The sequence below is a fragment of the Bradyrhizobium elkanii WSM2783 genome (genome assembly GCF_000472865.1).
Lineage (GTDB): Bacteria > Pseudomonadota > Alphaproteobacteria > Rhizobiales > Xanthobacteraceae > Bradyrhizobium > Bradyrhizobium elkanii_A.
On sequence record NZ_AXAP01000028.1, the window covers coordinates 1 to 56,111 of the forward strand.

At 63.4% G+C, this 56,111-nt stretch carries 56 protein-coding genes, 1 tRNA gene and 2 pseudogenes (1 of these 59 running past the window's edge); 27 read left to right on the plus strand and 32 right to left on the minus strand.

All coding sequences use genetic code 11. The annotated features are described in order from the left end of the window. The 3 genes and pseudogenes from YY7_RS61970 to YY7_RS0123130 all read left to right on the plus strand — a co-directional run. Nucleotides 1-259, plus strand: a pseudogene (locus YY7_RS61970) (IS4 family transposase); the annotation flags it as partial. 70 nt (nt 260-329) lie between these two features. Then, the gene (locus tag YY7_RS0123125) at nt 330-734 is read left to right on the plus strand and encodes a DUF4440 domain-containing protein (protein WP_028165319.1); all 405 of its coding nucleotides are present in this window, start codon (nt 330-332) and stop codon (nt 732-734) included. Between the two features lie 70 nt (nt 735-804). Further along, a complete protein-coding gene (locus tag YY7_RS0123130) occupies nt 805-984 on the plus strand; it encodes a hypothetical protein (protein WP_155255287.1) in 180 nt (59 codons plus the stop codon). Here YY7_RS0123130 and YY7_RS58345 read toward each other — a convergent pair. Both YY7_RS58345 and YY7_RS63330 read right to left on the minus strand, forming a co-directional pair. Next, entirely contained in the window at nt 981-1,565 is a 585-nt protein-coding gene (locus YY7_RS58345; RefSeq protein ID WP_028165321.1) for a hypothetical protein, read from the minus strand. The genes YY7_RS0123130 and YY7_RS58345 overlap by 4 nt on opposite strands. Further along, complete coding sequence (locus tag YY7_RS63330; protein ID WP_028165322.1) at nt 1,544-1,885, minus strand: hypothetical protein; 342 nt, start codon at nt 1,883-1,885, stop codon at nt 1,544-1,546. Before YY7_RS63330 ends, YY7_RS58345 begins: the two co-directional genes overlap by 22 nt. Here YY7_RS63330 and YY7_RS63335 point away from each other — a divergent pair. Then, the gene (locus YY7_RS63335; protein ID WP_245287365.1) at nt 1,799-2,071 is read left to right on the plus strand and encodes a LysR substrate-binding domain-containing protein; all 273 of its coding nucleotides are present in this window, start codon (nt 1,799-1,801) and stop codon (nt 2,069-2,071) included. The two genes, YY7_RS63330 and YY7_RS63335, sit on opposite strands and share 87 nt — an antisense overlap. 308 nt (nt 2,072-2,379) lie before the next feature. Here YY7_RS63335 and YY7_RS0123155 read toward each other — a convergent pair whose 3' ends face one another. Next, on the minus strand, nt 2,380-3,363 hold the full coding sequence (locus YY7_RS0123155) for a GlxA family transcriptional regulator (protein ID WP_245287361.1): 984 nt from the start codon (nt 3,361-3,363) through the stop codon (nt 2,380-2,382). 59 nt (nt 3,364-3,422) lie between these two features. On the opposite strand from YY7_RS0123155, the gene YY7_RS0123160 reads away from it, so the two are divergent. The 11 genes from YY7_RS0123160 (at nt 3,423) to YY7_RS0123210 (ending at nt 17,290) form a co-directional block, all read left to right on the plus strand. Continuing rightward, nucleotides 3,423-4,673 (plus strand): sarcosine oxidase subunit beta family protein, encoded by a 1,251-nt coding sequence (locus YY7_RS0123160; RefSeq protein WP_028165325.1) that lies wholly within the window; start codon nt 3,423-3,425, stop codon nt 4,671-4,673. Between the two features lie 26 nt (nt 4,674-4,699). Further along, on the plus strand, nt 4,700-4,954 hold the full coding sequence (locus YY7_RS0123165) for a sarcosine oxidase subunit delta (protein ID WP_028165326.1): 255 nt from the start codon (nt 4,700-4,702) through the stop codon (nt 4,952-4,954). Nucleotides 4,955-4,956: 2 nt separating this feature from the next. Further along, nucleotides 4,957-7,947, plus strand: coding sequence for a sarcosine oxidase subunit alpha family protein (locus YY7_RS0123170; RefSeq protein WP_028165327.1), 2,991 nt, complete (start codon nt 4,957-4,959; stop codon nt 7,945-7,947). Further along, nucleotides 7,940-8,554 (plus strand): sarcosine oxidase subunit gamma, encoded by a 615-nt coding sequence (locus YY7_RS0123175; RefSeq protein WP_245287362.1) that lies wholly within the window; start codon nt 7,940-7,942, stop codon nt 8,552-8,554. The genes YY7_RS0123170 and YY7_RS0123175 overlap by 8 nt, the downstream gene beginning before the upstream one ends. 350 nt (nt 8,555-8,904) lie before the next feature. Then, the gene (locus YY7_RS0123180; RefSeq protein ID WP_051396857.1) at nt 8,905-9,567 is read left to right on the plus strand and encodes a helix-turn-helix domain-containing protein; all 663 of its coding nucleotides are present in this window, start codon (nt 8,905-8,907) and stop codon (nt 9,565-9,567) included. A 105-nt stretch (nt 9,568-9,672) separates the two neighbouring features. Beyond that, nucleotides 9,673-10,569, plus strand: a complete 897-nt coding sequence (locus YY7_RS0123185; RefSeq protein ID WP_028165330.1) for a class II glutamine amidotransferase — start codon at nt 9,673-9,675, stop codon at nt 10,567-10,569. Continuing rightward, nucleotides 10,569-11,255, plus strand: coding sequence for a protein glxC (locus YY7_RS0123190; protein WP_028165331.1), 687 nt, complete (start codon nt 10,569-10,571; stop codon nt 11,253-11,255). The genes YY7_RS0123185 and YY7_RS0123190 overlap by 1 nt, the downstream gene beginning before the upstream one ends. Nucleotides 11,256-11,264: 9 nt before the next feature. Continuing rightward, nucleotides 11,265-12,590, plus strand: a complete 1,326-nt coding sequence (locus YY7_RS0123195; protein WP_028165332.1) for an FMN-binding glutamate synthase family protein — start codon at nt 11,265-11,267, stop codon at nt 12,588-12,590. 25 nt (nt 12,591-12,615) lie between these two features. Continuing rightward, nucleotides 12,616-13,914, plus strand: a complete 1,299-nt coding sequence (gene glnT, locus YY7_RS0123200; RefSeq protein ID WP_028165333.1) for a type III glutamate--ammonia ligase — start codon at nt 12,616-12,618, stop codon at nt 13,912-13,914. 254 nt (nt 13,915-14,168) lie between these two features. Then, complete coding sequence (locus YY7_RS0123205; RefSeq protein ID WP_028165334.1) at nt 14,169-14,969, plus strand: CbbQ/NirQ/NorQ/GpvN family protein; 801 nt, start codon at nt 14,169-14,171, stop codon at nt 14,967-14,969. Further along, on the plus strand, nt 14,966-17,290 hold the full coding sequence (locus tag YY7_RS0123210; protein ID WP_245287363.1) for a nitric oxide reductase activation protein NorD: 2,325 nt from the start codon (nt 14,966-14,968) through the stop codon (nt 17,288-17,290). The genes YY7_RS0123205 and YY7_RS0123210 overlap by 4 nt, the downstream gene beginning before the upstream one ends. A gap of 2 nt (nt 17,291-17,292) precedes the next feature. Here the strand turns inward: YY7_RS0123210 and YY7_RS0123215 are convergent, their stop codons facing one another. From YY7_RS0123215 to YY7_RS0123290, 16 genes are all read right to left on the minus strand, one after another. After that, nucleotides 17,293-18,141 (minus strand): urease accessory protein UreD, encoded by an 849-nt coding sequence (locus tag YY7_RS0123215; RefSeq protein WP_028165336.1) that lies wholly within the window; start codon nt 18,139-18,141, stop codon nt 17,293-17,295. Then, the gene (gene ureG, locus YY7_RS0123220) at nt 18,107-18,763 is read right to left on the minus strand and encodes an urease accessory protein UreG (protein ID WP_051396858.1); all 657 of its coding nucleotides are present in this window, start codon (nt 18,761-18,763) and stop codon (nt 18,107-18,109) included. The genes YY7_RS0123215 and ureG overlap by 35 nt, the downstream gene beginning before the upstream one ends. Nucleotides 18,764-18,767: 4 nt before the next feature. Then, nucleotides 18,768-20,477 (minus strand): urease subunit alpha, encoded by a 1,710-nt coding sequence (ureC, locus tag YY7_RS0123225; RefSeq protein WP_028165338.1) that lies wholly within the window; start codon nt 20,475-20,477, stop codon nt 18,768-18,770. Nucleotides 20,478-20,480: 3 nt separating this feature from the next. Then, on the minus strand, nt 20,481-21,176 hold the full coding sequence (locus YY7_RS0123230; protein ID WP_028165339.1) for an urease subunit gamma: 696 nt from the start codon (nt 21,174-21,176) through the stop codon (nt 20,481-20,483). A 12-nt stretch (nt 21,177-21,188) separates the two neighbouring features. Beyond that, a complete protein-coding gene (locus YY7_RS0123235; RefSeq protein ID WP_028165340.1) occupies nt 21,189-21,860 on the minus strand; it encodes an urease accessory protein UreF in 672 nt (223 codons plus the stop codon). 3 nt (nt 21,861-21,863) lie between these two features. Further along, a complete protein-coding gene (gene ureE / locus YY7_RS0123240) occupies nt 21,864-22,394 on the minus strand; it encodes an urease accessory protein UreE (RefSeq protein WP_028165341.1) in 531 nt (176 codons plus the stop codon). Nucleotides 22,395-22,488: 94 nt separating this feature from the next. Beyond that, complete coding sequence (locus YY7_RS0123245) at nt 22,489-23,508, minus strand: alpha/beta fold hydrolase (protein WP_028165342.1); 1,020 nt, start codon at nt 23,506-23,508, stop codon at nt 22,489-22,491. Nucleotides 23,509-23,585: 77 nt separating this feature from the next. Further along, nucleotides 23,586-24,623 (minus strand): aliphatic amidase, encoded by a 1,038-nt coding sequence (locus YY7_RS0123250; RefSeq protein ID WP_028165343.1) that lies wholly within the window; start codon nt 24,621-24,623, stop codon nt 23,586-23,588. A 74-nt stretch (nt 24,624-24,697) separates the two neighbouring features. Continuing rightward, nucleotides 24,698-25,393 (minus strand): urea ABC transporter ATP-binding subunit UrtE, encoded by a 696-nt coding sequence (gene urtE, locus YY7_RS0123255; RefSeq protein ID WP_028165344.1) that lies wholly within the window; start codon nt 25,391-25,393, stop codon nt 24,698-24,700. Beyond that, on the minus strand, nt 25,393-26,142 hold the full coding sequence (gene urtD, locus YY7_RS0123260) for an urea ABC transporter ATP-binding protein UrtD (protein ID WP_028165345.1): 750 nt from the start codon (nt 26,140-26,142) through the stop codon (nt 25,393-25,395). Before urtD ends, urtE begins: the two co-directional genes overlap by 1 nt. A 3-nt stretch (nt 26,143-26,145) precedes the next feature. Beyond that, nucleotides 26,146-27,294, minus strand: coding sequence for an urea ABC transporter permease subunit UrtC (urtC, locus tag YY7_RS0123265; protein WP_028165346.1), 1,149 nt, complete (start codon nt 27,292-27,294; stop codon nt 26,146-26,148). A gap of 2 nt (nt 27,295-27,296) precedes the next feature. Beyond that, entirely contained in the window at nt 27,297-28,190 is an 894-nt protein-coding gene (gene urtB / locus YY7_RS0123270; RefSeq protein ID WP_028165347.1) for an urea ABC transporter permease subunit UrtB, read from the minus strand. Between the two features lie 58 nt (nt 28,191-28,248). Next, a complete protein-coding gene (locus tag YY7_RS0123275; RefSeq protein WP_028165348.1) occupies nt 28,249-29,505 on the minus strand; it encodes an ABC transporter substrate-binding protein in 1,257 nt (418 codons plus the stop codon). Nucleotides 29,506-29,759: 254 nt separating this feature from the next. Further along, the gene (locus YY7_RS0123280; protein WP_028165349.1) at nt 29,760-30,368 is read right to left on the minus strand and encodes an ANTAR domain-containing response regulator; all 609 of its coding nucleotides are present in this window, start codon (nt 30,366-30,368) and stop codon (nt 29,760-29,762) included. A 24-nt stretch (nt 30,369-30,392) separates the two neighbouring features. After that, nucleotides 30,393-31,556, minus strand: coding sequence for a transporter substrate-binding domain-containing protein (locus tag YY7_RS0123285; protein WP_028165350.1), 1,164 nt, complete (start codon nt 31,554-31,556; stop codon nt 30,393-30,395). 141 nt (nt 31,557-31,697) lie between these two features. Beyond that, nucleotides 31,698-32,210: an integrase core domain-containing protein gene (locus YY7_RS0123290; protein ID WP_028165351.1), complete on the minus strand. Its 513-nt coding sequence runs from the start codon at nt 32,208-32,210 to the stop codon at nt 31,698-31,700. A 511-nt stretch (nt 32,211-32,721) separates the two neighbouring features. Between YY7_RS0123290 and YY7_RS52495 the strand changes: the two are divergent. Continuing rightward, nucleotides 32,722-33,537 (plus strand): annotated as a pseudogene (locus YY7_RS52495) (integrase core domain-containing protein); the annotation flags it as partial. A 311-nt stretch (nt 33,538-33,848) separates the two neighbouring features. Here the strand turns inward: YY7_RS52495 and YY7_RS0123300 are convergent. The 4 genes from YY7_RS0123300 to mnmA form a co-directional block, all read right to left on the minus strand. Further along, nucleotides 33,849-33,925 (minus strand) — tRNA-Met (locus YY7_RS0123300). 157 nt (nt 33,926-34,082) lie between these two features. After that, nucleotides 34,083-34,442 carry a hypothetical protein gene (locus YY7_RS0123305; protein ID WP_028165352.1) on the minus strand — a complete coding sequence of 120 codons (360 nt, stop codon included), beginning with the start codon at nt 34,440-34,442 and terminating at the stop codon, nt 34,083-34,085. Nucleotides 34,443-34,489: 47 nt separating this feature from the next. Then, nucleotides 34,490-35,128: a class I SAM-dependent methyltransferase gene (locus YY7_RS0123310; protein ID WP_028165353.1), complete on the minus strand. Its 639-nt coding sequence runs from the start codon at nt 35,126-35,128 to the stop codon at nt 34,490-34,492. Nucleotides 35,129-35,147: 19 nt separating this feature from the next. Further along, complete coding sequence (gene mnmA, locus YY7_RS0123315; RefSeq protein ID WP_028165354.1) at nt 35,148-36,326, minus strand: tRNA 2-thiouridine(34) synthase MnmA; 1,179 nt, start codon at nt 36,324-36,326, stop codon at nt 35,148-35,150. A gap of 384 nt (nt 36,327-36,710) precedes the next feature. On the opposite strand from mnmA, the gene YY7_RS60535 reads away from it, so the two are divergent. Both YY7_RS60535 and YY7_RS0123325 read left to right on the plus strand, forming a co-directional pair. Further along, nucleotides 36,711-38,267 (plus strand): flagellar hook-length control protein FliK, encoded by a 1,557-nt coding sequence (locus YY7_RS60535; RefSeq protein WP_028165355.1) that lies wholly within the window; start codon nt 36,711-36,713, stop codon nt 38,265-38,267. Nucleotides 38,268-38,379: 112 nt separating this feature from the next. Continuing rightward, on the plus strand, nt 38,380-39,129 hold the full coding sequence (locus tag YY7_RS0123325) for a flagellar hook assembly protein FlgD (protein ID WP_028165356.1): 750 nt from the start codon (nt 38,380-38,382) through the stop codon (nt 39,127-39,129). 100 nt (nt 39,130-39,229) lie between these two features. On the opposite strand, the gene YY7_RS0123330 is transcribed toward YY7_RS0123325, so the two are convergent. Next, nucleotides 39,230-39,715 (minus strand): DUF1772 domain-containing protein, encoded by a 486-nt coding sequence (locus YY7_RS0123330; RefSeq protein ID WP_028165357.1) that lies wholly within the window; start codon nt 39,713-39,715, stop codon nt 39,230-39,232. A 219-nt stretch (nt 39,716-39,934) separates the two neighbouring features. Between YY7_RS0123330 and YY7_RS0123335 the strand changes: the two genes are divergently transcribed. The 6 genes from YY7_RS0123335 (at nt 39,935) to flbD (ending at nt 45,533) form a co-directional block, all read left to right on the plus strand. Continuing rightward, nucleotides 39,935-40,210 (plus strand): DUF1153 domain-containing protein, encoded by a 276-nt coding sequence (locus YY7_RS0123335; RefSeq protein ID WP_002714638.1) that lies wholly within the window; start codon nt 39,935-39,937, stop codon nt 40,208-40,210. A 173-nt stretch (nt 40,211-40,383) separates the two neighbouring features. After that, nucleotides 40,384-42,015, plus strand: a complete 1,632-nt coding sequence (fliF, locus tag YY7_RS0123340; protein ID WP_028165358.1) for a flagellar basal-body MS-ring/collar protein FliF — start codon at nt 40,384-40,386, stop codon at nt 42,013-42,015. Between the two features lies 1 nt (nt 42,016). Beyond that, nucleotides 42,017-43,102, plus strand: a complete 1,086-nt coding sequence (fliG, locus tag YY7_RS0123345) for a flagellar motor switch protein FliG (RefSeq protein ID WP_028165359.1) — start codon at nt 42,017-42,019, stop codon at nt 43,100-43,102. Beyond that, entirely contained in the window at nt 43,102-43,725 is a 624-nt protein-coding gene (locus YY7_RS0123350; RefSeq protein ID WP_028165360.1) for a FliH/SctL family protein, read from the plus strand. The genes fliG and YY7_RS0123350 overlap by 1 nt, the downstream gene beginning before the upstream one ends. Before the next feature lie 22 nt (nt 43,726-43,747). Continuing rightward, nucleotides 43,748-44,098, plus strand: a complete 351-nt coding sequence (fliN, locus tag YY7_RS0123355; protein WP_028165361.1) for a flagellar motor switch protein FliN — start codon at nt 43,748-43,750, stop codon at nt 44,096-44,098. A 49-nt stretch (nt 44,099-44,147) separates the two neighbouring features. Continuing rightward, nucleotides 44,148-45,533, plus strand: a complete 1,386-nt coding sequence (gene flbD, locus YY7_RS0123360; protein WP_028165362.1) for a sigma-54-dependent transcriptional regulator FlbD — start codon at nt 44,148-44,150, stop codon at nt 45,531-45,533. 104 nt (nt 45,534-45,637) lie between these two features. Here the strand turns inward: flbD and YY7_RS60540 are convergent, their stop codons facing one another. The 8 genes from YY7_RS60540 to YY7_RS0123400 form a co-directional block, all read right to left on the minus strand. Continuing rightward, entirely contained in the window at nt 45,638-45,802 is a 165-nt protein-coding gene (locus YY7_RS60540) for a hypothetical protein (protein WP_155255288.1), read from the minus strand. A gap of 196 nt (nt 45,803-45,998) precedes the next feature. Continuing rightward, a complete protein-coding gene (locus YY7_RS0123370) occupies nt 45,999-46,580 on the minus strand; it encodes a flavin reductase family protein (RefSeq protein WP_028165364.1) in 582 nt (193 codons plus the stop codon). A gap of 7 nt (nt 46,581-46,587) precedes the next feature. Further along, nucleotides 46,588-47,436 carry an ATP-binding cassette domain-containing protein gene (locus YY7_RS0123375; protein ID WP_028165365.1) on the minus strand — a complete coding sequence of 283 codons (849 nt, stop codon included), beginning with the start codon at nt 47,434-47,436 and terminating at the stop codon, nt 46,588-46,590. Nucleotides 47,437-47,451: 15 nt separating this feature from the next. Further along, a complete protein-coding gene (locus YY7_RS0123380; protein ID WP_028165366.1) occupies nt 47,452-48,258 on the minus strand; it encodes an ABC transporter permease subunit in 807 nt (268 codons plus the stop codon). After that, nucleotides 48,255-49,421 carry an FMNH2-dependent alkanesulfonate monooxygenase gene (ssuD, locus tag YY7_RS0123385; protein ID WP_028165367.1) on the minus strand — a complete coding sequence of 389 codons (1,167 nt, stop codon included), beginning with the start codon at nt 49,419-49,421 and terminating at the stop codon, nt 48,255-48,257. Before ssuD ends, YY7_RS0123380 begins: the two co-directional genes overlap by 4 nt. Further along, the gene (locus YY7_RS0123390) at nt 49,418-50,371 is read right to left on the minus strand and encodes a sulfonate ABC transporter substrate-binding protein (RefSeq protein ID WP_028165368.1); all 954 of its coding nucleotides are present in this window, start codon (nt 50,369-50,371) and stop codon (nt 49,418-49,420) included. Before YY7_RS0123390 ends, ssuD begins: the two co-directional genes overlap by 4 nt. Nucleotides 50,372-50,395: 24 nt before the next feature. After that, nucleotides 50,396-51,346 (minus strand): sulfonate ABC transporter substrate-binding protein, encoded by a 951-nt coding sequence (locus tag YY7_RS0123395; protein WP_028165369.1) that lies wholly within the window; start codon nt 51,344-51,346, stop codon nt 50,396-50,398. A 377-nt stretch (nt 51,347-51,723) separates the two neighbouring features. Then, nucleotides 51,724-52,938, minus strand: a complete 1,215-nt coding sequence (locus YY7_RS0123400) for an LLM class flavin-dependent oxidoreductase (RefSeq protein WP_028165370.1) — start codon at nt 52,936-52,938, stop codon at nt 51,724-51,726. A gap of 269 nt (nt 52,939-53,207) precedes the next feature. On the opposite strand from YY7_RS0123400, the gene napE reads away from it, so the two are divergent. The 3 genes in view from napE to napA are tightly spaced (at most 43 nt apart) and all read left to right on the plus strand, a layout consistent with a single transcriptional unit that may run on beyond the window. Beyond that, nucleotides 53,208-53,393, plus strand: coding sequence for a periplasmic nitrate reductase, NapE protein (napE, locus tag YY7_RS0123405; RefSeq protein ID WP_028165371.1), 186 nt, complete (start codon nt 53,208-53,210; stop codon nt 53,391-53,393). A gap of 28 nt (nt 53,394-53,421) precedes the next feature. Further along, nucleotides 53,422-53,748, plus strand: coding sequence for a chaperone NapD (locus YY7_RS0123410; protein ID WP_028165372.1), 327 nt, complete (start codon nt 53,422-53,424; stop codon nt 53,746-53,748). A 43-nt stretch (nt 53,749-53,791) separates the two neighbouring features. Then, nucleotides 53,792-56,111, plus strand: partial view of a periplasmic nitrate reductase subunit alpha gene (gene napA / locus YY7_RS0123415; RefSeq protein ID WP_028165373.1) — the 5' portion only. 194 nt of this gene lie beyond the right edge of the window; only the first 2,320 of its 2,514 coding nucleotides appear in the window; it begins with the start codon at nt 53,792-53,794; its stop codon lies off the right edge, out of view.

Consider the following 56,111-nt stretch of genomic DNA (forward strand, 5'->3'; position numbering starts at 1 on the left):
CGATATTCGCAAGTTCCTCGGCACCAACGACAATGCTATCCGCCTGCAGGTGCTCGCTGCGATGATTGCCTACCTGTTGTTGCGCATCGCCGCGCGCGCCAACTGCGTCAAGATGCTCCCTCTCAGGCTGGCCGAACTGATCCGCCAGTTTCTGTTCACCCGTCGATCCCTGGCCGCGATCAACGAGCCGCCACCTATCAATCCCAGTAAGCCCAAATCGCGAACTTCCCCGAACCAATTGGCATTTTGCTATGGCTGATTTTCCCCGGACAGCCCTGCATAACACCGGGGAGAGAGAATCATCACACGTTCACCGAGCCGGAGGTAACATGACCGCTTCCACCACATTCGCCGATAATGCTGCCCGCGAGATCGATGCGCTGCACCGCCTGCTACAGGCGTGGTTTCGTGCCGAGGGCAGCGATGATCCGGCAGCGATCCTTACCCGCTTCGATGAAGGCTTCAACATGGTGAACCCGGCGGGCAAGCTGGTCACCTACCAGCAGTTTGCCGACGGCCTCCCGGGCATGCGGGGCAGCCGGCCGACGCTGATCATGGAGATCGGCGAGGCGATGGTGCGCCATGTCAGCGACAAGGCTGCGCTCGTTACTTATCGCGAACGGCAGATTCAGGACACCGGCACCAACGATCGGGTCTCCACTGCGTTGCTGCTCAACCGCTCCGATCGGCCGACCCCAGTGTGGCGCCATCTGCAGGAGACCTGGATCGGCTGAGACATCCTCCGGAAAGACGGGCGTCGGCTTTCCGATCATGCCTGATGCAGCGATACGGAGCATGCGGACCATGACAACGAAAGCTGAGATGTGGAAGCTCTACGAGTTTCATGGCCATCGTGTGCAGGTCGTTCAGCAATGGCGCGACCCGTACGGCGTGTGGTTCGTGCGCATCGAAGGCATCGATGACGAGACCATGGCCGACGGCATGCGCGAGGTGGATTTCCTGAACGTTGCGCGCCCGCTTTAGGCCCATTCGGCCTTGGGCTGCTCCTCTTCACCATGCGCGCGAAAGAGTTCGAGCAGTCGCCTGCGCATGATCATGCCCGGCCGGTCCGACGGCATGTGCATTTCGATCTTCCGGCTCATGTCCACAATGGCGTCGGGATCTGGCGATTCCAGCATTGTCAATCGGCGTTCAAATGTTGAACGCCGATTGACACCGTGCGCCTCGTGGAGGCTAATGATTTCGTTCAGCCTGTCAGCATTGGTGTAGCGAACAACCGGCAGGCCACTGCAGGTCACGCGACCGCCGAAGCGGATGAACTCCAGATGCTGCAGCACTTCGCCGGGAAACAGATTGCGCATCTCGACCACCGTCTCCATCGGCCGGTCATGCGGATAGAGGCATTGCAGATAGGTCACCGTGCGGTCGGTCTTCAGCACCTGCAGCGTCGTGTGGTTCCAAGTGTATTCATAGAGCGGGACCTGACCAGGACCGTCGTCGGTCGGCGTCTCCAGCGTGATGGTTCCGCGACCGGCCGATAGCGACTTGAAGGTCTCGAGCGACGGTTCGGCGATCATCGCGATTAGGATGCTCTTGTCGGCCACGTCAGGCAGACCCTGAAGGAACTGACGCGCGCGCAAACCAAGATCGAGGAGCTCAAGGGGCTGCGGCGCGGCGAGATCACCATGGCGATGATGAGCGGGCTTGCCTCAAACCTGTTGCCGGGAACGGTAAAGGCGTTCCGGATCGCCAATCCAAGGGTCAAGCCAATCTGACGCTGTTCAACACGGGCGAGGAGATTCAGTTCGCTGTCGCCAACGGCCAAGCCGATCTCGGCATCGGGTTTGACTTTACCAAGGACGGCAATCTGAAGGTTCTGGCCCGTGCCAGTGCCAAACTCGGCGCTGTCATGGCGCCGGACCATCCGCTTGCCAAGCGAACCAATGTCCGACTGAGCGACTGTATCGACTATCCGCTTGTCGTTGCCGACGACACGAGCGCCATCAGGCCTTACCTGAACACCGCGCTTACGCGCGTCTCACTCGATCTGCGGCCGATCATCGAGACCCAACGCCATCGAGATCATGAGGCACTCCGCGATCGTCGATAACGGGATCACCTTCCTTACTCCATTTGATATCGAGTTCGAGCGGCGCGCGGGATGCCTAGTCTACGTACCGGTCCGCGAACGGTCGCATGAATCCCAGACCTTGATGCTGATCGGTCACGAACGAGGTACCAGCGCGATCGCAAGCGTCTTGGCGGAAATGCTCAAGACGATGATGCGCGAAGCGAGCGGATAGGACCAGGACTTCGCGCGCTCCAGCATCAGCGCTAGCACGCGCTCAGGAAAGCCGTTGAGCAGCGGATGCGCGAGTGGCGCGCCAGAGTTAAAGACAACAGCGAACTGACATCTAGTTAGTCGACCATTCGTTCCTGGCGCGGCGTCAGTCCAAACTGCTGCCGGTAAGTTCGTGAAAAATGCATAGGAGTCGAAAAACCCGTTGCAAGCGCAATCTCACTGACCGCCATGGTGGTCTGACTGAGCAACAGCTTGGCGCGCTCGAGCCGGAGCTGCAGGTAGCGCTGCTTGATCGTGGTGTGGAGATGTTGCGAGAATAGACGCTCAAGCTGGCGCACCGAGATATCTGCGAGTCCTGCCAGCCGTCTTGGTGCGAGCGGCGCCTCGATATTCTGCTCCATGCGCGACAATGTGGCGACCAGCTTCGGGTGATGCACGCCAAACCGCTCCGTCGGCGAAAGGCGCTGTGCAACCTCGCCGCGGCGAACCTCTGTCTGCAGGAACCAGTCGCTGACGGCTGCGGCGACCGACGGCCCGTGATCGATGCGGATCAGCGCATGCATCATATCGAGTGCGGCAATTCCACCGGCGCAGGTGAAGCGGTCGCGATCAATCTCGAACAGCGAGTGACTGAGGTGAAGAAAGGGAAACGTCTCGGCAAAGGCTGGAATATGTTCCCAGTGGACCGTGCATCTGTATCCGTCGAGCAGGCCCGCTTTGGCTAGAAGATAAGGTCCGGCCGACACGCCACCCAGCCTCACGCTATGGCGCGCGACCTTTCGCAGAAAGGCAAGTGTCGGTGGGTGATTGAAGGTTTGCGGATTGCCTCCGGCGCAAACCACGATCGTATCGAGCCGGCCGACGTCCGCGATGGAGGCGTCTGCTTCGATGCGCACCCCATTCGAGGCTACGATCTCGCTGCCCTGGATCGCGATGTGGCGCCATCGATAAAGATTTCTGCCGGTGAGGACGTTGGCGGCGCGCAGTGGCTCAATGGCGGACGCATACGACATCAGCGCAAATCCGGGAATCAGCAGGAAGCCGACCCGGGTGCTCCGGCCGTTGTCGCAAACAGGCATTTCTAGGTCGCTTTTGGCCATGTCGAGACTTGAATATCAGGGCATTCTGCCACCCACAAGCTCACCACAGCGACCCACGCATGCGCTATTCGCTTCTTGCCCTCGCCCGCCAGGCCTTTCGCGGCAATCGCCACTGGCAGCCGGTATGGCGCGATACCGAACCTCGCCCGAGCTACGACGTTGTCATTGTCGGTGGCGGCGGGCACGGGCTCGCCACGGCCTATTATCTTGCGAAGCAGCACGGTGTGCGCAACGTCGCGGTTGTCGAGAAAGGCTGGATCGGATCCGGCAACGCCGGACGCAACACCACGATCATCCGCTCCAACTATCTCCTGCCCGGCAACGAGCCCTTCTACGAACGGTCGATGAAGCTGTGGGAGGGCCTGGAGCAGGATCTGAACTATAACGCTATGGTGAGCCAGCGCGGCGTATTGAATGTCTATCATTCGGATGCGCAGCGCGACGCCTTTGCCAGGCGCGGCAACGCCATGCGTCTGGCTGGCGCCGACGCGGAGATGCTCGATGCGGAAGCCGTGCGCCGCATGCTGCCATTCCTCGATTTCGACAACGCTCGCTTTCCAATCAAGGGCGGACTGCTGCAGCGGCGCGGCGGCACCGCGCGTCACGATGCGGTGGTGTGGGGATATGCCCGCGGCGCGAGTGATCGTGGCGTCGACATCATCCAGAACTGCGAGGTCACCCGCTTCCTGCGCGACGGCAGTCGGATCGTCGGGCTCAACACAACCAAAGGCACCATCCGCTGCGGCAAGGTCGGACTTGCCGTCGCCGGCAGCAGCTCCCGGGTGGCAAAGCTGCTCGGCCTGAAGCTGCCGATCGAAAGTCACCTGCTGCAAGCCTTCGTCTCCGAAGCCATCAAGCCGTTGATCCCATGCGTCGTCACTTTTGGCGCGGGGCACTTCTATGTCAGCCAGTCGGACAAGGGCGGCCTTGTCTTCGGCGGCGACATCGACGGCTACAACTCCTATGCCCAGCGCGGCAATCTTCCTGTTGTCGAAGACGTCTGCGAAGGCGGCATGGCCTTGATGCCCGCGATCGGGCGGCTGCGGCTGCTGCGCTCCTGGGCCGGCCTGGTCGACATGTCGATGGACGGCTCGCCGATCATCGACCGGACGCCATTCAACGGCCTCTATCTCAATGCCGGCTGGTGTTACGGCGGCTTCAAGGCGACGCCGGCATCGGGCTGGTGCTTCGCGCATCTCTTGGCGCAAGACCAGCCTGATCCCGTCGCCAGCGCCTTTCGCCTTGATCGTTTCGAAACCGGGCACCTGATCGATGAAAAGGGTCAGGGCGCTCAACCCAACCTGCACTGAACCTTAGAGTCGGTCGGTCAAGAGACATGCGAATCCCATGCCCTTATTGCGGTGAGCGCGACTTGAGCGAGTTCGTCTATTACGGCGATCCCGTTCAGCGCCCCGATCCGGTCGCGGCCGACGCTCCGCGCAGATTCTACGAGGCGGTGTATCTGCGCGACAACCCGGCCGGCCCGCACGAGGAACTCTGGTATCACGCCAATGGATGTCGCGGCTGGCTGCGCGTTAGCCGTGACACCCGCACGCACGATGTGCTCGGCGCGAGCTTCGCGGGGAAATGATCATGGCCAATCCATCCCGCATCGCACCGAACAGGTTAAGCTCAGGCGGGCTGATCGACCGCGAGCGGCGGCTGCATTTCTCGTTCGACGGCAGGACGTATGGCGGCTATGCCGGCGATACGCTGGCTTCGGCACTGCTCGGCCACGGCGTCAAGCTGCTTGGCCGCTCCTTCAAATATCACCGGCCGCGCGGCGTCCTCACCGCGGGCTCGGAGGAACCCAATGCGCTCGTCGAACTGCGGAAGGAAGCACGCCGCGAGCCCAATACGCGGGCGACGACGGTCGAACTGTTCGACGGGCTGGAAGCGCAAAGCCAGAATCGCTGGCCGTCCCTGAAGTTCGATGCCGGCGCGATCAACTCGCTCTTTTCACCGCTGTTCGCCGCGGGCTTCTACTACAAGACCTTCATGTGGCCGGCCTCGTTCTGGGAAAAGGTCTACGAGCCTGCGATCCGCCGCGCTGCCGGCCTCGGGCGCGGCAGCAGCGAAGCCGATCCTGACAGCTACGAGAAGATACATGCCTTCTGCGATCTTCTCGTTATTGGTGGTGGCCCCGCGGGCCTTGGCGCAGCGCTCAGCGCCGGACGATCCGGCGCCCGCGTGATCCTGTGCGACGAGGACTACGTCCTGGGCGGGCGGCTCAACAGCGATGCGCGGGAGATCAACGAGCAGCCGTGCTCGATCTGGGCGCAGCACACAACGGCCGAACTCGAGGCGATGACGAATGTGCGGGTGCTGCGGCGAACCACCGTATTCGGCGTCTACGACGGCGCCACCTTCGGCGCCGTCGAGCGAGTGGCGGATCATCTTCCTTCACCGCCGCCGCACCAGCCGCGCCAGCGGCTGTGGAAGATCGTCGCCAGACGAAGCCTGCTGGCATCAGGCGCGATCGAACGGCACATCGTTTTCGGCGGCAACGACCGACCTGGCGTGATGACGGCATCGGCCGCGCGAACCTATCTGAATCGGTTCGCCGTGATCCCGGGCAGCCGGGCTGCCGTCTTCACCAACTCAGATGACGCCTGGACGACGGCACTCGACCTCGGAAAGGCCGGCGTTCAGGTCGAGGCGATCGTCGACACGCGGACGGAGATCGACCCGCGCCTGGAGAACAAAGCCAAGCTTGGGGGAATTGCGATCTTTCGTGGCGCGCAGGTGCTCGATACGCACGGAACGCATGAACTGAGAGCCATTTCCGTTCGCAGCGCAGACGGGCAGACTCGCAAGGTTGCGGTCGATGTGCTCGCGGTGTCCGGCGGCTGGAATCCCAATCTCGGCCTGACCACGCATCTCGGCGGACGGCCGGACTGGTCGGATGCGCTGGCGGCCTTCGTCCCGGGCGAGGTGCCTCCCCGAATGACGGTGGCAGGCGCGGCGGGCGGCAGATTCACGCTGGCGGACGCGTTGCGCGAGGGCATGGCAGCGGGAACCGCGGCGGCCGAAGCGGCAGGATTTGCGGCTCGGCCGGAGCCCCTCCCCAGAGTCGATGACGACCATGTCGGCGTCAAGCCGTTCTGGCACGTCACCGCTTCGCGTTCGAAGGCCTTCGTCGATTTCCAAAACGATGTGACCAGCGAGGATGTCGCACTCGCCGCGCGCGAGGGATTCAAGTCGGTCGAGCTGCTGAAGCGATACACAACGCTCGGCATGGCGACCGACCAGGGCAAGACGTCGAACGTCAATGGCCATGCGATGATAGCGCAATTGACCGGACGGCCGATGCCGGAGGTCGGAACCACCGTGTTTCGCCCACCACACACGCCAGTGGCGATCGGCGCGTTCGCCGGCCATCATCGTGGCAAGCACTTCAGGCCGGGCCGCCTCACCGCCGGACACCGCTGGGCCGAGCAGCAGGGCGCAAGCTTTGTCGAGACCGGCCAATGGCTGCGCGCGCAGTGGTTCGCAAGGCCCGGCGAAGCCGACTGGTTGACCACCGTTTCGCGCGAAGTGAGGGAAACTCGCGCCAGGGTAGGGGTGTGCGATGTCTCGACCCTCGGCAAGATCGATATCCAGGGCACCGACGCCGGTATCTTCCTCGACCGGATCTACGCCAACATGTTCTCGACCGTGCCGGTGGGCAAGGTCCGCTACGGCCTGATGCTACGCGAAGACGGCATCGCAATGGACGACGGGACCTCCGCCCGGTTTGCGGACGACCATTTCGTGATGTCCACAACCACGGCCAATGCAGGCAAGATCATGCACCACCTGGAGCACGCCCGACAGGTGCTTTGGCCCGAGTTCGACGTACAACTCGTCTCCGTAACCGAGCAGTGGGCGCAGTATTCGATTGCCGGACCTTGCGCACGGGCGCTGCTGGAGCGCCTGCTGGGCGACGCATGCGACGTCTCCGACGTGGCCCTGCCCTATCTCGGCTGCGCCGAATTCATCTGGCGCGGCGTGCCGACGCGCATATTCCGCGTCTCCTTCTCGGGCGAGCTTGGCTATGAACTCGCGGTGCCCGCCAATTTTGGCGACGCCGCGATCCGGGCGATCATGGAGGCCGGCGCTGAATTCGGCGTCATCCCCTACGGCACTGAAGCGCTCAGCGTGATGCGCATCGAGAAAGGACACGTCGCCGGCAACGAACTCAACGGCATGACGACGGCGGCCGATCTCGGCCTTGGTCGCATGATGTCGAAAAAGAAGGATTTCATCGGCCGCGTGCTGGCGGAGCGCCCAGGGCTCGTTGACCCGGGGCGGCCGGCGCTGGTCGGAATCCAACCCGTCGACCGGGCCGCACGGCTTCGCGCCGGCGCGCATGTTCTGGCGCCCGGAGCCGAGGCCACGATGGAGAATGACGAAGGCTATGTTACGTCGGTCGCGTTCTCGCCAATGCTCGGGCACTGGATCGGTCTCGGCTTCGTCAAGCGCGGGCCTGCGCGGATCGGTGAACGCGTACGAGCCTATGATCCGGTTCGCGGCGGCGACACCGAGGTTGAGCTCGTCCCTCCCATCTTCTTTGATCCCGAAGGGAAGCGTCTCCATGGCTGATACGGCATTGTCCGGGCTATCCGCCTTGCCGCATATCGGTATGCAGACGCAGCCCGGCGGCGGCGTGACGATCACCGAGCGCTATGGTCTTGGCATCGCCACCATGCAGGCGCGCCAAGGCCAGGACGTATCCCTGCGGGAGCGCATCCGGCAGCACTTCCTGCTCGAACTGCCTGGTCGTCCCGCCATCGTGCGCACCGGCTCCGTATCCTTCACCGGCATCGGTCCACATCATTGGCTGGCTGTGAGCGCAGGAGGTGGCCACCTGTTCAGCAGTTCGCTCCGCGCGCTTGTCACACCGCTCGCCTCGGTGTCAGATCAAAGCGGTGGCTATGTCGTGTTCCGCGTCGGCGGCCGCGCCATCCGGGACACGCTCGCCAAGGGATTCCCCATCGATCTGGATCCACGCGCGTTCAAGCCCGGCGACGCGGCGACCACGATCGTCTCGCATATCGGCGCCACCATCTGGCGGTGCGACGACGGCGCGGACGGCAGCGCCTGTTTCGAGATCGCCCTGTTCCGCAGCCTGTCCCAAAGTTTCTGGGAGTGGTTTGTGAGCAGCGCAGCCGAATTCGGCTACCAGTGGCAAGGGACCACTCAGCAATAGCCTCCGCTTCAAAACTTCATACTTCCGCTCAGCTCAGTTCGCCATGCCAACCGACAGCCATATCCTGACATTCTCCTGTCCGAAGCGCCCCGGCAGGCATATCGATGGCCGCGTCATTCTCAACGGCGTCCGGACTGTGGTCTTCAGGGATTGAACGATGACGGCGACACCGCTGGCCTAGGGGGCGACACGTCGGCGGAGTCGCGATCGATCACGCGTTGGAGGTTCAGAATCTCGGCGAGAAGCGGAGCCGCGGAGCGAAGGCAGGCCGCGGTTACGGAAGAAATTCGTTATCGCCTGCGCCAGCCATCGTGTTACGACTTGCGCGCACAGAACGGGATAACACGCAGATGAAGAGAAAGACCGCGGCAAAGCCGAACGAGCCGGTCATCGAGACTTCCGACTATCGCACGGGCTCGAATGCGCCGGTCGAGAGCAGCCGGAGTCTTGAGCGTGCGCTCGGCGCCAAGATCAGGGACACGCGACGCGAGCAGGACCTCTCGGTTATCGATCTGGCAAGTGCCGCGAACATCTCGGCCGGCATGCTTTCGAAAATCGAGAATGGCCAGATTTCGCCGTCACTTTCCACCCTACAGTCGATCGCGAACGCGCTTACTGTGCCGCTTAGTTTGCTATTCGCCGCATCCGAAGAGCGACGCGACTGCTCCTTCGTACGCGCCAAGCAAGGCGTGGTCATCGAACGTCGTGGCACCAAGGTGGGGCATGTGTACCAACTGCTCGGACATGTGAGCGGCGAGGACGTCGTCGTCGAGCCGTACCTCATCACGCTCAAGGAGGAAGCCGAGGCGTATACCGGATTCCAGCACGCCGGCACGGAGTTCATCTACATGCTCACCGGCGAGGTGATCTACCGTCACGGCAACAAGAGTTACCGGTTGCGCCCGGGTGATTCCATGCTGTTCGATTCCGGCGCGCTGCATGGGCCCGAAGTGCTGGTAAAGCAGCCGATGACTTACCTATCGATCATCGTGTACCCGCGGCGTCCCGCCTAATTCCGGCTCACCGGCGCCCAATTTCTTATCAGGAAAAATTTATTCCTGAAGATTGACGACGCATTTGAAGCTGATACATTTGCGCTCAAAGTCAGGGAGCAGCGCATGTGCGGCATCGTCGGATTGTTTCTCAAGAACGAACAGCTTCAACCCGAGCTGGGTGAGCACCTGTCGCGCATGCTCGCGACCATGTCGGCCCGCGGGCCGGACAGTGCCGGCATCGCGATCTACGGCGCGGGGACCGACGACTTGATTAAGCTGACGCTGCGCGCCGCCGACACGGACATGGACCGCGACCTTGCGAGGAGGCTTGGCGCAGCGCTGAAGACGCCGGTCGATCTGGTGCGGCGCTCCAACCACATCGTGGTGACGATACCCCGGGTGCTGCAGTCGCAGGCGCTGGCTTGGCTGCGCGAGCATCATCCCGAGATACATCTTGTCAGCGCCGGCTCGCGGATGGAGATCTACAAGGAGGTCGGCCTGCCCGAGCGCGTCGCCGACCAGTTCGCGTTGCCCGCAATGCAGGGCACCCACGGCATCGGCCACACGCGCATGGCGACTGAATCGGCGGTGACCACTGACGGCGCTCATCCCTTCTCGACAGGCGCCGACCAGTGCCTCGTCCACAATGGTTCGCTCTCCAACCACAACGCGGTCCGGCGAGGCCTTAAGCGCGAAGGATTCGTCTTCGAGACTGAGAACGATTCCGAGGTCGCAGCGGGCTATCTGACGTGGCGGATGCGCGAGGGCGACAGCCTCAAACAGGCATTGACGTCCAGCCTTGTCGCCCTCGACGGCTTCTTCACCTTCGTCGCCGGTACTCGTGACGGCTTCGCCGTGCTCCGTGATCCGATCGCCTGCAAACCGGCCATCCTCGCGGAGTCCGACGACTATGTCGCATTCGGCTCCGAGTTTCGCGCCCTTGCGGTCTTGCCGGGCATCGAGAACGCCCGTGTCTTCGAGCCGGAGCCGGCGACCGTCTACGCCTGGGAACGTCGGTGATGCCCATGATCGACCTGGATCGGCAAACAGTCCGAGAACTGAACGCGGCGCTGCACCGTCTGGCACCGGACACCAATGAGACTCTATGGGAGGTCACGAACTCCGACGGCAAGCATGCGATCGGCGCCGGCGTCGATGCGCCCATTGAAATCCATATCAAGGGGCATGTCGGCTACTACTGCGCGGGTATGAACAAGCAGGCGTCCATCTGTATCCACGGCAACGCCGGGACGGGTGTCGCCGAGAACATGATGTCCGGCGTCGTTCATGTGATGGGCGATGCGAGCCAATCCGCCGGAGCCACCGGCCACGGTGGACTGCTGATCGTCGATGGGGATGCAGCCGCACGCTGCGGAATCTCGATGAAGGGCATCGACATCATCGTCAAGGGTTCGATCGGGGCCATGAGCGCCTTCATGGCCCAGGCTGGCAATCTTGTCGTCCTCGGAGATGCCGGAGAGGCCCTCGGCGATTCCATCTACGAAGCGACCATCTTCGTGCGGGGAAAAGTAAGGAGTCTCGGCGCCGATTGCATCGAGAAGCCAATGGCGAAGGAGGACAGGGCCCGCCTCGCCGAACTGCTCCGCCGGGCCGGCGTTGAGGACGGCGACCTCGACGAGTTTCGCATGTATGGGTCGGCACGACGCCTCTACAACTTCCACATCGACAACATTGCATCCTACTGACGGCATACGATGGCAGCCTCAAGATCGACCGAACCGCGCTTCTCAGCAACCTTCGACCGCTACACGATCTCTGAGATTCAGCGCGCCGCGGCCACCGGCATTTATGACATCCGCGGCGGCGGCGCCAAGCGAAGGGTACCGCATTTCGACGACCTCTTGTTTCTCGGCGCCTCCGTATCGCGCTATCCGTTGGAGGGCTATCGCGAAAAGTGCGGCACGGACGTCGTACTCGGCTCACGCTTTGCAAAGAAGCCAATCCACCTCAAGACGCCCGTTACCATTGCGGGCATGAGCTTCGGTGCGCTGTCGAGCACGGCGAAGGAAGCGCTTGGCCGCGGCGCCAGCGTGGTCGGAACCAGCACAACGACTGGCGACGGCGGCATGACCAACGAGGAGCGCACCCATTCATCCACGCTTGTCTACCAATATCTCCCATCCCGCTACGGAATGAACCCGGATGATCTGCGTCGCGCCGATGCCATCGAGATCGTAGTGGGCCAGGGCGCTAAGCCCGGCGGCGGTGGCATGCTGCTGGGACAGAAGATATCCAAGCGCGTGGCCGAGATGCGCACACTGCCGGAAGGCATCGATCAGCGTTCCGCCTCGCGTCACCCGGACTGGACCGGCCCCGACGACCTCGAGATCAAGATCGAAGAGCTCCGCGAGATCACAGATTGGGAGAAGCCGATCTACGTGAAGGTCGGCGCAAGCCGCCCCTATTATGATACGGCGCTGGCCGTGAAGGCCGGTGCAGACGTCGTGGTGATCGACGGCATGCAGGGCGGAACGGCCGCCACGCAGGAGGTCTTCATCGAGAACGTCGGCATTCCGACGCTGGCGGCGGTGCGTCCTGCAGTCGAAGCGCTCCAGGAGCTCGGCATGCACCGCAAGGTGCAGTTGATCATCTCCGGCGGCATTCGCAACGGCGCGGACGTTGCCAAGGCGCTTGCGCTCGGGGCCGACGCGGTTGCGATCGGCACGGCGGCACTGATCGCGCTGGGCGACAACAACCCGGCGCTGGAAAGCGAATACAACAAGCTCGGCACGACGGCCGGCGCCTATGACGACTGGCATGAAGGATTGGATCCCGCGGGGATCACCACGCAGGACCCGGAATTGGCAAAGCGCCTCGACCCGGTGGCAGGGGGGCGCCGGCTTGCCAACTTCCTGTCCGTTCTGACGCTGGAAGCTCAAACGATTGCCCGCGCGTGCGGCAAGAGCCACGTCCACAATCTCGAACCTGAAGACCTCGTCGCACTCACCGTCGAAGCGGCCGCGATCGCCCGCGTTCCGCTCGTCGGCACCAATTGGATTCCTGGCCGGGACCGATACTGACACTTACCGCTCATGAAGAGGCACCATGTCGATCGATCTTGCTGAAGTCGCCAAGGAACGGAAGATCAAGTACTTCCTGATTTCCTACACCGATCTGCTTGGCACCCAGCGTGCCAAGCTTGTTCCGGCCGAAGCAATACGAGTGATGGCGAGAAACGGCGCCGGTTTCGCCGGTTTCGCCACGTGGCTCGACATGACGCCAGCCGATCCGGACATCCTCGCCATTCCCGATCCGGACAGCCTGATTCAGCTCCCCTGGAAGCCGGAGGTCGGCTGGCTGGCCGCCGATCCCTGGATGGCCGGCAAACCGGTCGAGCAGGCTCCGCGCAACGTCCTGAAGAGACTGATTGCCACGGCGGCTGACCGCGGCTTTCAGCTCAAGAGCGGCGTCGAATGTGAGTTCTTCCTGATCTCGCCTGACGGAGAAAACATCGGCGACATCTCAGATCGGCAGACCAAGCCCTGCTACGATCAGTCGGCGCTGATGCGGCGCTACGAAGTGATCAGCGAAATATGCGACGGCATGCTTCAACTGGGCTGGAATCCCTACCAGAACGATCATGAGGACGCGAACGGCCAGTTCGAGATGAACTGGGACTACAGCGATGCACTGGTTACCGCCGACCGCCACGCCTTCTTCAAATACATGGTGAAATCGATTGCCGAGAAGCACCAGCTTCGCGCGACTTTCATGCCGAAGCCGTTCTCCGGCCTTACGGGCAACGGCTGTCACGTCCATGTCTCGCTGTGGAAGGACAACAGGAACCTGTTTGAAGACGAAAAAGGCGAGCTTGGCATTTCCTCGATCGGATACGCCTTTATCGGCGGCATCATTCATTCCGCCGATGCGCTAGCGGCCATTCTCAATCCGACGGTGAACTCCTACAAACGGATCAACGCGCCGCGCACGCTATCGGGAGCGACCTGGAGCCCGAACACGGTCACCTTCTCGGGCAACAACCGGACGCATATGATCCGGATACCCGAAGCCGGACGTTTCGAACTCCGCCTCGCCGACGGTGCCGCCAATCCCTATGCCATGCAGGCCGCCATTTTGGCCGCAGGGCTCGACGGCATCCAGAGCAACCGCAATCCCGGCAAGCGCCTCGACATCAACATGTACACCGACGGCCATCTGGTGCAGGACGTAAAGAAGCTCCCGCTCAATCTTCTTGATGCCCTGCGGGCGCTGGAGGGCTCCAAGCTATTGAGCGAGAGCCTCGGCGAATACGTGCCGGCCTATCTGAAGCTCAAGCACGAGGAGTGGAACGACTTTTCGCGACACCTCACGCGATGGGAGCGGGAAACGACCTTGGATTGCTGATCGACGCGCAGGTTCTGGTCATGAGGATGAAGGTCCAGGCTGCAAGCGATCCGCTTCCTGACCGGCCGATACGTCTAAATCCGCTTGTCTTGTCCGGCCTTTCAGGCTGTAATTAAATCGAGGTGATATTCGCCTGTTCGCACGCTTCGATGCTGCAGCGTGTTCCGGGGCAACGACTGCCAATCCCATTCACGAAGGGACGGTGGCGCTCGGCCTTGCGGCATCACTCCTTCGTCACGCGCGGAGGATGTTTCATGAATCTCGACGTCTACCGGATCGCCGACGAGCCTTACTACCAGCCGCTCGGTCATGAGATCGCGACCTTTCAGGCGGCCTATGCCGAGCGCCTGCCGGTGATGCTGAAGGGGCCAACCGGTTGCGGCAAGACCCGCTTCGTCGAGCACATGGCTTGGCGGCTCGGCAAGCCACTGATCACGGTCGCGGCGCATGAGGACATGACCGCCGCCGACCTGGCCGGACGCTACCTGCTCGAGCCGCAGGGAACCGTTTGGCACGACGGGCCGCTAACGCTCGCGGTGCGCCACGGCGCGATCTGCTATCTCGATGAGATCGTCGAGGCGCGGCAGGACACCACTGTCGTGATCCATCCGCTGACCGATGCGCGCCGCATCCTGCCGCTGGAGAAGCACAACGAGATCGTGCCCGCCCATGGCGACTTCCAGCTCACGATCTCCTACAATCCGGGCTACCAGAGTGCAGTCAAGGACCTAAAGGAATCGACCAAGCAGCGCTTCGTCGCGATCGATTTCTTCTATCCGCCGCCGGCCACCGAGGCTGCCATCATCGTCCGCGAGAGCGGCACCGATGACAAGCTTGCCGGCATCCTGGTCGCGATAGCACAGCGCTCGCGCAATCTGCAGGGCCACGGCCTCGACGAAGGCGCCTCGACTCGCATGCTGATCCACGCCGGGCGGATGGTGCACGCAGGCTTGCCGCTGGACGTTGCCGTGCAATCCTCCATCGTGCTGCCGATCACAGACAATCCCGACATCCGCGCAGCGCTCAGTGACGCGATCCAGGCCTGTTTGCCGTGAACGCAGCCAAACAGGCAACGCTGCATCTGGTGCCTCCTGACGAGGAGGACAGCGCGACGCGCCGGATCCATCGTTTGATGCTCCAGCGCGAGACGCTGCGGCCGATGTTCCTGGTCGCCTGGGACGATCTCTCGCATCGTTTCGATGTGAACGAACTTGAAGCCTGGGCCGGCGCCGTGCTGACGCTCGCGCATGTCAATGCCGGCCCGGCCTGCCTGATCGCCTATTGGGAGACAAGCAAGAGCGGCGGCGCTGCGGACAGGCAGGAGATCGCACCACTCTTGGTGGCAGGCCAGATGGCCGCTGACATCTGCCGAAACGCCGGCGCGCGGGCTGCGACCGCTGCGCTGCAGGCGCTGCCGGTTGCCACGCGTGTGTTCGGCAGCGGTCCGGCCCTCGCAAGGTGGTGGCGGACGATGGAGCTGCTGGCGCGGCAGGCGCCGGAATCGGTTGCGCCGGCCGCTGACAACATCGCCGCAATTCTCGGCCCCGGCACGATCGACGCCTTCGAGAATTTCGTCGCGACCGGATTGAAATTCGCTTCCGGCAACAGGGTAAGACGGCTGGCGTTCTTCCGCCTCGAGAACGATCTCGCACGCCGCATGATCGCGCGCGATCTCGGCAGCGTGACGTTCCTCGAAACCGAGATCGAACTGAAGGCCTTCGTCACCGCGCTCTGGGGCAAGCCGCCTTTGCTGCGCAGCTTTGCCGCCGACAACAGCCAGGCGCCGCAGCGGCGCACCTCGATTGCCGGGCCGCTGATCCGCCTGCCCGAAACCTTTCGCGGCGTACAGGGCGATGCTGCGCGGGCGCTGTTCCGGGCCGCGGCGGCGCATGCACAGGCGCATCTCGTGCTGGGCAACGGGCTGTTTCCGGTCGGCACGCTGAAGCCGCTGCAGATAGCGCTCGTCAACCTGATCGAGGACGCCCGTATCGAGACGCTGGCGCTGCGACAGCTACCGGGTCTGCGGCGGCTGTGGGCGCCCTACCATGTGGCCACGCCGTCCGGCGTCGTCGCGGCTCCGACCTTGATGGCGCGGCTGGCGCGCGCACTGTTCGATCCCGCCTATGTCGATGACGACAGCTTTGTCGCCAAGGGCCGCGCGATGTTTCAAGCGGCCCTGCCTCGCATCGACGATCCCGCCATCAGCCGCGAGATCGGCGTGCTGCTGGGCAACGACCTCGGCCAGATGCGAGTGCAGTTCAACGTCAAGACTTACGTCGTGGAGCCCGTCTATCGCGATGATGGATTGGGGCTATGGGACTTTGGCGAGAACGCTCCTCCTTCGGGCGAGGTGATGGAGCTGCCGGTCGATGCGGTGCGGATGGAGCGGCAGGAAGCGTCTGATGGCAACAGCAGCGAGCCGGACGAGCAAGGTGAAGCGCTTGGACGTGGCCAGCCGGTAGCACCGGACGAGCGTGGCACTGTCATCGCGAAATATCCGGAATGGGACCGCGCGGATGGCATCGAGCGCCCCGAATGGACCATTGTGCGCGAGGTGGCCGCGCGCGCCGGCGATCCGCGCCTGATCGAGGCGGCGCTCGACCATGCCGACGCGCTGCGTAGCCGGATCGGACGATTGGTGCGTGGCGTGCGGATCGGCCGGACCATCCGTCTCAACCGGCAGCATGATGGTCACGACATCGACATCGATGCCGCGCTCGATGCCGGCATTGCGCTGCGGACCGGGCAGGAGCCGGATCCGCGCGTGTTCCGATCGTCGACATCGATGCATCGCGATCTCGCGGCGCTGCTCTTGATCGATGTCTCCGAGTCGACCCGCGACCGGCTCGCCACCGGCGCGACCATTCTCGAAGTCGAGCGCTTGGCGGTCGCGGTTCTGGCGGAAGCGATGGGAAGGCTCGGCGATCCCTTCGGTCTTCTGGCATTCGCGTCAGACGGACGCGAAGATGTCAGGATGACCATGATAAAGTCCTTCGAGGAGCCGTACGACCGGAGCTGCATCGCGCGGCTCGCCGGGCTGAGATCGGGGTTGTCGACGCGGCTTGGCGCCGCGCTACGCCATGCGGGGAAGGTGATCGCAAAGGCCAACTCCGGCCGCAAGCTCTTGATCGTGCTGACCGACGGCGAGCCGTCCGACATCGACGTATCCGATCCGCTCGATCTGGTCGAGGATGCGAGGCGTGCTGCGCGTGGCCTGAAAAACGCCGGCACCGATGCTTACGGCGTGGTGCTCGGCAAGACCGGCATCCAGGCGGCATCACGGATCTTCGGCCGCGGCAACACCATGATGGTGCACCGGATCGAGGATTTGCCGGGGCGACTGTCTGAACTCTACTTCCGTCTGGCACGCCGCTGAGCTTACTTGCGACGACGTGCGAGATCGGAACCAAGCGCCGCGCATCCGGCGACATGAAATGCCGCTTCGAGCCCGCGCGCGAGCGTGCCGCCGTCAGGCGCCAATATCCGCATCACGAGCCCGGCCTGGTTCGGCGCGGGCGACGCACCCGATAGACAGCCGCAGCTATCGACGATTTTGCTGAACGATCCGAGATCTGGCACTTTTTCCGGCGGGGCGACCAGAACGACGGTCGCGACGGCCGCCATATCACCGAGCGCGCCGTCGCGCATCTCGTCACCGCGGATCGATCCACGATCGAACAGCAGGACATTGCCGTCGGGACGCAGGATGCGCTGCCGGCTCGAAAACGATGCGAACGGCCGTCCCGCCTGACGCGGGTCGTGCATGGCGAATCCGTCGGCCAGGAACAGCACCGCACCCTCAGCCACAGTCGCCATCGTGTCGAGACAAAGATCGGCACCGGGAAACAGCACATAGGGATCGCTCGCGATCGCGCAAAACGCACCCTGACCGACCGTGATGGATTGCTGCTGCAGCGCGCCGGCCTGGCATCCGTGGTGCACGACCGTGGAAGCCTGCGTCGTCAGGTGAAATGCGGCATTCGCGGCGATGGCCACATCGAGCTTGAGACGGTCGCAGGCATACAGGCCGCCGGCGGCCGACTGCAAATAAAGCGTCAGCAAGTCGGCTCGCGTGACGTCGAGATAAAAGCCGCGGGTGACGTGAAATGGGTAGCCGACATGCTGGCGCCGCAGCACGGTTCGGCCGCCGGCAACGTCCGCGGCGAGATGCGCTTCGGCGCGCCGGCCGGAGTCAAACGCGGAACAGGACAGCGGCAGAGATCGCATCGGCAACCGCCTCGATGCCGGCACCGGAGCGCGCGTTGGTCGCAAGCACCGGCCGGCCTCCCCTCACGCTGACAGCCTCGGCAAGCATCGGCTCGAGCGCAACGCCGACATGCGGCGCGAGATCGATCTTGTTGACGACAAGGAGGTCGCAGCGGAGCAGGCCCGGCCCCTTCTTGCGCGGAATGTCGTCGCCGCCCGCGACGTCGATCACGAACATCCACCAGTCGACCAGGTCGAGCGAGAAGGTCGAGGCGAGATTGTCGCCACCGGATTCGAACAGGATCAGCTCAAGCCCGGGAAACCGCGCTTCGAGATCGTCGCCGGCGGCGATGTTGAGCGTCGGGTCCTCGCGGATCACCGTATGCGGGCAGGCGCCGGCCTCGACCGCCGAGACGCGCGCCGGATCGATCAGCCCGGAACGGCGCAACCGCTCGGCATCCTCCTTGGTTACGAGATCGTTGGTCACTACAGCGAAATCGATACCGCGACGCTGCAGGACCGGAATCAACGCCTCGATCAACGCGGTCTTGCCGCAGCCGACGGGACCGCCGATCCCGACACGTGCCGCGGCGGGACTGGCATGGGTCGCCGCGCGCTCAATGGGATGCAGCTTGTCGAGCATTGCATCACCTCAGCATATAGCGCCGCGCCAGCGGCAGTTCGCGCGCCGGCTCGCAGGTTGCAAGCGCGCCATCGACAAAGACGTCGAACGTTTCAGGATCCACGCTGATCTTCGGGCAACGGTCGTTCCAGAGCATGTCGCGCTTTGAGAGTTTTCGCGTGCCCTTTACCGGCAGCAGCGTCTTCGACAGGCCGAGAGCGCCGGCGAGATCGCGCTCCAGCGCCAATGGATGCACGAAGCAGGCCGAGAGCGCCGCGGGCGCGCGGCCGAACGCGCCCCATTGCGGGCGCATGAGCATCGGCTCGCAGGTCATCAGCGAGGCCGCGCTGTCGCCCATCGCGCCCCAGGCGATGAAGCCGCCCTTGATGACCAGCTCCGGCTTGATGCCGAAGAACGCCGGCCGCCAGACCACGATGTCTGCAAGCTTTCCGTCTTCCAGCGAGCCGACATGGTCGGCAATGCCAAAGGTCCGCGCGGCGTTGATGGTGTACTTCGCCACATAACGGCGGATGCGCGCATTGTCGCCAAAACCTTCGCGATCTTCCGGCAGCGCGCCGCGCTGATCCTTCATCTTCGAGGCGAGCTGCCAGGTGCGGCAGATCACCTCGTGGATGCGGCCCATGCCCTGGCTGTCGGAGCCGAGCATCGAGATCGCGCCGATGTCGTGCAGCACGTCCTCGGCCGCAATAGTCTGCGCACGAATGCGACTTTCCGCGAACGCCACATCCTCCGGGATCGCCGGATTGAGGTGGTGGCAGACCATGGTCATGTCGAGATGTTCGTCGAAGGTGTTGACCGTGAACGGATTGGTGGGGTTGGTCGACGACGGCAGGCAGTGCATCTCGCCGGCGACGCGGATGATATCGGGCGCGTGGCCGCCGCCTGCGCCTTCGGTGTGGTACATGTGAATGGTGCGGCCGCCGATCGCCTCCAGCGTGTTCTCGACAAAGCCGGATTCGTTCAGCGTATCGGTATGGATCTGGACCTGGAAATCGTAGTCGTCGGCGACGCGAAGGCAGGTGTCGATCGCGGCCGGCATCGAGCCCCAGTCCTCGTGCAGCTTCAATCCCATCACGCCGGTCTCGAGCTGCTCGACCATCGGCGGCGCGCGATGGGAGTTGCCGCGGCCGAGGAAGCCGAAATTCATCGGCCAGGCTTCGGCGGCCTGCAGCATCTTGCCGGTATTGAAGGGGCCGCCGGAATCGATGCCGACCGTGATCGGCCCGAGCGAGCCGCCGATCATGGTGGTAATGCCGCTGGCGAGCGCATGCTCGACAAGGCCGGCGCTGTCGAAATGAACGTGGACGTCGATCGCGCCGGGCGTTGCGATCAGGCCCTCGCAATCGCGCACGGTGGTGCCGGTCGAGACGATCAGCTGCGGATCGACGCCGTCCATGATCGCGGGGTTGCCTGCCTTGCCGATGCCGACGATGCGGCCATTCCTGATGCCAAGATCGCCCTTGACGATGCCGAGCACGGGATCGATTACCACGACATTGCAGAGCAGGAAATCGAGCGCGCCTTCGGCCGAGGTGATGCCGGCCATGCCGATGCCGTCGCGCAAGGTCTTGCCGCCGCCGTGCAGGCATTCATCGCCATAGACGGCATAATCCTTCTCGACCACGGCGAAGAGCGAAGTGTCGCCGAGGCGAACGGAATCGCCGGTTGTCGGCCCATAAAGCGCTGCGTAGTCGCGCCGGTCGATCATCGCCACAGGTTATGCTCCCCTGAAATCGCGCGCGCGTGCTCGCGTCAGCGCGGCGCTGCGCACGGCCGGATCGCTGCCGACACCGTCGGTGAGATTGTTGAGCCCGGTCAGTTCGCGCCGCCCGCCGAACTCGACCAGCGACACCTCCTTGGAGGCGCCGGGTTCGAAACGCACCGCCGTGCCGGCGGGAATGTCGAGCCGCATATTGAAGGCCGCGGCGCGGTCGAATTCGAGCGCCTTGTTGACCTCGAAGAAATGGAAATGCGACCCGATCTGGATCGGACGGTCGCCGGTGTTGACCGCAGTCAACTTCATCTTGCGCCGCCCGGGATTGAGTTCGAGCTGACCGTCACGCGCGGTGATGGCGCCGGGATGCTCGGTGTCGGCGGCAGCGCCCGGCGGCGGGCGGATCGGCTCATGCACGGTGACGAGCTTGGTGCCATCCGGAAAGACGCATTCGACCTGGATGATATGCATCATCGCGGCAATGCCGGGCAGCACGTCCTCGGTGGAAAGGATCGTGGAGCCGTGGCCAATGAGATCGGCCACCGAGCGGCCGTCACGCGCGCCTTCCAAGATCTCGTCCGTGATGATCGCGACCGCTTCGGGATAGTTCAGCTTCAATCCCCTATTACGGCGGCGGCGCGCCAGTTCGGCAGCGTTGAAGATGGTCAACCGTTCCAGCTCCGTAGGCGTCAGCAGCATGCCTTCTCACTTTCAATTGGCAAACAGCCGCAGATCGGCCTGCGCGTGGCGCGCCGCGGCGATGTCGAGGAAGGGCGCAAAGCTTTCGAACTCAGCATCGGGCAATGTCTCGTTCATCGTGAGCTGCTCGATCAGCGGCAGGCAATCGGCGAGCACCTCCTGCCCTTGCAGCGCGCCGACCGCCCCTAACCGGATCGCAGCGGTGATCAGGCCCGAAGCGACGGTGTAGCCCGAGGTCAATTGCGCCAGGTATTCGTCGAGCCCCACCGAGCACCAGACCGCGCCCTGCATCACCGCGATATGGCCCAGGCATTCGCCGGACCGCACTGCGTCGCGCAGGATCGCCGCTAGATCGTTGCCGATCCGCGCATGTGAGGCCAGAAACGACGCGCCATTGCGGCGCGAACCCGCGCGCAGGCTCTCGACCAGCGTCGAGGCTTCCACCTCGCGATCGACAGCAGCGATGACGGCGAGATCGCCGTTGCAGCGGAAAGCGCGCAGCAACGCGACCCGGTCATAGCTGGCCCAGCGATGTTTCAACGCCGCCGACACCAACCGCTTCAACTCGCGCGCGTCTAGGCCATCGCGCAGCGCGATGAGGCCCTCGATCCCATAGGAGAAGGCGAAGGAGCCGCTGGGAAACGCCCCGTCTGCCTGCCATAGCGCGCGCAAGGTCGACAGCATCGCTTAGTGGCTCTGGTCGTGCTGGTGGACGTGATGTCCATCATGATCGTCCTCGGCCGCCGCGTGATCTGGCACGTCCTCTTCCTCGTCGAGCACGCTGATGCCGACGCGGCGCGAGGCGACCATGTCCTCCAGCCTTGCGATGTAATCCTCGGGCCGTCCCTCCAGCGCCACGAACAGAACTTCGCCGCCGAAGCGGACACGCCAGTGCAGGTTTCCGACGTGATAGCCCAGTTCGATCGCATCCGCGATCGAGCGCGGTTCGAGCTTCAGCCAGCGTTCGGTCGCCGCGCGCACGACGATCGCGCTGTCGCTCTCCAGCACGAGTACTGCGCCGTCGAACAGTTTCTGGTGACGCGGCAGCGCGATCGCCAGTTCGACGCCGCCACGGGTGGTGATTAGCAACCGCCGCCGCGCCAGGTCGGCAACAGGCACGTTTACAATATCGACCGCGCCGCGGTGCTCGAGCCGATGCAGCTCCTCGGACAATTCCGGCTCCAGCCGGCTACCGAGCACACGTTCGATGCGCAGCATCGCAGTCTCCTTCCCACATCTTCACCTCTCCCGCTTGCGGGAGAGGGGTGCAGCCTCGGATAGAGTTTGACCTGATGTCATCATGCTCCGGCCGTCATTTGGCGAGCAGTTCCTTCAGCTTGACGTCGATGAAGTCGACGTCGACCGGGTTGGTGCCGGGGCCGCCGGCGAAATGACCCCAGATCGAGGGCACCGGAACGAATTCGGCGTTCGGCATATGCTCGACTTCGAACCTGCTGTCTTCGGGTGGAAAATAGAGGTCGGTCTGACCGGGCATGACGTAGGCCCGGGCCTTGATCGCGCCGAGCGCCGCCTTGAAATCGCCCTTATAGATCTCGTTGTCGCTGATATCGCCGTTCTGCCAGGTCCAAAGCATGGTCAGGAGATTGTTCGGGTCCTTGGGCAGGAAGAAACCTTCCCAGAACGCGACCAGGAAGTCCTCCAGCGAGGAGTAGCCCAACGTATCGAGATCAAGCTTCTCGCGATAGAACGCCTGCGAGAATCCCCAGCCGGCATAGACGCGCGCGGCGGCGCGCAAGCCGCGGGCCGGCTTCTCGGTGTACCAGCCTTCTTTCCAGGCCGCATCCGCCGTCAGCGCCGCCTTCACGCCTTCGAGGAAGACGAAATTATGCCGCGAGCACTTGGCCGAACCGCAGAATGGCGCGATCAGGTCCATCATGTCCGGATAGAGCGCGCCCCAGTGGAAGGTCTGCAGCGCGCCCATCGACCAGCCGGTCACAAGGCGAATGTGTGTGATGCCGAATTTCTCGGTCACCAGGCGGTGCTGGACGCGCACATTGTCGTAGGCCGTCACTTGGGGAAAGCGCGGGCCGTTATACGGCTCGGGCGTGTTGCTCGGCGAAGACGACAGCCCGTTGCCGAGCATGTTCGGGATGATGATGAAGTATTTGTTCGGGTCGAGCGCGCGGCCCTCCCCGATCAGCCATTCATTGTCGTAGTGCTGGCCGGAATACCAGGTCGGATAGACGACGACGTTATCCTTCGCCGCGTTCAGCGTGCCGAAGGTCTTGTAGGCCAGCTTGCAGCCACGCAGGGTGGCGCCGCGTTGCAGCCTGACGTCGCCAAGGTCGTAGATTTCGTAATCGAGAGTCATGACGGCGCATCCTCTCTTGCTTCATGGTTTCGCGTGGGCCGGCCGACTGTCCGGCCGGCGCCGCATTATACGCATGTTCAGCGATGCGCGACCTTCTTGGCCGGGATCCCCTCGATCGGGCATTCCTCGGTTCCGACAGTCGAGCGGGTAAAAGATTCGACCATCTCGCGCGTTCCTTCTGGGTCGGCGATCCACTTCGAATAAAAGTCGTAGGGGCATGTCGCGACGCCGCGATCGCCATCGCCGGAATTGATCATGCCGGTATAGCCACGGTGGACCAGCTTGAAGAGGTGGTTCTGCGACTGGCCGTTCTTGCGCGCGTCGCGGATCAGCGACTTCGAGAGCTGGGCGTATTGCACGCCGTAATCCTCCTCGCCACATTCGCCGAGCGTGCGGCCGTCGAAGCCGATGATCGCTGAATGGCCGAAATATGAGTAGACGCCGTCGAAGCCGGCGGCATTGGCGACCGCGACATAGACATTGTTGGCCCAGGCCATCGCCTTGGCCATGATGACCTGCTGGTCCTTGGCCGGATACATGTAGCCTTGGCAGCGCACGATCAGCTCGGCGCCCTTCATGGCGCAATCGCGCCAGATTTCGGGATAGTTTCCGTCGTCGCAGATGATCAGCGAGACCTTCATGCCCTTCGGCCCTTCGGAGACGTAGGTGCAGTTGCCGGGATACCAGCCTTCGATCGGCACCCAGGGCATGATCTTGCGATATTTCTGTACGATCTCGCCCTTGTCGTTCATCAGGATCAGCGTGTTGTAGGGCGCCTTCTTCGGATGCTCCTCGTGCCGCTCGCCGGTGAGCGAGAACACGCCCCAGACCTTCGCCTTGCGGCAGGCTTCGGCAAAGATCTCTGTCTCCTCGCCCGGCACGACAGACGCCGTCTCGTACATCTCCTTGGAGTCGTACATGATGCCGTGAGTGGAATATTCCGGGAAGATCACCAGATCCATGCCAGGCAGACCGGTCTTCATGCCGACGATCATGTCGGCGATCTTGCGAGCGTTGGCGAGCACCTCCGCCTTGGTGTGAAGCCGCGGCATCTTGTAGTTCACGACGGCGACGCCCACCGTGTCGTTGCTGGAAGTAATATCACCGTGCAACATATAGCTCTCCTTGCGGTTTTCTGGTCACTGGTTCTGGTCCTCACGCACCGTTGCCTGCCACCGCGACGCTCCGTTCACACCGCCATGTGGCGGTGAACCAGCGCGTCGCTGAGTTCGCCTATCTTGCCCGATGCCACCACGCGCCCCTTCTCCATCATGGCGAAGCAATGCGCGGCGCGGCGGACGAACGATACGTTTTGCTCGACCAGGATGACGGTGAGTCCGACGTCCCGGTTAAGGCGGATGATGACGTTCTCGATCTCCTCGACGATCGACGGCTGGATGCCTTCGTTGGGCTCGTCCAACAGGATGATCTTCGGATCGGCGGCGAGCGCCCGCGCGATCGCGAGCTGTTGCTGCTGGCCGCCGGACAGCACGCCGCCATTGCGGTCGAGATTGTCGATCAGATACGGGAACAGCTCGGCTACGAGCGGCGGGATCTCCCGCTTGCCGTCGCTCCGCGCAAACGAGCCCATCAGGATGTTCTCACGGATCGAGAAATCCGGGATGATCTCGCGGCCCTGGGGAACATAGGCGATGCCTGCCCGCGCGCGCTGAAACGTCGGCTTCGCGCCAAGATCATCGCCATCGAGGCTGATCTCGCCACCCATCCGGTCAGTGAGGCCCATCAGCGTCTTCAACAGCGTGGTCTTGCCGGTGCCGTTGCGGCCCATCACGGCGGTCACCTCGCCGTCGGGTACGTCCAGGCAGACATCATGCAGGATATGGCTGCGGTCATAGAAGCTGTCGACATGGGCAAAGGCGAGCATCACGAAATCCCCTTCGATCCCAGATAGGCTTCGCGCACCTTCGGATTGTTCTCGATCTGCTCGACATTTCCTTCCGCCAGCACCTGGCCGAGATGCAGCACAGTGATACGCTCGGCGATCTCGCGCACAAAGGCCATGTCGTGCTCGACCACGATGATGGTGTGGCGGCCCTTGAGGTTGTTGACGATCTCCGAGGTCTTGTGGGTCTCGGCCTGCGTCATGCCGGCGGTCGGCTCGTCCAGCAGGATGATCTTGGGGTTCTGCGTGATCAGGAGGCCGAGCTCGAGCCATTGGGTCTGGCCGTGGCTGAGATAGGCGGCAATACGGTCCTGTTCCTCGGTGAGACCGATCAGCTCCAGCACCTCATCCACATTGCGTTCCGCATCAGTGCCGAAGCCGAAGCGCAGATTGGCGAACACGCCGGGCTTCTTGCAGCTCGCCACTTCGAGATTGCGACGAACTGTGAGTTCCTTGAACACACTCGGGATCTGAAATTTGCGCCCGATGCCGGCGCGCGCGATCTTGTGCTCTTCCCAGTTGGTAATGTCGGTATCGTGCAGATAGACGCGGCCATCGGTCGACTTGGTCTTGCCGGAGATCAAATCCATCAGCGTGGTCTTACCGGCGCCGTTGGCGCCCAGCAGCACGCGCAACTCGCCGTCATCGACGGTCATGGTCACGCCGTTGACGGCCTTGAAGCCTTCGAAATCCACGCTCAAGCCGTCGATGGTGAGTGCCGATTGCGCCATCGCCTACTCCGCCAATTGTGACGATGTTTCGCTCACCGGCAGCGCCTGCGGCGAAGCCGTAGGCTTGCGCGCCAGCAAGCGATCGATGAAATCATGCGCGAGCCCGGCAAGGCCGCGCGGCAGATAGAGCACCACCAGCACGAAGATCAGGCCGATGATCGCCTTCCAGGCCTCGGCAAAGCCTTCGGTCTCGCTGACAGTGGCCGAGATCGTGTTGATCAGGATCGCGCCGATGCAGGCCCCCAGGATCGAAGCGCGCCCGCCGACGGCGGCCCACACCACCATGGTGATGGAGAAGGTGAGGTCCATGAAGGTCGGGGAAGCAAACTCTGACACGATCACGTAAAGCATGCCGGCAAAACCCGCGATCGCCGCCGAGACCGCGAAGAAAAAGGTCTGGTAGGCCGGCACGTCGAAGCCGAGATAGCGCGCCCGATTCTGGTCGTCGCGCACCGCCTGCAAGATCAGGCCGGAACGCGTGTCGATCAGGAGCCGCGTGCCGACAAGGACGAGGCTGAGCGAAACCGCGACGAGGTAATAGGTCGGGACGATGTAGGGGTCGAATTCGAGGCCCGCGACATTGAACCAGCCGAGATCGGTGAGCCCGTTGAAGCCGTTGGTGACGGGCTGCGAGTCGATCACCACCAGCCGCACCAGGAGTACCAGCGCCAGCGTGATGATGGAGACGAATACGCCGGAGATGCGCTTGCGGAACACGATAGTGCCGAGGATGGTGGCGAGCAGCACCGGCAGGATCAGTCCCATGGCAACACCGAACCACTGGCTCTGGAACGGCAGCCAGAGGAACGAGGCCTTGTTGATACAGCAGAGCTCGGTCGGCGCGCCCGGCTCGGCGTTCCACAGCATGAAATCCGGCACCGGCTTGTCGGAGCCCTGCTGCAGGCTGGTCGTGCTCGCGAGCTTCAGCGACATCGCCAGCATGTAGGCGCCGGCGCCGAAGAACAGGCCCTGGCCGAGATTGAGAATGCCGGCATAGCCCCAGGACAGAGCCACGGCGACACCGAGCATGCCGTACACGAGATATTTCGCCACCCGATTCAGCCAGAACGCATCCATGACCAGCGGCAGGAGCATCACCAGCACCACGAACGCGGCATAGATCGCCCAGTCGATCTTGCGTTTCATCGGCATCGCTAGCGCCCCTTCAGGGCGAACAGCCCTTTCGGCTTGAGCACGATGATGGCGATGACGACGCCGAACACGACCGCACGCGCCAGGATGTCGTTAGTGGCTGCCGCCACCAGCCCGTTGATCTCGCCGAGGATGCCTGCCGACAACACCGAGCCGAGCAGGCTGCCGACGCCGCCCATGACAACGACAAGGAAGCCGTCGACCACCATCGACGTGCCCATATCGGGAAATACCGTCTTGAAGCCGGACATCATCACACCGGCGACGCCGGCGAGACCAGACCCGAAAGCAAAGGTCAGAGCGTTGATGCGGGTGACGTCGATGCCGCAGGCCGCGGCCATCCTCGGATTGCGGATGATGGCGCGCACCTGTGTGCCCATCGACGTCCGATAGATGATGAACCAGGTCACGAGCGCGAGGATCGCGGTCACCAGGATGATGAAGGTGCGGTAGCGGTTGATGTCGGCGCCGAGGATGGAGAACGTGCCCTGCAGGAACGGCGGCACTGCGACGTTCTGTAGGCCCGGTCCGAGGCCCTGGAGGTGGATGCCGAGAAACGACAGGCCGAATTCCAGCCGCACCGCCTGCTGGATCAGAATGGCGATGCCCCAGGTCGCAAGCAGCGTGTCGAGCAGGCGGCCGTAGAGCCGCCTCACCACCACGCGCTCGATCAAGAGCCCGAGCAGCGCGGTGACGATGAAGGCGAGCGGTATCGCGACAAAGATATTGGTGCCGAGCCAGATGCCCGAGAGCACCGTGACATAGGCGCCGACCATCACCATCTCGCCATGGGCCATGTTGATCACGCCCATCGCGCCATAGGTGATCGCAAGGCCAAGGGCGACCAGGAGCAGGATCGACCCGAGACTGAGACCGATAAAGAGAACTTCAAGCATGCCACCGCCCCACCCTCCACCGCGCGCGAGCAAGCGCGGCGGAGGCTGTATGCCTCGATCAGGTTTTCAGCTTGGCCGTGTCGAGCCCCTTGCCTGTGCAGAACAGGTTGGTCGGGGTCTCGCCATAGGCGACATAGGGCAACGGTACGACCGGCTCCTTATAGGCGTCGATGATCTTGCCCTGCCCGTCCGGGAGCCATTGCGCGATGCGCGGCGTGAGGTAGGTGTGCAGGTTCTCGGGATCGATCTTCACGTGGCCGTTCGGCGCATCGAACTCCTGTCCCTTCACCGCCTCGCGGATCGCGGTTGGCGTGATCTCAGCGGCTTTCTCGGCCGCCTGCTTCCACAGGAACACCTGAAAATAGGAAGATTCCAGCGCATGGTGCGTCACCGCCTTCGGATCCTTCACGAAGGCGCGGTAGCGCTCGACGAAGGCCTTGTTGCGATCGGTGTCGATCGCCTGGAAGTACGGGAACGAAGTGTAGCTACCGACCGCATATTCCGCGCCCATTGCCGCGATCTCGATCTCGGAAGTAACGGTGGCGCAGATCGGCAGCTTGTCGTGGGTCAAGCCCTGGTTCTTGTATTCGCGGTAGAAGGCGACCACGGAGTCGCCGACCACGTTGGACAGCACAACGTCGCAGCCCGAGCTCTTGATTTTGTTGACCATCGAGCCCCATTCGGAATGGCCGAGCTCGAGATATTCGTCGGCGATCCATTCGCCGCCGTTCTTCTCGATCAGGATCTTAGAGACCTTCGCCATCTCGCGCGGATAGATGTAGTTTGATCCGACGATAAAGAACTTCTTCTTGCCGAGCGTCTTGATGATCCAGGGGATGAAATTCGAAAGCTGCTGGTTTGGAACGGCGCCGGTATAGATGACGTTCTTGGAGCATTCGAATCCTTCGTAATAGGTCGGATAGAAGTAGAGATTGTTGCGCTTCTCGAACACCGGCAGCACCGCCTTGCGGCTCGCCGACGTGTAGGAACCGAACACGGTCGGCACCTTGTCCTGGATCACGAGCTTCGAAGCCTTTTCGTTGTAGGTCTTCGGATCGGATGCGCCGTCCTCGGCGATCGCCACGACCTTCATCCCTTTGACGCCGCCGGCGGCATTGATCTCGCTGATGGCCATCATCGTGGCGTCATGCAGCGACTTCTCGATAATCGAAAGACCTCCGGTCAGAGAGAACAACACGCCGACCTTGACCTCGCCCGCCGCACGCGCGCCGGTCTGAAAGACCCATGGCGACGTGATCACCGTGCCGCTTGCGAGCAATCCATTCCTCAGAAACCTGCGTCTGTCGATCGCCATACCTACACTCCCCATGTGTCGAGGCACACCAAGCCGTTCGCGCCGAAGCACGTTGTTTCGAAGCCAGAAAAATCCCAGATCAGGCCGCTCCCCGAAAACGCTAACGCGTCGGCGGCGAGTCTCGACCCCACAAAGCAAAAAAGCCCGACAGATCCTCGCGGATCTTTCGGGCTTACCTAGCCTGAGCTGAACCAGCAGCATCGATGGTCCAGCAAAAGTCGCGAGAAGGATTTCCTCTCGCGACGCCTCAAAAGCTAATCACCTTTCACGCGGTATTGCAACAGCTCGTTTGCGTGAATGATCGCGGCCGCCATGTCGTCCATCGACAAGCGCTTCGCCATCGCTTGTTTGCGGATCGTTTCGTATGCTTCCGCTTCGTTCAATCCCTGACCGTCCATCAGAATGACCTTCGCCTTCTGGATGCGCTGGATGCCGGCGAGCTTGCGCTCGAGTTTGCGCACGCGTTTGTCGGCCTCGCGCCGCTCGAGCCAGAGGCTGCGCGCGATCGTCAGGTTGGTGAGCAGACCGAACGGCCTGATCGGCCGCTCGATCACTGCGACCGCGCCGGCTTCGAGCACAAGCTGCAGCGTGGACGGATCCTCGTAGCTGACAACGGCGATCAGCGTCGGCCGGTGGTTTGCATCCGACTTCAACAGCTGCTGGATCTCCTCGCGTACGTCGTGCTCGATCGCGAGCAGCACGATGTCGGCACCCTCGGCCCAGCTGTCCGGCACCGGCCACTGAGTCTCGACCATGCACCCGATGCGGCGCAGATGCTCGACTAACCTCGTGCGCTCGGTGTCAGCCGGATGCACGACGTGAACCCGCAACCCGCGCAAGTCCCGAAGAATTTGGATGGCCACGTCCAGTTCTCCGTTACGGGGTGCTCATGAGTGGAGCAACGGCAGCTCGACCGACCAATCGTCGAGGCTCTGGACGACACAATAGGGATCGGGCTTCACCCGCACGCCGGGATTCCAGACCGTCTGGAAACGGCCGTGACGGTCGAGCCGGGCGATCCGCGGCCACAGGAAGGTGTGATTGTTCTCCGGATCGACCCTGACGCGGCCCTGCGGGGCATCGAATTCTGCGTCGCGCAAGTTTCCGAGCACCTGTTCGGGATCGTCGGAGCCGCATTTCGCCACCGCACGAAACGCCAGATGAAGCTGGAAATAGGCGGCCTCGGCGCAGGCGGTGACGGGAGCATCAGCACCGTACTTCTCCTTGAAGCTGGTGACGAAGCGCTTTGCCGCCGGCGAGGAAAGCGTCTCGAAAAAGGGAGCAGCGGTGATGTGGCCTTCGGCGGCTTCGGCACCCATTTCCGCAACCTCCGCTTCGCTGGTGCTCAGGCTCGCGATCGGCATGCGCGCCGGATCCAGGCCGGCCGCGCGATAGGCACGATAAAGCACGGATGTGCCGCTGCCCACCACAGTGGAGAAGATGACGTCGGGCGAAGTCTTCTTGATGCGGCTGATGACCTTGTCAAAATCTTTCGGATCCGGGCGCAGGGGCACATAGATCTCGTCCAGCACCTTGCCTTTGCTCTGCACCACGAAGTCCGCCATCACGCGGTTCGACTCATAGGGATAGATGTAGTTCGAGCCGACGAACAGAAACCTGTTGCCATAGGCGGACAGGAGGAACTTGGCGAGCTGCAGTGAATTCTGGTTCGGCGCCGCGCCGGTGTAGATGCAATGGCGCGAGTACTCGAAACCCTCATAGAGGGTCGGATAGAACAGGAGACCACGGTGCGCTTCTACCACGGGCAGAACCTGCTTGCGCGTGCTCGACATGTAGCAGCCAAACACGAGCCTGATCCGATCGACCTGAAACAACCGCTCCGCGAAAGCCCGAAATTTCTTGGGATCGGAAGCAGGATCGTACAACACGGGCTCGATCGGCCGTCCCAGAACTCCTCCTTTCCCGTTGATTTCCTCGATCGCGAGCAAGGTGGCATTCAGCTGCGTCCGCTCGATCGTCGATGTGACGCCTGTCTGCGAAAACAGCACGCCGACGCGCCATGCACCGACACTATTCTCCATCAAATCCATAGTGAGGCAAACTACTCCACGCTCTGGGCGACTCCGTTGTCCAAGGAACGCAGCTTATTACCGATTTATTCGAATTGGAAAGCGATTGATTCGGCAGAAAATGCCTATTGCACTGCTTGTGCTACCTGTGCCTACCGCAAATCAAACGCGAGCATATCGGTGATGCAGCCCACCCAGGATCGGACGGCACAGAATGCGTCCTGCTGCCTCGGCGGAACGTGATATCGGCGCGTCCTTGTTCAAGGATAGGTGAGTGCGCGTGCCATTATAGTAATGGGCGTAAGATCTCAGAATGCGGCGCAAATGCACCTCGCCCAGGACAATGATGTGGTCCAGAGATTCCCGCCGAATCGATCCGATCAGCCGTTCGGCGAAGCCATTCTGCCAAGGTGAAGCCGGTGCAATCGGTTTGTCTCGAATGCCCATGGCGCGCAATCGCCGTGTGACGACGGCGCCATAGATCCGATCGCGATCACGGATCATATAACCCGGAGCCCCGTCCCAAGGAAAAACTTCGGTGATCTGGTGTGCGATCCATTCCGCCGTGGGGTTGGTTGTGACGTTGATCCAGATCAGCTCTCGACGGTCAATCCGTACGATCACGAAGCCGTACAGCAGTTTGAAGCCAATGGTCGGGACCACGAACAGATCCATGGCGGCAATGTCCGGAGCGTGGTTTCGCAGAAAGGCCTGCCATCCCTAAAGGCCTGCCATCCCTGATGTAGCGGCCCACGCCGCTTGACCATGTACTTCGCGACACTTGACTGTGCGACTTGAAACCCGAGCTTGAGCAGTTCACCGTGAATACGTGGTGCGCCCCAGAGCGGATTGTCGCCGCTCATCCGCCGGATCTCCGTGTCGATCTTCGGTCGCCCTCCCGATACAGCTGGATAAAGAACCAGCAATCATGGTTCGTGAGCCGGACGCGACCATGCAGCCTACGCCTCAAGACCATCAACTGATGTCGAAGCACCGCGTTCCAGGCTTCAAGCCGCAACTTCGACTTGAATGGCGAGGCCAGGGCGGAAAGAACGAAGCAAAACAGCCCGATCATTCCGCCAGCTTAGGCGATTCCATCACGTCATCAACTCGAATGAGGTTTTCGGTACAAACAGGTCCTCGACCGCCACAGCCTTCGTCAAGCGCGGTGGTGGGCTGCAGCACCGCGCGCGGCACGCCGTTGTCCCAGGGGCTGGCTCCCAACGATCTCTGGTGCGCCGACTTCAAAGGCGAGTTCAAGCTCGGCAATGGCCGCTACTGCTTCCCGTTGACCGTCAGCGATCATGCCGCGCGCTTGCTGCTGATGTGCGAGGCGCTCGACTCGACGCGCGAAGACCCCGCAATTACGGCTTTCGAACGACTGTTCCACGAGCGCGGCTTGCCGCTCGCCATCCGCTCCGACAATGGTGTGCCCTTTGCCAGTCCCAATGCCCTGTTCAACCTCTCCAGGCTCTCGGTGTGGTGGCTCCGGCTCGGTATCGCGATCGAGCGCATCAAACCAGGCCATCCGCAGCAGAACGGCCGGCATGAGCGCATGCACCTCACCCTCAAGAAGGAAGCGACCCGGCCGCCAGGCTTCAATAGCCTGCAGCAGCAGGAACGCTTCGATGCCTTCGTGCACGAGTTCAACACCGAGCGTCCCCACGAGGCACTCGGCATGAAGTGCCCTGCCGAGCTCTATACCGCCTCGGCACGCACCTATGCCGGCCTGCCGGACTTGAGCTATCCCTTTCACGACCGCGACGTCGTTGTCACCGCCTGCGGCCGCCTGTGCCTGCATCGCAAGAAGATCAACATCTCAACCGTCCTGGCCGGCCAAAAGCTCGGCATCAAGGAAATCGATGAGGGAATCTGGCTCGTCAGCTTCATGCACTATGATCTCGGCTATTTCGATCTCGAGCAGAAGACCCTGCAACCTCTCGACAACCCATTCGGCCCGAAGCCCGCAACCGATATCTCAGCCGCGACCGCCATGCCCTGATCGAGACGCGCTCTTGTGCATTCTTGGCATGACAGGCCGCTTGCTTGGCTCCGCCGTCGCGGTCAACCCCCGACGCCCGAAGGGGCGCGGCACGCGCGGGGTTGACGGCGGCAGCGCGAGCCGAGCAAAAATACCCATGCCATGGATGCGTCACGCTGGAACGCAAAAGATCGCATCCGATCGACGTCAACCTGGATAGACTTTGGAGTAAACGACCCTCAAACCCCTCGACAACCCGTTCGGCACGAGGTTGTCACCCATCTCTCAGGTACGTTCTGTTACCTATGTGTCCGGGCTGGACAGGGGAAAGGTGGTAGCGGGGGAGGGACTCGAACCCCCGACCCCAGGATTATGATTCCCGTGCTCTAACCAGCTGAGCTACCCCGCCACGGCAGCGCCGTTGCGGCATGCAGATGCCGCGGCGCGAATGCGCGGCATATAAGGAGTGGGCGGACGGCCTGTCAAGCAAAGCAGGCCGTCGGCCGGCCTTCTGCCAATAAGCCTCCTGCCAACAAGCCGCCAGCCAAGGTGCTGCGAAACGGGGGCTATTTTGGCCGGACGGAGGGATCGCCGCCGGGGCTGCCGGGCGGCGGGATCACCGGAGTATTGCCGCCGTCCGGGGGCGGTGCCCGCATCTCGGGATCCACACCCGCAGGCGGGCACAATACGCCGTCGGAGCGTGACAGTTTTTCGCCGAGCGGCTCGGATCGCTGGCCGGTGGTGGTATCCGGCTTTGCGTTGGGATTCGCCGGCTGTTGCATCGGCGTGCAATTCTCGCCGCGCTGGGGCTGGGGCGGCGCGGTCTGCGCCGGGGGCGTCGTCGGCGCAGGCGGAGCCTGTGCGACCGCCGCACCCGGCACCACCATCAGCACACCGAAAAAGACAAGTGACTGGTTCATCCGCATGCGAAGCAAACGGCCGGCGCGCGCGGAGGTTCCGGCCAAAACCGCATTCACGATTTGCGGAAGCGGATCAGCGAAAAATGCCCCATCGGCGGCATTGGGCGCCGTTCGGCGAGGGTGACGCCGCCATGTTTCCTGGCCCAGTTGGCGAGCCGCGCCCACGGAAATTCCGGCCGCCAGCCGAGCCTTCGGGCAAGCGGCGCGAAAGCCAGCTCGAACAGGCGCCGCGGCCCGCTTTCGGCGCCGATGTGATTGACCAGGATCAACTCGCCGCCCGGCTTCAGCACGCGGATGAAATCATCCAGCGTCGCCTCGGGATCCGGAACCGCCGTGATGACATATTGTGCCACCACCGCGTCGAAGAACGAATCCGGGAACGCGAGGTTCTTGGCGTCCATCACCGCCAGCGCCTCGACATTGGTCAGGCCCAGCGCCCGCACGCGCTGCTGCGCCCGCCGCAGCATCGGCTCGGAAATATCGACACCGCAAAGTCTGGTGCTGCGCGAATAATCCGCCAGCGACAGTCCAGTGCCGACGCCGACATCGAGCACGCGACCACCGATCCGGTCGGCTTCGGCGATCGTCGATTGCCGGCCCTGATCGAACACCTTGCCGAACACGAAATCGTAGATCGGCGCCCAGCGCCCATAGGCCTTTTCGACCCCCTCGCGGTCGATATCCGCCGCCATCCCCTGCCCCGAATTTATGTCAGCGCACGGCCTCGGCGAGAGGCCGCACCATCGCACCCACGTTCCTCGCGGCCGCGCTCTTGATGAATCCGCCGCCGAGCACGCGCGCCTGGCCGGACGGCGCGTCGTAGAACACGCAGGCCTGCCCGGGCGATACGCCCTCTTCGCCGGCGACAAGCTCAACCTCGTAGCCGCGATCGGTCCTACGCAGCCAGGCCGGTTGCGGCGCGCGCGTCGAGCGCACGCGCACGAACAGCTCGATGCCCTCGCCGATGACGCGATCGAGCGCGCCATCGCCGATCCAGTTGACGTCGCGCAAGAGAATGCGATCCATGCGCAGCGCTTCGCGCGGGCCCACCACGACACGGCGGCTCGCCGCATCGAGCCTCACGACATACAGCGGCGCGCCGGTGGCGATCCCCAGCCCCTTGCGCTGGCCCACCGTGAAATGAACGATGCCCTGGTGCTGGCCGATCACCTTGCCGTCGAGATCGACGATGTCGCCGGGCGCGACCGCATTCGGCTTCAGGCGGCTGATGATGTCGGTGTAGCGGCCGGTCGGCACGAAGCAGATGTCCTGGCTGTCCTGCTTGTCGGCGATCTCGAGACCGAAGCGGCGCGCGAGTTCGCGAACCTGCGGCTTGGTCATATCGCCGAGCGGAAAGCGCAAATAGTCGAGCTGCTCGCGCGTGGTCGCGAACAGGAAATAGCTCTGGTCACGATCGGCGTCGGCGGCGCACACCATCGCCCGCGATCCGTCCGCGAGGCGTCGCGAGGCGACATAGTGCCCGGTCGCGAGCACGGCGGCACCGAGCTCGCGCGCAGTCGCGAGCAGATCGCGGAACTTGATGGCGCGGTTGCACTCGATGCATGGCACCGGCGTCTCGCCGAGCGCGTAGCTGTCGGCGAAATTGTCGATCACCGATTCGCGGAAACGACTCTCATAGTCGAGCACGTAATGCGGAATGCCGATCCGCTCGGCGACATTGCGGGCGTCGTGGATGTCCCGGCCGGCGCAGCAGGCGCCCTTGCGGTGGGTCGCGGCGCCGTGGTCGTAAAGCTGCAGCGTGATCCCGACCACATCGTAGCCTTCCGACTTCAAGAGCGCAGCCGTCACCGATGAGTCGACGCCGCCGGACATGGCGACCACAACCCTGGTGTCCTCGGGACGGCCTTCGAGATCGAGACTGTTGCGCATGGAAGAGGTCATCGATTTCTGTCGCGAGCAGCCGTTGCCCCCCGCGACCAGCGTTAAAAGCGGACTTTACCCAGAAGGCTTTGGAGCATCGCCGAAAAAGGCTGATTTGCCTCGTCGGGGCGCAGGAAAAGCCACCCTTTAATATAGGCCGTATCGCCGCGAAGCAATCAGCCGTCCTTGGAAGAGATGTAGACGGCAAATCTTGCCGCCGGGCAAAAAGCGAACCGCCAGGCGATTGTTCCAAATCCCGCACCCTCCTCGTAAACCACTGTAATATATGGATATTTTTTCTCAGACTTGCTGGCCCGCTCCTTGCTGATGGGGAACTGAATTCCATCCCGAGGGTCGGTTGTGGTCAAGGTCGCGCAAGAAGCATTGGCAGGCATGTCGTTTCAGGCCAATTCGCCGAGGTCGGCGCGACCGGATTCCGGCCCCGCGCCCGGAAATGACAGTTTTGCCGCACTGGTCGATAGCAACACGGCGGCCCGCAACGAGCGCCCCGACGACAGTTCCCGTGCGCCGCCTGCATTGGCGCGCCGGAACGATGATCCTGCTCCGGCGGCGGACACGAGGTCGCGCGATGACGGCGCCGGCCCTGACTGCTCTGAGCGGAACGATGTCGGTGCGCGCAACGACGTCGGCTCCAGCACCCGGGCCGACAAAGCCGATCAGCCTGATTCGAAACCCGACACGCCAAAGTCCGATTCGGCAAAGTCGTCGAAGCCGAAGGACGATGTCCCAGCCAAGGACGATGCCAAGAATGGTGGCAAGGATGGTGATGAGTCCAAGCAGGACGACGGCACCGCTGCAACCACGGTGATAACAGCGACGGTTTCCGCAGTCGTCGACAGCCCCGCCAATGCAGCGCCCGCAACACCGCCGGTAGCGGACCCGGCCGCCGCTCCGCTCGCGACGGCAGCCGCGGCCATCGCGGCTGTGGCCTCGGTCGCCGGTACAGCTCCCGCAGCGGCCGACGCGGTCAAGACCGATGCCCAGGCCGAAGCTCAGGCGGACGCCAAAGCCGTAGCCGCCGTTTCCGTCAGCGCGGAGGCAGTTGGCGACACCGCGACCGGCATCGCACTGTCTGCAGCCGCCGCCCCCTCGCCGACGCCGCAGGCAAAGGCCACAGCCCAGTCAAAGCCGACGCTGACCGCGAAGGACGCCATCCCCACGTCCGGCGCACAAGACAGCGCGACAGACTCCACGCCGGCCGAAACACCGACTGGCATTGTCCCGGATATCGCCCCGCCAGAAACAGCCGCCGGCAAGGAGAAAGCCGAGCACGCCTTTGTTGACGCGGTGAAAGCGGACGCCTCAGGCAATTCCGCGCAGACGCCGTCCGCGCACGCGGCAAGCCATGTGGAGTCGGGCGCAGCGAACACCGCGCAAACGCTGGCCGCCGCATCCGACAACGCTGCGCAGGCGGCCGCCATGATCCAGCCGCAGATGCCATCCGCGCCCACAACGCCGGCGGCCAATTCGCAACTGACCGTGACCGCGGCAACAACCCATGGCAATGCGGTGCCGGTCAGCGGCCTCGCACTGGAGATCGCGGCCTCGGCCAAGAGTGGCAAGAGCCGCTTCGAAATCCGGCTCGATCCGCCCGAGCTTGGGCGCATCGATGTGCGCATCCATGTCGACAACCATGGCCAGGTGACGTCGCATCTGACCGTCGAGCGGCCGGAAACGCTACAGATGTTGCGCCAGGACGCCAACCAACTGCAGCGCGCGCTGGACAATGCCGGCCTCTCAACCGGCAATAGCGGACTGCAGTTCAGCCTGCGCGACCAGTCGTCGTCGGGGCAGAACGGCGGCAACCAGTCCAATCCCAATGCGCATCGCCTGATCGTCAGCGAAGAAGACAGCGTGCCGGCGACCGTCGCCGGTCGCAGCTATGGCCGCATGCTCGGCGCGAGCGGCGGCGTCGATATTAGAGTCTAGAGCATGATCCGGAAAAGTGGGAACCGGTTTTCCGAGAAGATCATGCTCAACCAAAGAGATGAGATCATGATCCGATCCAACGTGATCGGATCATGATCTAGAGGAGCTTGCCATGGCAACCGACGTATCCATGCCGTCGCCGGTCGTATCGGCACCCGGGACCGGGACGGCCTCGGGCAATAACACCGCGTCGACCCAGACGAAGGGCATTGCCGACAACTTCCAGACCTTCCTGACGCTGCTGACGACGCAACTGCAGAATCAGAACCCGCTCGATCCGCTCGACACCAACCAGTTCACGGCGCAACTCGTGCAGTTCGCCGGCGTCGAGCAGCAGCTCAAGATGAACGACCAGTTGAGCTCGATCGTCGCCCTGGAGAAGAGCGCGCAGTCGACGCAGGCGCTGATCTATGTCGGCAATACCGTCGCGGTCGACGGCAGCAAGGCCAATTTCAACGGCTCGGCGACCTGGAACATCAATTCGCCGAAGGAGAGCAGCGCCACCATCACGATCACCGATTCGACCGGCCAGACCGCCTATTCCGGCAATTTTTCGCTGAAGACGGGCGGCTCCAGTTTCGTCTGGGACGGCAAGGGCAATGACGGCAGGCAATGGCCGCCGGGCAGCTACACGCTCACCGCAACCGGCAAGGACGCCTCCGGCAACAACGTCGCGATCTCGACCGAAGTCCAGGGCATTGTCGATTCCGTCGACCTGACCGCCACCCCGCCACTGCTCTCGATCGGTGGTCAGACCTATACAACCGACCAGATCAAGCGGGTGATCCGCCCGAGCACTGGCGGCAAGGATTCTGATGCAGGCTCTGGCGATGGCTCCGGCGATGGGTCGGGATCGACCTAGAGCTATTCGGTTCTGATGGAATCAGAACCGAATAGCTCTAAATTCTTTGTTTGACGCGTTTTCTTCGCGCGAACCGGTACCCACTTCGCTCGAAAACGCTCTAATCCGCCGCGATGGCGGCAATGAAAAGCGCAGAGGCCGCCGTGGAGGCGACTGTCCGCACGTGATTCCAGAAGGTCCATTCCTTGAGATACCGCGCCCATAGCGAAGCCGCCTCCGTGCTCGCCGGATCGGCCGCGGCCAGCGCATTGTTGAGCGGCACGTTGAAGATCATCGTCACGACGAACATGCCGACGACGTAGAGCACCCCGCCGGCGAGCATCGCCGCCGCGCCGGGCTCGCCCAGGCGGAAGACCGCAAGGGCGGCGAGGATCGCGCTCACCAGCGTCGTGCCGAGGAAGAGCGGCATGAACGGAGAGCGGACGATGTCGACATTGATGGCATTCATGGCCGCGATGCCGGATGCCCGCTCGATGCGGCCGAGCGCCCTCATCACGAAGGTCGAGAACGCAAAATAGAGCCCGGCAAGCAGGCCACAGCCGATCGCCGCGAACCAGAGCAGGATCGGCACTACAATCTCGCCCACGGGCGACCTCGCTTCCGCTGGGTTGTGATTCGGACCCCACCACGCGCCCGTCGGCTCCGGGCCGGGGCCGCTTTCCCACACTGGGACAGGTGACGGGGCGGAGCCACCCTACCGGCATTTCCAACGATTCGTATTGCAGGATTGCGCTTAGGCAAATTTTAAGCCGACACGCGTAGGTTGGCAGAGTGAGTTCAGTGGTCGAGAGTTTGTGAGTACGCCATGACAGAACCCCATCGCCCGAGGGTGAAATACGTCATCGGGCCCGACGGCAGTCCGCTAACCATTGCCGACTTGCCTGCGCCCGGTACAAAACGGTGGGTCATTCGCCGGAAGGCTGAAGTTGTTGCCGCGGTGCGCGGCGGTCTGCTTTCCCTGGAGGAAGCCTGCAGCCGCTACACGCTGACGGTTGACGAATTCCTTTCCTGGCAATTTTCCATCGATCAGCACGGGCTGGCCGGGCTGCGCACCACCCGGATCCAGCAATATCGACAATAAGCCCTCGAAACCAATCGAATTTGATGAAAACCGGCCTCGCTTTGCGAAGCCGGTTTTTTTCATGTCCTACTTTCTGCCGCGGTTCTTAACCGTCGTTAACCGGATGGAAACCATACCCTAGGCAATAATTGCCCAGTCGGACCCTCGGAGGGCCGAATCCCTGGGGGCGGTTGGTGCAAAGTCTGGTTGCTTTCCTGAAGGGCCTGGGCGCGGCCCGGTTGGCGGCGATGGTGGCGGTCACCGCCGCGCTCATCGGCTTCTTCGCGTTCGTCATCTTGCGCGTTACCACGCCGCAACTGACGACCCTGTTCACCGATTTGAGCGTCGAGGACTCCTCCGCGATCGTCAAGGAGCTCGAGCGGCAGGCGATCCCGTTCGAGCTGCGCAATGACGGCGCCGTCATCATGGTGCCAAAGGACAAGGTCATGCGGCTGCGCATGAAGCTCGCCGAGGGGGGCATGCCCAAGGGCGGCGGCGTCGGCTACGAGATCTTCGACAAGTCGGACGCGCTCGGCACCACGAGCTTCGTCCAGAACATCAACCATTTGCGCGCCCTGGAAGGCGAGCTCGCCCGCACCATCCGCGCCATCGACCGTATCCAGGCCGCGCGCGTGCACCTGGTGCTGCCGGAGCGGCCGCTGTTCTCGCGCGAGACGCCGGAGCCGTCCGCTTCCATCGTGGTGCGGGTGCGCGGCACCCTCGAGCCGCAGCAGATCCGCGCCATCCGCCACGTGGTCGCCTCCGCCGTCAACGGGCTGAAGCCGCAGCGGGTGTCGATCGTCGACGAGGCCGGCCAATTGCTCGCCGACGGTGCCACCAGCGATGCCGATAACGCCGTCGGCGACGAGCGCCGGGCCGCCTTCGAGAAACGGATGCGCAAGCAGGTTGAGGACATCGTGTCCTCCGTGGTCGGCCAGGGTCGCGCCCGCGTCCAGCTCTCGGCCGATTTCGACTACAACAAGATCACCCAGACCTCCGACAAGTTCGACCCCGAAGGGCGCGTGCTGCGCTCGAGCCAGACCCGGGAGGAATCAAGCCTCTCCGCTGACAATAGCGGTCAGGTCACGGTCAACAACGAGCTGCCCGGCAACCAGAATCAGGACAATGCCGCGCGCGCCCGCGACCAGAGCAAGAAGAGCGAGGAGACCAACAATTACGAGATCTCCCGCACCACCAAGACCGAGGTGACCGAAGCCGGCCGCGTCAACCGCATCTCGGTCGCCGTCCTCGTCGACGGCAGCTATGCCAAGAACGAAAAGGGCGAGATGGTCTACCAGGACCGCCCCAAGGAGCAGCTCGACCGCATCGCCGCCCTGGTGCGCTCGGCGATCGGTTTCGACCAGAAGCGCGGCGATCAGGTCGAGGTCGTCAACCTGCGCTTTGCCGAAGCGCCCTCGGTGACCCCGCTCAACGAGCCCACCGGCTTCCTCGGCATGCTGCAGTTCACCAAGGACGACGTGATGTATGTGATCGAGCTCGGCGTGATGATGCTGCTCGGCCTGGTCGTGCTGTTCATGGTGATCCGCCCGCTGGTCAAGCGCATCCTGGCCAACGAGGTCGTACCCGGCCGCGCCGAGGCCTCGGTGCCCGCACTGGCCGACGCCAGCGCGCAGGCCGGCAGCGAAGGCGGACAGGGCCAGGCGCTCCTGACCGGCGGCGGCGCCGCGCACATGATCGACGTCGCCCAGATCCAGGGCCAGGTCCATGCCCAGGCCGTGAACCGCGTGGGCGAACTCGCCGAACGCAATCCGAACGAAACCGTCTCCATTGTTCGCCAATGGCTGACCGAGCCTGCCGAGACCTGAGATGGCCAGCGTCCCGCAAACCGCAAACGCCAACGACATCACGAGCGTCATCTCGACCCTGTCGAGCCGTCAGGGCGACCGTCCGAAGAGCAAGCCGATCTCCGGCCCGAAGCGCGCGGCGATCCTGATGCTGGCGCTCGGCGAGAAATACGGCGGCAAGGTCTGGTCGCTGCTCGACGATGACGAGGTGCGCGAGCTATCGATGGCGATGTCGACGCTTGGCACCGTGGAAGCCGACGTGGTCGAGGACCTCTTGCTCGAATTCGTCTCGCGGATGTCGGCCTCCGGCGCGCTGATGGGCAATTTCGACGCCACCGAGCGGCTGCTGCAGCAATATCTGCCGGCCGACCGCGTCAGCGGCATCATGGACGAGATCCGCGGGCCCGCGGGCCGCAACATGTGGGAGAAGCTCTCCAACGTCCAGGAAGAGGTGCTCGCCAACTACCTCAAGAACGAATATCCGCAGACCATCGCCGTGGTGCTGTCGAAGCTGAAGTCCGAGCACGCCGCGCGTGTGCTGGCGATCCTGCCGGAGGATATCGCGCTCGATGTCGTCGGCCGCATGCTGCGGATGGAGGCGGTGCAGAAGGAAGTGATCGAGCGCGTCGAGCAGACGCTGCGCACCGAATTCATGTCCAACCTGTCGCAGACCCGCCGCCGCGACGCCCATGAGGTGATGGCCGAGATCTTCAACAATTTCGACCGCCAGACCGAAACGCGCTTCATCACCTCGCTGGAAGAGGAAAACCGCGAATCCGCCGAACGCATCAAGGCGCTGATGTTCACCTTCGACGACCTGGTCAAGCTCGATTCCGGCTCGGCCCAGACGTTGATGCGTCATGTCGACAAGGAGAAGCTTGGCATTGCGCTGAAGAGCGCCAATGAGGAGGTCCGCAACTTCTTCCTCGGCAACATGTCCTCGCGCGCCGGCAAGATGCTGATGGATGACATGGCGGCGATGGGACCGGTGCGCCTGCGCGACGTCGACGAGGCGCAGGCGCTGCTCGTCAATCTCGCCAAGGACCTCGCCGCCAAGGGCGAGATCATGCTGACCAAGAACCGTGCCGACGACGAACTGGTGTACTGATGGCCGCGCCCGCAAAATTCCTGTTCGATACCGACTTCTCGGCCCCCACCAAGTCGCGCGAGCGCGCCGCAACCGCCGCCGATATCGCCCAGAAGGTCGCGGAAGCCGAAGCGCGCGCCTATCGCAACGGCTACGATGCCGCCCAGCACGAAGCGAAGGTGGAGAGCGACCGCCGCGCCGCGCTCGCGCTGGAAGAGATCGGGCTTGCGATCAAGACCATCGCGTCGCGCTTTTCCGGCATCGAGGCGCGGATGGAGACCGAAGCCGTCGACGTCGCGGTCTCGGTCGCGCGCAAATTGTGTGGCGAAATGATCGCGCGCGAACCGCTTGGCGAGATCACGGCGCTGGTGTCCGACTGCTTCTCGCATCTGGTCTCGACACCTCACATCGTGGTCCGCATCAATGATGCGCTCTACGAGGGCGCGCGCGAAAAGATCGAGCGGCTGGCCGCGCAGAGCGGCTTTCAGGGTCGCCTCGTGATCCTGGCCGAGCCGACCATTGCGATCGGCGACTGCCGGATCGAATGGGCCGACGGCGGCATCGTGCTGGAACGCGCGGCGATCGACGCCAAGATCAACGAACTTGTCGGACGCTACATGGCGTCCCGTGACCAACGGCCATAAGGATTGAGCCAAAGGATCGACGATGAGTGACACCGACACACATGTCCCGCTCCCCGACCTCAACTCGGCGGACGCGCCAAGGGACGACGATGTGGGCTATAACGAGGACGAACATGCTTCGCGCATCGCCTCCGACCTCGAAGCCGTCTTCGACGTGCCGGTGCAGGTCTCGGCCGTGCTCGGCCGCTCCAAGATGGATGTCGGCCAGCTCCTGAAGCTCGGCCCCGGCACCGTGCTCGAGCTCGACCGCCGGGTCGGCGAGGCCATCGATATCTATGTCAACAACCGCCTGGTGGCGCGGGGCGAAGTGGTGCTGGTCGAGGACAAGCTCGGCGTGACCATGACCGAAATCATCAAGGCAGAGCGTAGCTAGCCTTTAACCGATAGACGCGCGGCGGACGCGCGGAAGATAGGAGACACTCATGCGGCTTCTCATCGTCGGCACCCTCAAGGGCCAGCTCACGACCGCCACCAAGATCGCGATGGACAACGGCGCCTCCGTGACGCACGCGGAAGGCAACGAGCAGGCGATGGCGGTGCTCCGCGGCGGCAAGGGCGCTGACCTGCTGCTGGTCGATGTCGGCCTCGACATTCGCGACCTCGTGATGCGCCTGGAAGCCGAGCACATCCACGTGCCGATCGTCGCCTGCGGTATCTCCAACGATGCCCGCGCCGCGGTGGCGGCGATCCGCGCCGGCGCCAAGGAATACATCCCGCTGCCCCCGGAGCCGGAATTGATCGCCGCCGTACTCGCCGCGGTCGCAAATGATTCCCGCGACCTCGTCTACCGCGACGAAGCCATGGGCCGTGTGATCAAGCTGGCGCAGCAGATCGCGGGCTCGGACGCCTCCGTGATGATCACCGGCGAATCCGGGACCGGCAAGGAAGTGCTGGCGCGCTACGTCCATTCCCGCTCGGCGCGCGCCAAACGGCCGTTCATCTCGATCAATTGCGCCGCGATCCCCGAGCATCTGCTGGAATCCGAATTGTTCGGCCACGAGAAGGGTGCGTTCACCGGCGCGATCGCTCGCCGTATCGGCAAGTTCGAGGAAGCCACCGGCGGCACGCTGTTGCTCGATGAAATCTCGGAAATGGACGTGCGGCTGCAATCGAAATTGCTGCGCGCGATCCAGGAGCGCGTGATCGACCGCGTCGGCGGCACCAAGCCGGTGCCTGTCGACATCCGCATCATCGCGACCTCGAACCGCAATCTCGCAGACGCGGTGCGCGCCGGCACCTTCCGCGAGGACCTCTTGTTCCGCCTCAACGTCGTCAACCTGAAGATCCCGCCGCTGCGCGACCGGCCGGCCGACATCCTGGAGTTGGCGCAGCATTTCGCGAAGAAATACGCCGAGGCCAATGGCGTGTCGGCGCGGCCGCTGTCATCCGAGGCACGGCGGGTGCTGACCACGAACCGCTGGCCGGGCAACGTCCGCGAGCTTGAAAACACCATCCACCGCTCCGTGCTGATGGCGCAGGGCGACGAGATCGGCCCCGATGCCATCGTGACTCCGGACGGCGACCGCCTCGACCTCGCCAAGACCGCGCCCGCGGTCGCTCACGCCACCCTCGCCGCCGAGCAGGTGACGCGCGCGCTGGTCGGCCGCACCGTTGCCGACGTCGAGCGCGATCTGATCCTGGAGACGCTGAAGCACTGCCTCGGCAACCGCACCCATGCCGCCAATATCCTCGGCATTTCGATCCGCACGCTGCGCAACAAGCTGAACGAATATGCCGATGGCGGCCTGCCGATCCCGCCCGCGGGATCGGGTACGGCGGACTATCAGCGCCTGGCGACGGCGGGGTAATCGCCACCACAGTCATTGCGAGCGCAGCGAAGCAATCCATAGCGCCGCCGCACGCGGAGGCATGGATTGCTTCGTCGCTTCGCTCCTCGCAATGACGCGTGGAGCTACGAATAACTCGGCGCGTCCGGCTTGCGGAAGATGTGAATGGGATCACCGGGCGTCAAGTCGCGCCCAGTGAAGGCGACATAGGCATAGAGCGCGAGATAGGCGATCGCAAGCGCACCGATGCCGTAGAAGACCCAGGTTGCAAGACGTTTCATCAAGCCCATGACGCGCTTCGTTCCCTTCCGGCAATAGAAGACTGACGCCTTCTATTGCGCGAGGAGACAAAACGCCACGGCTGGCGTGTCCGTTCCCAGAACAAGTAGCCCCGGGTGAAGCGCAGCGTAACCCGGGGGCCGCCGCCGACCGCCGACGCAAACCCCCGGGTTGCGCGTTCCGCTCCACCCGGGCTACGAGCTGACGTCAGCGCAGATGCACGCCGCGTGTGGGTACGCTGACGTCGGCCAGCTTGGCGGCATCCTCGTCCTGGTCGACGGCGACATAGCGCCCCTGCCAATAGGCGAGCGCTCCCGTGCGCGAGGAGACCTGCAGGTCGAGCACGCGCCCGATGACGATTGCGTGCGAATGACGCTCCACGACGTCCTCGACCTCGCAATCGATCGCCGCCAGCGCGCCGACCAGAAGCGGCACGCCGGAGGCGCGCGTCGTCCATTCGGCGCCAGCAAAGCGCTCGGCGCCTTTCAGCCCGCCCTTGCCGGTGAAGCGCTCGGCGATCTCGACCTGGTCCGAACTCAGGATGTTCACGCCGAAAACGCCGTGACGCTTGACCAGCGGCCAGGACGATGCGGCGCGATTGAGGCTCACGATCAGCGAGGCCGGCTCGACCGACAACGAGGAGACGGAAGTCACCGTCATCCCGGAGATGTCCTTGCCGCGCCCCGCCGTGATGACGCTGACCCCGCCGGTCAGATGGCGCATGGCGCCGCGAAACTCGTCGGAGGTGACCACGGGATCGATCGCGATGTTGCGGACGGCGGAGTTCATGTGGGCCTCACAGATCGTCGGAAGTGTCTTCGGTGCCTTCCAGCAGATTCTTCAGGATCGCGCCCTCGAGCGCCGCGAGTTCGGCCGAGCCGCGCTCGCGCGGGCGCGCGATGTCGACATTGAAATCGTGTGCGATGCGGCCGTTTTCAATGACCAGCACCCGGTCGGCCAGCGCCACCGCTTCCGAGACATCATGCGTCACCAGGATCGCGGTGAAGCCCTGATCGCGCCAGACCCGCTCGAGCAGCCGCTGCATCGAGATCCGGGTCAGCGCATCCAGCGCGCCGAGCGGCTCGTCGAAGGCCAGCACCCGGGGCTGGCTAACCAGCGCGCGGGCCAACGCGACGCGTTGCTTCTGGCCGCCCGAGAGCACCGAAGGCCATTGCCCGCGCTTGTCGCCGAGGCCGACCTCGACCAGTGCCTTCTCGGCGCGCGCCTGCGCATCGGCGGACGATCGCTCGCGCCCGAGGCCGACTTCGACATTCGACAGCACGCGCGCCCATGGCAGGAGCCGCGGCTCCTGGAACATGACGCGGATATCCTCGGCGCGCGCCTGCTCGCCGAAACCGATGCTGCCGGCGGTCGGCTTCTCCAGCCCCGCGATCAGCCGCAGCAATGTGCTCTTGCCGCAGCCACTGCGGCCGACGATCGCGACCGACTGGCCGGCCGGAATGTGCAGGTCGATGCCGCGCAGCACCTCATTGTCGCCGAAGGATTTGCGCAAGCCGCGGATGGTCAGCGACAGCCCGCGCGACGGCATGTCGGGGCTGCGGCGGAACTGACGCGCCTCCTCGGCAAAATCCTCGCGCGCGACAGCCTCGGCCTCGAGCGGACGAAAACGAAGGACTTCCTGCATTTCTTCCTCAGTTCCTTAGTGTTTCTGGAAGGCCGGATGCCAGGACAGCGTCAGCCGCTCCAGCGCACGCGAGGCGCTGTCGGCGAGCTTGCCGAGCAAGGCGTAGATCAGGATCGAGAGCACGACGACGTCGATCAGCATGAATTCGCGTGCCTGCATCGCCATGTAGCCGAGCCCCGAGGACGCCGCGATGGTCTCGGCCACGATCAAGGTCAGCCACATGATGCCGAGCGCGAAGCGAAGACCGACGAAGATCGACGGCAGCGCGCCCGGGAAGATCACGCGACGGAACAATTCGCCGTCGGTCATGCCATAGATGCGGCCCATCTCGATCAGTTGCGGATCGACTGTGCGGATGCCGTGCAGCGTGTTGAGATAGATCGGGAAGAACACGCCGAGCGCCACCAGGAACAGTTTTGCCGACTCGTCGATCCCGAACCACAGGATGACCAGCGGGATCAGCGCCAGATGCGGGATGTTGCGCACCATCTGCAGCGTGGTGTCGGTCAGTTTCGCCGAGAGTTGCGACAGGCCGTTGGCGAGGCCGAAAGCAAAGCCGATGGCGCCGCCGATCAGGAAGCCAATGCTGGCGCGCCAAAAGCTGACCCAGATGTTGCGGATCAACTCACCCGACAACAAGAGCTTCCATCCGGCCAGCGCGACGTCGGTCGGCGCCGGCAGCACGCGCGCGGGCACAAAGCCGGTCACGCAGGCGAGCTGCCAGATGACGATGATGGCGAGCGGCACGATCCAGGGGATCAGGCCGTCAGCCCGCGGCAATTTGGGCGCGCGGACGCGCGGGAGGCTGTCGATGAGGCTCATGATTCCGATACCTGCTTTTGCGGCCGATACTCGTTGCCGATGGTCTCGCCGAACGGTCCGGTGTTGACGCGGATCGGCGTCACGTTGCCGCCATGCTCAAGCGACAGCAGCGGGAACACCAGTTCGGCGAAGCGGTAGGCCTCTTCGAGGTGCGGGTAGCCCGACATGATGAAGGTATCGATGCCGAGGTCCTGATACTGCTTGATCCGCGCAGCCACCGTCTGGGCGTCGCCGACCAGCGCAGTGCCCGCGCCGCCGCGCACGAGGCCAACGCCCGCCCACAGGTTCGGGCTGATCTCGAGCTTGTCGCGGCGACCGCCATGCAATTGCGCCATGCGCTGCTGGCCGACCGAGTCCATGCGCGAGAAGATTTTTTGCGCCGCCGCCACCGTGTCGTCGGTGACGTATTGGATTAATTCGTCGGCGGCCTTCCAGGCTTCCGCATTGGTCTCGCGCACGATCACGTGCAGGCGGATGCCGAAGGAGACCTTGCGGCCGCGGTTATCGGCAACCGCCTTCACGCGCGCGATCTTGTCGGCCACCTGCGCCGGCGGCTCGCCCCAGGTCAGGTACTTGTCGACGGTGTCGACCGCAACGTCGATGCCGGCGTCCGACGAGCCACCGAAATAGAGCGGCGGCCGCGGCGACTGGATCGGCTGGAACAACAGCCGGCCATCCTCGATGCGGATGTGCTTGCCCTCGACATTGACGGTCTTGCCGGCGAGCAGGTCGTTGTAGACGTTGAGGAACTCGCGCGTCACCTCGTAGCGCTCGTCATGCGCCAGGAAGATGCCGTCGCCCTTGTTCTCGACGGGGTCGCCGCCGGTGACGACGTTGATCAAGAGCCGTCCGTTCGACAGCCGGTCCAGCGTCGCGGTCATGCGTGCGGCGACGGCTGGCGACTGCAGGCCGGGCCGCACCGCCACCAGGTAACGCAGCCGCTCGGTCTGCGGCGCGACGGCGGAGGCGACCACCCAGGAGTCCTCGCAGCTTCGTCCCGTCGGCAGCAGCACGCCGTAATAGCCGAGTTGGTCGGCCGCCTGCGCGATCTGGCGCAGATAGTTGAAGTTCACCTCGCGTCCGCCGATAGAGGTGCCGAGATAACGGCCATCGCCATGGGTCGGCAGGAACCAGAGGATGTTGGCGTTGGGTTGCTTAGTCACGATCCGGGCCTCCGCGCGACGTCTGAAATCTTGATGGGTTTCGGCAACAGGCCGAGGGCAAAGAACGTGTCCGCCACCTGCTGCTGGTCGGCGATCACGGAATCGGTGAGCGGCTTGATGCCGTAGGACTGGCGCTTCAACGCCACCTCGACCACCGGCACCGAAAGGCCGATCGACGGCGCGAGTTGCTCGGCGACCGCGTGGATGTCGCCCTTGGCCCAGTCATCGACCTCGCTCAATTGCGCGAGCACGAGATCGACGATCTTCGCATCGCTCTCCAGGAACTTCTTCGAGGAGAAATAGAACTGGTAGTTCGAGACGATGCCGGTGCCGTCGGCCAGCGTGCGCGCGCCGGTCGCAGCTTCCGCCGCGGCCTGGAACGGATCCCAGATCACCCAGGCATCGACCGAGCCGCGCTCGAAGGCGGCGCGCGCATCGGCGGGCGCGAGAAACACCGGCTCAATCTCGGAATATTTGACGCCGGCTTTCTCCAGGGCCTTTACCAGGAGATAATGGACGTTGGAGCCCTTGTTCAGCGCGACCTTCTTGCCCTTGAGATCGGCAACCGACTTCAGCGGGCTGTCCTTCGGCACAAGGATCGCTTCGCCTTTCGGCGCCGGCGCCTCATAGGCGACATATTGGATGGGCGCGCCAGCGGCCTGCGCGAAGATCGGCGGCGCTTCACCGGTGTTGCCGAAATCGATCGCGCCGACATTGAGCGCCTCGAGCAGCGGCGGTCCGGAGGGGAATTCGGTCCACACCACCTTGTAGCCGACCGCCTTCAGCTTCTCCTCGAGCGTGCCCTTGCTCTTGAGCAGAACCAGCTTGCCGTATTTCTGGAAGCCGATGCGGACGGTTTTCTCCTGCCCGTAGGACGCGCTGACGGCGGCGGCGACAATGCTGACTGAAAGCACCGCGCTGGTGATCCAGCGTTGAATGATACGTCGCATGATGACCTCTGCGTGGAAATGAACTCAGCTCTGGGGGTTGCGCCAGACGATGTCGCGGATCGCGATCTGTTTCGGGATCAGGCCGAGCTTGAAGAAGCGGTCGGCAACGCCCTGCTGGGTCGCGACGATGTCATCGGTGACTGGCCCGATCTTGAACGCGGCGCGATTGGCGGCGACGGTCTGGATGTCGAGCGGAACGCCGGTCACAGCGCTGAGCGATTTGGCCACTTCGTCGCGGTGCGCCTCCGCCCACGTCGCGGTCGACGCGATGACGTCGTTGATCTGTTGCAGGATCGGACCGTGATTTTTCGAAAAGTCGCGGTTGGCGATGAAGAACGAGTTGGTCTTGGTGATCTCGTAGGAGTTCACCAGGATGCGGCCGTTCTGCTTGGTCTCGGCGATGGCGAAATAGGGATCCCAGACCGCCCAGGCATCGATGCTGCCATTGACGAATGCCGGCCCCGCGTCCGGCGGCGTCAGATAGACCGGCGTGATATCGTTGTAGGTGAGCCCGGCCTTTTCCAGCGTCTGCACCACGATGTTGTGCGCGCTGGAACCCTTGGTGAAGCCGATGCGCTTGCCCTTGAGATCGGCAATCGTGCGGATGGCCGAGTTCTGCGGCACCAATATCCCTTGGCCGTTGGTGATCGGCTGGCCGGCGGCATAAACGATCGCCGCGCCGGCAGCTTGCGCAAATACCGGTGGCGAGTCGCCGACCGCACCGTAGTCGATGCTACCGACATTCATCGCTTCCATCATCGGCGGGCCCGAGGAAAACTCGACCCATTTCACCTCGATGCCGGCCGACTTGAAATGATTTTCCAAGGTTGCGCGCTGCCGCGCGATAACCAGCACGCCGGTCTTCTGGTAGCCGACACGAATTTCCTTTAGCGCCGCCTCGGCCTGCGCGCGCAAGGGCAAAGCAGCGACGGCGGCAGAGCCGAGCGACAGTGTTAGGAACTCGCGACGCTTCACTACCAAAATTCTCCTGACGATCGAGCGCGTTATCCGCGCGCCATCATGCGGCGTCAGGGAATGATGGGGGGCACGAATGAGGCTGTCGAGGACCCCGAAAAAATAGCGATGCCCGCACTGCCATCGGGCACCGGACGCGCGGTTTCTTTCAAGCCGCGGATTGTGCGTAGCGAAATATTTCCTTCACGAAATCGGGATGCAGACAGCTCTCCGCTGTCATCATCAGCGAAAGCAGACGATCCAGTAACCACCGGCGCAAGAGCACGGGCCGAATGCCGCGGCGCACTGGATGCCCGCCGGAGCCTGTCATCGGGCGGCGCTTCGCGCTGATCCGTTGGCGGGCATGACGGTGGAGTGTGGCGCTGCCTACAAATTTGTCAGCCGCTCGCTGCTGCCTTCTCCGCTTGCGAACCAGGGTTGATCGACAGTTTGCCGTAACGATCCCTGAACGCCTCGGTGTCGATCTCCTCGAGCTTGATCTCGCCGCTCATCACGCCCTGCTTCCATGCATCGTGCTCGGGATCGTGCTGGAACTCCGGCATCACTTCGCTGGCAAACAATTCGAGCGACTCGCAGATGTGGTCGTGGGTGTTCTTGCCGGCTTGATTGAGCAGGATCACCTGGTCGATGTGCGAGGTGCGGAAGCGGCGCAGCTTCCTGCGGATGGTTTCAGGCGATCCGATCAGACCGCCGCGCAGTGCGGCTTCCTGCGCTTCCGGATTGTCGCGCTTCCATTTGTTGTACTCGTCCCACATGTTGACGGTGCCTGGCGCCGGCCGCTGCCGGTTTTGCGACGCGCCATAATAGCGCAGCGCGAACTGGAAGAAGGTGGCGCCGTCGGCGCGGGCGCGCGCTTCTTCATCCGTCTTGGCGCACATGAAGAACGACACCAGCGCCATGTTGGGATTGATCTGGTAGTCGGCGAGCTTCTTCAGCCGCTTGGTGATCGCGTTGTAATAGGCATGCACCCAGGCATGCGCCGCGTCCGCGCTGACGAACTGAAAGCCGAGCGCGCCGAAGCCATGCTGCCCGGCGCGCTCGATGGTCGGCAATTGCGAGCACGCCATCCAGAGCGGCGGATGCGGCTTCTGCACCGGCTTCGGCACCACGTTGCGCAAGGGGATATCGAAATATTTGCCGTGATGCTCGGTGCCGATCTTGGTGAACATCGGGAAGATCGCAGCGACCGCCTCTTCGAACACCTCCCGCTTGGTCTCCATATCGCGGCCGAACGGCGTCAATTCGGTGATCGAGGCGCTCTCGCCCATGCCGAATTCGCAGCGCCCGTTGCTGAGGAGATCGAGGACTGCGACCCGCTCTGCGACACGCGCGGGATGATTGGTCGTGAGCTGCAGGATGCCATGCCCGAGCCGGATGTTGCGGGTGCGCTGGCTTGCCGCAGCCAGGAACGATTCCGGCGCCGGCGAGTGCGAGTATTCTTCGAGGAAGTGATGTTCCACGACCCAGGCATAGTCGTAGCCGAGCCGATCGGCGGTCTCGAGCTGCGTCAATGCGTCCTGGTAAAGCTTGAACTCGTCGCCCTCGTTCCACGGACGCGGCAGTTGCAGCTCGTAGAAGATGCCGAATTTCATGGCGTCGCTCCCGTACGTCTTGTTTGTTTGGTGCAGTGTATTGCCGGGGCGCGCGAAGTCCAGCCTTTGCCAATTCCGGATGGCGGAAGACGCGCGCTGCAACCAAACAGTAACCTTGCGGGTAGCGGCGCCGCCGAATCCGCTTCGAGCTAATATAGTTTTGGCGCGCATTGATTTAGATCAGTGCTAAAGTATCCCAGCGACGTTACTTTTTATCGGAAGGCAACGAGGCCTTCCCCCACACAATCCAAATCGAATCGAGACGACGTATGTCGGCAACCAGCGACGATGCGAGCGCGAGGCCGCGCCGTAGGCGCATGGAGATCTTCGCATTTCTTTTTCTCACGGCAGTTGTGATGCCCGCTTTGGCCGTGGCCACGGTGGGCAGCTACGGACTTGCTGTGTGGATCTATCAGATGATCGCGGGCCCACCGGGCCCTCCCCCGCCACATTGATCAGCCGATTTCTCAAGGAACACCCGACATGATCAGAGCTCAGACCACCATCGACCGCCGAGCGCTCATCACGGGCCGCGTCCTGCAGGCCGAGCCTGTCGTGCCGCCGCCCGGCGGCGAGATCGCCAGCATCCTCGTGCAAACCCGGCCTGAGCGGCTCGATGCCACCGAAGCTGCGATCACGGCACTGCGCGGCTGCGAGATTTACGGCCGCGATGAGAAGGGAAAGCTCGTGGTCGTCGTGGATGCGCCCGACGCAAGCTCGCTCGGCGCGACCCTCAACACGATTTCCGCGCTGCCCAACGTCTATTCCGCCTCGCTCGTGTTCCACGCCGTCGACGCCGATAACGTGTGATGACACGTGATCGGCCGCCCCTTGATGAAGGGAAGGAAATGCCATGACCGCCCCCAAGCTGGATCGCCGCCAGGTCCTGAAACTGGAAGCCGCCGCGATGGCGGCGCTCGCCGGAGGCATGCCGGTTGCGGCAGGTGCCGCCAACCTCGTCACCGAACGCGCCGAGAGCGAAATGAAGTGGGACAAGGCGCCGTGCCGCTTCTGCGGCACCGGCTGCAGCGTGATGGTCGCGACCAAGGACAACCGCGTCGTCGCCACCCACGGCGACATCAAGTCGGAAGTCAACCGCGGCCTGAACTGCGTCAAGGGCTATTTCCTCTCCAAGATCATGTACGGCCATGATCGCCTGACCAAGCCTTTGCTGCGCAAGAAGGACGGCAAGTACGACAAGAACGGCGATTTCACCGAAGTGTCATGGAACGAGGCCTTCGATGTGATGACGGAGAAGTTCAAGGCCGCGCTGAAGAAGCGCGGGCCGAGCGGCATCGGCATGTTCGGCTCCGGCCAGTGGACGATCTTCGAAGGCTACGCGGCATCAAAGCTGTTCAAGGCCGGCTTCCGCTCCAACAACATCGATCCCAATGCGCGGCATTGCATGGCCTCCACCGCCGTCGGCTTCATGCGCACTTTCGGCATTGACGAGCCGATGGGCTGTTATGACGACATCGAGGCCACTGATGCCTTCGTGCTGTGGGGCTCGAACATGGCGGAGATGCACCCGATCCTGTGGACCCGGGTCGCCGACCGCCGCCTCTCGGCGCCGCATGTGCGCGTTGCCGTGCTTTCGACCTTCGAGCACCGCTCGTTCGATCTCGCCGACATCGGCCTCGTGTTCAAGCCGCAGACTGACCTCTATCTGCTCAACGCGATCGCCAACCACATCGTCAAGACCGGACGGGTCAACAAGGATTTCGTCGACAAGCACACGCTGTTCAAGCGCGGCCAGACCGATATCGGCTACGGCCTGCGGCCCGACCACCCGCTGGAGAAGAAGGCGACCGGCCGCGCCAAGGCGGGCGATGCCCAGGACATGACTTATGACGAATACGTCAAGTTCGTCTCCGACTACACGCTGGAGAAAGCGGCCGACATGGCCGGCGTCCCGCTCAGCCGGCTGCAGGCACTCGCCGAGCTCTATGCCGATCCGAAGGTCAAGGTCACGAGCTTCTGGACCATGGGCTTCAACCAGCACACCCGCGGCGTCTGGTGCAACAACCTCGTCTACAACATCCACCTCCTGACCGGAAAAATCTCCGAGCCCGGCAACAGCCCGTTCTCGCTGACCGGCCAGCCATCGGCCTGCGGCACCGCGCGCGAGGTCGGCACCTTCTCGCACCGCCTGCCGGCCGACATGGTCGTGACCAACAAGGAGCATCGCGCCAAGGCCGAGCACATCTGGAAGCTTCCGGAAGGCACCATTCCCGACAAGCCCGGCTATCATGCCGTGCTGCAGAACCGAATGCTGAAGGACGGGCTGCTCAACGCCTACTGGATCCAGGTCAACAACAACCTGCAGGCCGCCGCCAACGGCAACGAGGAGACCTATCCCGGCTACCGCAACCCCGAGAATTTCATCGTGGTGTCGGACGCCTATCCGACCGTGACGGCGCTGGCCGCCGACCTCATCCTGCCGACGGCGATGTGGGTCGAGAAGGAAGGCGCCTATGGCAACGCCGAACGCCGCACCCATACCTGGCACCAACTGGTGTCGGCGCCGGGCGAGGCGCGCTCCGACCTCTGGCAGCTCATGGAGTTCTCCAAACGCTTCAAGGTCGAGGAGGTCTGGCCGGAAGAGTTGATCGCGAAGATGCCGGAGTATCGCGGCAAGACGCTGTTCGACGTCCTCTACCGCAACGGCCAGGTCGACAAGTTCCCGGTCACCGACATCGAGGCCGGCTACGCCAATGACGAGTCGAAGGCGTTCGGCTTCTACGTCCACAAAGGCCTGTTCGAGGAATATGCCTCGTTCGGCCGCGGCCACGGCCACGACCTCGCGCCGTACGACACCTATCACGAGGTGCGCGGATTGCGCTGGCCTGTCGTCAACGGCCAGGAGACCCGCTGGCGCTTCCGCGAGGGGCTCGACCCCTACGTCCAGCAGGGCACCGGCGTTCAGTTCTATGGCTTCCCCGACGGCAAGGCGCGAATCTTCGCACTGCCCTACGAGCCGCCGGCGGAATCGCCCGACAAGGACTTTCCGTTCTGGCTCTCGACCGGCCGCGTGCTGGAGCATTGGCACTCCGGCACCATGACCCGCCGCGTTCCCGAACTCTACCGGGCATTTCCTGAAGCCGTCTGCTTCATGCACCCCGACGACGCCGCTGATCTGAAGCTGCGCCGCGGCGACGAGGTCAGGGTGGAAT

What these genes read in the sequence shown, in the direction of transcription:
- YY7_RS0123235 (WP_028165340.1), bottom strand. Translation starts at nt 21,860, where the DNA reads ATGCTGTCGACCTTGCGCGCGCTATGGCAGGCAGACGGGGCGTTTCCC.
- YY7_RS0123175 (WP_245287362.1), top strand. Translation starts at nt 7,940, where the DNA reads ATGGCTGATACGGCATTGTCCGGGCTATCCGCCTTGCCGCATATCGGT.
- YY7_RS0123205 (WP_028165334.1), top strand. Translation starts at nt 14,169, where the DNA reads ATGAATCTCGACGTCTACCGGATCGCCGACGAGCCTTACTACCAGCCG.
- YY7_RS0123230 (WP_028165339.1), bottom strand. Translation starts at nt 21,176, where the DNA reads ATGCTGCTGACGCCTACGGAGCTGGAACGGTTGACCATCTTCAACGCT.
- YY7_RS0123410 (WP_028165372.1), top strand. Translation starts at nt 53,422, where the DNA reads ATGATCAGAGCTCAGACCACCATCGACCGCCGAGCGCTCATCACGGGC.
- ureE (WP_028165341.1), bottom strand. Translation starts at nt 22,394, where the DNA reads ATGCTGCGCATCGAACGTGTGCTCGGTAGCCGGCTGGAGCCGGAATTG.
- YY7_RS0123310 (WP_028165353.1), bottom strand. Translation starts at nt 35,128, where the DNA reads ATGGCGGCGGATATCGACCGCGAGGGGGTCGAAAAGGCCTATGGGCGC.
- YY7_RS0123335 (WP_002714638.1), top strand. Translation starts at nt 39,935, where the DNA reads ATGACAGAACCCCATCGCCCGAGGGTGAAATACGTCATCGGGCCCGAC.
- YY7_RS0123305 (WP_028165352.1), bottom strand. Translation starts at nt 34,442, where the DNA reads ATGCGGATGAACCAGTCACTTGTCTTTTTCGGTGTGCTGATGGTGGTG.
- YY7_RS0123250 (WP_028165343.1), bottom strand. Translation starts at nt 24,623, where the DNA reads ATGTTGCACGGTGATATTACTTCCAGCAACGACACGGTGGGCGTCGCC.
- YY7_RS0123160 (WP_028165325.1), top strand. Translation starts at nt 3,423, where the DNA reads ATGCGCTATTCGCTTCTTGCCCTCGCCCGCCAGGCCTTTCGCGGCAAT.
- YY7_RS0123130 (WP_155255287.1), top strand. Translation starts at nt 805, where the DNA reads ATGACAACGAAAGCTGAGATGTGGAAGCTCTACGAGTTTCATGGCCAT.
- urtB (WP_028165347.1), bottom strand. Translation starts at nt 28,190, where the DNA reads ATGCTTGAAGTTCTCTTTATCGGTCTCAGTCTCGGGTCGATCCTGCTC.
- mnmA (WP_028165354.1), bottom strand. Translation starts at nt 36,326, where the DNA reads ATGCGCAACAGTCTCGATCTCGAAGGCCGTCCCGAGGACACCAGGGTT.
- YY7_RS0123290 (WP_028165351.1), bottom strand. Translation starts at nt 32,210, where the DNA reads ATGGATCTGTTCGTGGTCCCGACCATTGGCTTCAAACTGCTGTACGGC.
- YY7_RS0123155 (WP_245287361.1), bottom strand. Translation starts at nt 3,363, where the DNA reads ATGGCCAAAAGCGACCTAGAAATGCCTGTTTGCGACAACGGCCGGAGC.
- YY7_RS0123375 (WP_028165365.1), bottom strand. Translation starts at nt 47,436, where the DNA reads ATGCAGGAAGTCCTTCGTTTTCGTCCGCTCGAGGCCGAGGCTGTCGCG.
- YY7_RS0123180 (WP_051396857.1), top strand. Translation starts at nt 8,905, where the DNA reads ATGAAGAGAAAGACCGCGGCAAAGCCGAACGAGCCGGTCATCGAGACT.
- YY7_RS60535 (WP_028165355.1), top strand. Translation starts at nt 36,711, where the DNA reads ATGTCGTTTCAGGCCAATTCGCCGAGGTCGGCGCGACCGGATTCCGGC.
- YY7_RS0123350 (WP_028165360.1), top strand. Translation starts at nt 43,102, where the DNA reads ATGGCCGCGCCCGCAAAATTCCTGTTCGATACCGACTTCTCGGCCCCC.
- YY7_RS63330 (WP_028165322.1), bottom strand. Translation starts at nt 1,885, where the DNA reads ATGGTCCGGCGCCATGACAGCGCCGAGTTTGGCACTGGCACGGGCCAG.
- napE (WP_028165371.1), top strand. Translation starts at nt 53,208, where the DNA reads ATGTCGGCAACCAGCGACGATGCGAGCGCGAGGCCGCGCCGTAGGCGC.
- YY7_RS0123400 (WP_028165370.1), bottom strand. Translation starts at nt 52,938, where the DNA reads ATGAAATTCGGCATCTTCTACGAGCTGCAACTGCCGCGTCCGTGGAAC.
- YY7_RS0123275 (WP_028165348.1), bottom strand. Translation starts at nt 29,505, where the DNA reads ATGGCGATCGACAGACGCAGGTTTCTGAGGAATGGATTGCTCGCAAGC.
- YY7_RS0123390 (WP_028165368.1), bottom strand. Translation starts at nt 50,371, where the DNA reads ATGCGACGTATCATTCAACGCTGGATCACCAGCGCGGTGCTTTCAGTC.
- urtE (WP_028165344.1), bottom strand. Translation starts at nt 25,393, where the DNA reads ATGCTCGCCTTTGCCCATGTCGACAGCTTCTATGACCGCAGCCATATC.
- urtD (WP_028165345.1), bottom strand. Translation starts at nt 26,142, where the DNA reads ATGGCGCAATCGGCACTCACCATCGACGGCTTGAGCGTGGATTTCGAA.
- YY7_RS0123325 (WP_028165356.1), top strand. Translation starts at nt 38,380, where the DNA reads ATGGCAACCGACGTATCCATGCCGTCGCCGGTCGTATCGGCACCCGGG.
- YY7_RS0123165 (WP_028165326.1), top strand. Translation starts at nt 4,700, where the DNA reads ATGCGAATCCCATGCCCTTATTGCGGTGAGCGCGACTTGAGCGAGTTC.
- YY7_RS0123370 (WP_028165364.1), bottom strand. Translation starts at nt 46,580, where the DNA reads ATGAACTCCGCCGTCCGCAACATCGCGATCGATCCCGTGGTCACCTCC.
- YY7_RS0123380 (WP_028165366.1), bottom strand. Translation starts at nt 48,258, where the DNA reads ATGAGCCTCATCGACAGCCTCCCGCGCGTCCGCGCGCCCAAATTGCCG.
- YY7_RS0123215 (WP_028165336.1), bottom strand. Translation starts at nt 18,141, where the DNA reads ATGCGATCTCTGCCGCTGTCCTGTTCCGCGTTTGACTCCGGCCGGCGC.
- YY7_RS0123190 (WP_028165331.1), top strand. Translation starts at nt 10,569, where the DNA reads ATGCCCATGATCGACCTGGATCGGCAAACAGTCCGAGAACTGAACGCG.
- YY7_RS0123195 (WP_028165332.1), top strand. Translation starts at nt 11,265, where the DNA reads ATGGCAGCCTCAAGATCGACCGAACCGCGCTTCTCAGCAACCTTCGAC.
- YY7_RS0123170 (WP_028165327.1), top strand. Translation starts at nt 4,957, where the DNA reads ATGGCCAATCCATCCCGCATCGCACCGAACAGGTTAAGCTCAGGCGGG.
- YY7_RS60540 (WP_155255288.1), bottom strand. Translation starts at nt 45,802, where the DNA reads ATGGGCTTGATGAAACGTCTTGCAACCTGGGTCTTCTACGGCATCGGT.
- ureG (WP_051396858.1), bottom strand. Translation starts at nt 18,763, where the DNA reads ATGCTCGACAAGCTGCATCCCATTGAGCGCGCGGCGACCCATGCCAGT.
- YY7_RS0123245 (WP_028165342.1), bottom strand. Translation starts at nt 23,508, where the DNA reads ATGACTCTCGATTACGAAATCTACGACCTTGGCGACGTCAGGCTGCAA.
- YY7_RS0123185 (WP_028165330.1), top strand. Translation starts at nt 9,673, where the DNA reads ATGTGCGGCATCGTCGGATTGTTTCTCAAGAACGAACAGCTTCAACCC.
- urtC (WP_028165346.1), bottom strand. Translation starts at nt 27,294, where the DNA reads ATGCCGATGAAACGCAAGATCGACTGGGCGATCTATGCCGCGTTCGTG.
- glnT (WP_028165333.1), top strand. Translation starts at nt 12,616, where the DNA reads ATGTCGATCGATCTTGCTGAAGTCGCCAAGGAACGGAAGATCAAGTAC.
- fliN (WP_028165361.1), top strand. Translation starts at nt 43,748, where the DNA reads ATGAGTGACACCGACACACATGTCCCGCTCCCCGACCTCAACTCGGCG.
- YY7_RS0123285 (WP_028165350.1), bottom strand. Translation starts at nt 31,556, where the DNA reads ATGGATTTGATGGAGAATAGTGTCGGTGCATGGCGCGTCGGCGTGCTG.
- YY7_RS0123125 (WP_028165319.1), top strand. Translation starts at nt 330, where the DNA reads ATGACCGCTTCCACCACATTCGCCGATAATGCTGCCCGCGAGATCGAT.
- fliG (WP_028165359.1), top strand. Translation starts at nt 42,017, where the DNA reads ATGGCCAGCGTCCCGCAAACCGCAAACGCCAACGACATCACGAGCGTC.
- flbD (WP_028165362.1), top strand. Translation starts at nt 44,148, where the DNA reads ATGCGGCTTCTCATCGTCGGCACCCTCAAGGGCCAGCTCACGACCGCC.